Below are 57,671 nucleotides of genomic sequence, written 5' to 3' on the forward strand. Positions count from 1 at the left end.
AGTCGGGCGACAACGCGCGCCCAATCTTTGTTCACAAGCGATTCGTGTGCCATTCCATCTTGGAATCACAAGCGAAGCCAAGGCGCAAATCCTATTTTAGCGCCTATGGGCCTTCGCCGGGACGACGGCGTTGATGCGGCAAGAGCCGGGCTAGAACGCCGTGTACCCGCCGTCGATCACAAAGCAATCCGCCGTATGATAGGACGACGCCTTGCTCATGATGTAGACGGCGATGCCGCCGAAATCGCTTGGCTCGCCGAAGCGGCGCAGGGGGATGCGCGGCATCACATTGGCGACGAACTTGTCGTTGGCCATGATGCCGGCGGTCATGTCGCTCTTGATCCAGCCCGGCAGGATCGCGTTCGCGGTGACGCCGTGGCGCGCGAGTTCGACGCCGAGCGCACGGCACAGCGCATTCAGCGCCGCCTTGGTGCCGGCATAGTGCTCGTTGCGCGCGGTGCCGAACAGCGAGGCGAGGCTCGAGGTCGCGACCAGCCGGCCGAATTTGTCGCCGGCCTCGGCGCGGTCGGTCATGTGGCGTGCCGCAGCCTGGAATACGTGAAACACGCCGTCGAGGTTGGTCGCGAACATCTTGCGCCATTCCTCCTCGGTGCGGTCGATGAAGGCTCTACGTCCGCCGCCGCCGATGCCGGCGTTGGCGAAGCAGCCGTCGACGCGGCCGAAGGTGTCCAGCGTCGCCTTCATCGCGGTCTTGACCGAGCCGGGATCGCTGACGTCGCAGAATTGCGTCGCGACCTTGCCTGGGCCGGCCTTCATCGAGGCCGCGGCGTTGGCATTTTTTTCCGCGTTGCGGCCCCAGATCGAGACGTTGCAGCCGGCGGCGTTCAGCGCCTGCGCGATGCCGAGGCCGATGCCGCCATTGCCGCCGGTGATGACAGCGACGCGGCCGGTGAGATCGAAGATGCCACTCATTGGGGTTTCCATTTGGTTTGGTGCGCGCTAATCACGCGTTCACGGATGGGCTTGCCGCCGACCATGGACAAGCCCGGCACAAAAATCAAATATGGGTCGAAGCATCGACCTACCGCGGTACCCGCCGCCGAAACAAGGTGAAGAGGAAACCATGCAGTTCAAACACGTCACGCTCGACTTCGATGGATCGGTCGCGATCCTGAGGCTCGACCACCAGGAAGTCATGAACGCGGTCTCGATCGACATGCTGGGCGGGCTTGCCGAGGCGCTCGATGCGATCGACGACAAGCGCGACGAGGTGCGCTGCCTGGTGATCACGGGCGCGGGCCGTGCCTTCTGCACCGGCGCCAATCTGCAGGGCCGCAACCAGCAGAAGCCCGGCAAGAGCAATGCCGGCGCGGCGCTGGAGACCGCGTTCCATCCGTTCCTGCGCCGATTGCGTAAGCTGCACTGTCCGATCGTGACGGCGGTGAACGGCCCGGCCGCCGGCGCCGGCATGAGCTTCGCCCTGATGGGCGACCTCATCCTGTGCGCGCGCTCGTCCTATTTCCTGCAGGCGTTCCGCCGCATCGGCCTGGTGCCGGATTGCGGCTCGACCTGGCTGTTGCCGCGGCTGATCGGCAAGGCGCGCTCGGTCGAGCTGTCGCTGCTCGGCGAGCGGCTGCCGGCCGAGAAGGCGCTGGAGTGGGGTCTCGTCAACCGCGTCTATGACGACGCCGCGCTGATGGAAGAAACCATGAAGCTCGCGCACGATCTCGCCAACGGCCCGACGGTGGCGTTGTCGCTGATCCGAAAGCTCTATTGGGACAGCCCGGAAAATACCCTCGAGGATCAGCTCAATCTGGAATTCGAGTCGCAGCGCCTTGCCGGCAGCGCCGAGGATTTCAAGGAAGGTGTCACCGCATTCCTCGAGAAGCGGCCGGCGAAGTTCAAGGGCAAATGATCGAGACCGAACTCACCCGCTGCGTCGCCTCGTTTCATCCCGGCGCGACCGGCGTCACCGGCGCCGCAAAACTCTCCGGCGGCGCCAGCCAGGAGACCTGGTCGTTCGACATCGTGCACCCGAACGGCACTGTCGGCGCGATCCTGCGCCGCGCGCCGCCGGGCTACGGTGCCGCGCCGGGCCGCGCCGCCGGCCTCGATGCCGAGGCGACGCTGATGCAGCTCGCGCATGACGCGGGCCTGCCGTCGCCGAAGGTGATGCATGTCTTGAGGCCGGAGGACGGCCTTGGCCGCGGCTTCATCATGGCGCGGGTCGAAGGCGAGACCATCGCGCGGAAAATTTTGCGCGACGAGGGATTTGCCGGCGCGCGGCCGATTCTCGCCCGCCAGCTCGGCCGCGTCATCGCCGGCATCCATGGCCTGCCGAAGGCCAAGCTGCCGAAGCTGCGCAGCCTGACCGCGACCAGGGAGATCGAGGATCTCTCCCGCGAGTATCACAGCTTCAACTGGCCGCGGCCGGTGTTCGAATTGGCGCTGCGCTGGCTGCGCGATCACGATCCCGGTCCGTCGTCGGAGACGACGCTGGTGCATGGCGATTTCCGCCACGGTAATCTGATCATCGGTCCCGACGGGGTGCGCGCGGTGCTCGACTGGGAGCTCGCGCATACCGGCGATCCGATGGAGGATCTCGGATGGATCTGCGTCAACTCATGGCGCTTCGGCGAGATCGACAAGCCGGTCGGCGGTTTCGGCACGCGCGAAGATTTGTTCGCGGGCTATGAGGAAGCCGGCCGCAGGGCCGACCCCGAGCGCGTGATGTTCTGGGAAGTGATGGGCACGCTGCGCTGGGGCGTGATGTGTTGCGGCATGATGCAGCGCTTCCGAAGCGGCCCGGATCACTCGATGGAGCGCGCGATGATCGGGCGGCGCGCGTCGGAGACCGAGATCGATCTGCTGCGGTTGCTGGCGCCGCGCGCATGATCCCGGAACGTGGAGACCGGTCTTCGGAATCGATCATGCGCAAGAAAGAGAGCAAGTGACATGCAGGACGAACCGACACCCACCGAACTGATCAAGGCCGTCGCCGACTTCCTGCGCAGCGAGATCGCGCCCGCGATCAAGGGGCACCACGGCTTCAAGCTGCGCGTCGGCATCAACGCGCTCGACCTGGTGACGCGGCAGCTCGCGCTCGCCGAGGCCGGCGATGCGACCGAGGCCGCGCGGCTGAAGCAATTGCTGGGCACCGACGGGACGCTGATGGAGCTGAACCGCGTGCTGTCGGAGAAGATCGCAGGTGGCGAGGTCGATCTGAAAACGCCGGGGCTATCGGAGCATCTCTGGCAGACCACGATGGACAAGCTCGCCGTCGACCAGCCGAACTACGCGTCCTACAAGCGGGAGCTCGGAAAGTAGGATGGGTAGAGCGAAGCGAAACCCATCAGGACCACGCGCCAAGCCTCGATGGGTTTCGCTACGCTCTACCCATCCTACGTCGTCATGAGAGGATTGCCGTCATTCCGGGATGGTGCGTCAGCACCAGACCCGGAATGACGAGATTCCGGGTTCGATGCTTCGCATCGCCCCGGAATGACAGAAGGGACGTGCTACCGCCCCAGCCACTTCGGCGGGCGCTTCTCCGAAAACGCCTTCGGGCCCTCGATGTAATCCTGCGAGGCGGCCATCGCCTTCACCGCCGGATAGTCGCGCTGCTCGGCCAGTGCCTGCTCGAGCGAGACTTCGAGACCCTTCTGGATCGCCTGCTTGGAGGCGCGGATCGACATCGGCGAGTTCTTGGTGATGGTCTCGGCCCAGCGCTCGGCGGCTGCCAGCGCCTCGCCCTGCGGCACCACCTCGTTGACGAAGCCGAGTTCGAGGCCTTCCTTGGCGCTGACATGGCGGGCGGTCAGGATCATGCCCATGGCGCGTTTCAGCCCGATCTGGCGCGGCAGCCGGTGCAGGCCGCCGGCCAGCGCAGCGAGGCCGACGCGCGGCTCGGGCAGGGCGAAGGTCGCATTCTCGGAAGCGATGATCAGATCGCAGGCCAATGCGATCTCGAAGCCGCCGCCCATCGCGACGCCGTTGACTGCGGCGATGATCGGCTTGTCGCAGTCGAAGCGGGTGGTCAGGCCGGCGAAGCCGCCCTTGTCCCAGCCGCGCTTGCCTCCGGCAGCCTGCCATTTCAGGTCGTTGCCGGCGCAGAACGCCTTGTCGCCGGCGCCGGTGACGATCGCGACCCACTGCTCGGGATCGGCGGAGAACTCGTCGAACACCTTGTTGAGCTCGAAATGCGCGTCGATATGCAGCGCGTTGTAGACCTCGGGCCGCGACAGCGTCACGATGGTGATGGGACCCCTGCGCGTCACCTTGGAGAATTTCAGATCCATGTTTGCTCCCGTCGATTTTCTGCGGCGAAGAATATTGCTGATATCCTAGCGCCTGCGCGTCGTTCCGTGCCATCCAATTACGCAAGGCGACCGCGCGTGCAAGCCTCGCTCGCCTGCTTGACTTGGCGACAGGCTTCTCACCTTAATCGATCCGAACGCGGATGCGCGACAGCGTCTAGACGCAAAATCAGAATCAACAATATTTCCGGGAGAGACCGCCTTGGATTTCAACTTGCCGGCTGACCTGACAGCCTATCTCGCTGAGCTCGATCGCTTCATCGAACGCGAGATCAAGCCGCTGGAAGAGGCTGACGACAACATCCGCTTCTTCGACCATCGCCGTGAATGGGCGCGCACCGATTTCGACAAGGGCGGCCTGCCGCGCCATGAATGGGAGCTCTTGCTGCGCAAGGCCAAGAACCTGGCCGATGCCGCCGGCCATCTGCGCTTCGCGATCCCGAAGCGCTATGGCGGCAAGGACGGCTCCAACCTGTGGATGGCCGTGATCCGCGAACATTTTGCCTCAAAGGGTCTCGGTTTGCACAACGACCTGCAGAACGAACACTCGATCGTCGGCAATCTGCCGATCGTGACCATGCTCGACCGCTACGGAACCGACGAGCAGAAGGCGATGATCGACGGCTCGATCACCGGCAAGTACCGCATCACGTTCGGTCTGACCGAGCCCGAGCACGGCTCGGACGCCACCCATATGGAAACCAAAGCGGTTCAGGCCACGCGCGACAACGTCAAGGGCTGGATCATCAACGGCGAGAAGATGTGGACGACAGGCATGCATGTCGCCACCCACTGTGCGCTGTTTGCCCGCACCTCGGGCAATGACGGCGACGCGCGCGGCATCAGCTGCTTCCTGGTGCCGGCGAAATCGGCGGGGGTGAAGGTCGAAGAGTATATGTGGACCTTCAACATGCCGACCGACCATCCGCGGGTCAGCTTCACCGATGTGTTCGTGCCGGAGGATGCGCAGTTCGGCGAGGTCGGCCGCGGCCTGTCGCTGGCGCAATGCTTCGTGCACGAGAACCGCATCCGCCAGGCGGCGAGCTCGCTCGGCGCCGCGGTGTACTGCATCAATGAGAGCGTGAAATATGCTCGCGAGCGCAAGCCGTTCGGCAAGGCGCTGGCCGAGAACCAGGCGATCCAGTGGCCGCTGGTCGAGCTCGCGACCCAGGGCGAGATGCTGCGGCTGTTGATCCGCAAGACCGCCTGGGAGATGGATCAACTGACCCAGGCGCAGGTCGAGCACACGCTGTCCGACCGGGTCTCGATGTGCAATTTCTGGGCAAACCGTCTGTGCTGCGAAGCCGCCGACCGCGCGATGCAGGTGCATGGCGGCATGGGCTATTCGCGCCACAAGCCGTTCGAGCACATCTACCGCCATCACCGCCGCTATCGCATCACGGAAGGCAGCGAGGAGATCCAGAAGCGCAAGGTGGCGGGCTTCCTGTTCGGCTACATGGGAGCCGGCAAGCACTAACGCAGAGGAGGCGGCATGAGCATGGAAGGTGGATGCACCTGCAGAAACGTCCGCTACCGCCTGACCGGCAGGCCGCTGATCGTGCACGCCTGCCACTGCACCTGGTGCCAGTGCGAGACCGGCACCGTGCACGCGCTCAACGCGTTGTACGAGGCCGAGCGGGTCGAGCATATCGCGGCCGAGCCCGAGATCGTCGACACGCCCTCGGCGAGCGGCAAGGGACAGAAGATCGCGCGTTGCTCCATCTGCAAGGTCGCGGTGTGGAGCAACTATCCGGGCGCGGGACCGGCGGTACGCTTCGTCCGCGTCGGCACGCTGGATGATCCGAGCCAGTGCCCGCCGGATGCTCACATCTTCACCTCGTCGAAGCAGCCCTGGGTGACGTTCCCGCCGGGCGCGAAAGTGTTCGCCGAGTATTACGATCGGAAAGAGGTCTGGCCGAAAGAGGCGCAGGAGCGGTGGCGCGTCTTGCGGGAGAGGACGGGGAAGAAGTGAAGTGCGACACTCCCTCCACCGTCGTCCCTGCGAAAGCAGGGACCCATAACCACAGTCGGCTATTGGTTGAACGAGATGTGGCCCCAGCGTCGACAGACAATGAACAACGATGGTTATGGGTCCCGGCCTTCGCGGGACGACAGCGAGGGCTAATTCACCTGCCGGTCCTTGCCCGCCCAATACGGTTCACGCAGGCTCCGCCGCAAAATCTTGCCCGACGGGTTGCGCGGCAGCGCCGGGATGAAGTCGACCGATTTCGGTGTCTTGTAGCCGGCGATCCGCTCGCGCGTGAAGTTGATGATGTCGGCCGCGGTCGCAGTCTTTCCCGGCTTCATCACCACCACCGCCTTCACCGCCTCGCCCCATTTGTCGTCGGGGATGCCGATCACGGCGGCTTCCGCCACGTCCGGATGGTCGCACAGCGCGCTCTCGACCTCGGCCGGATAGATGTTCTCGCCGCCGGAGATGATCATGTCCTTGATGCGGTCGTGGATGTAGAGATAGCCGTCCTTGTCCATGTAGCCGGCGTCGCCGGTGCGCAGCCAGCCGTCGCTGTCGATGGTGCGCGCGGTGGCCTCGGGCAGATTCCAGTAGCCGGCCATGTTGGAGCCGGAGCGGGTGGCGATTTCGCCGACTTCGCCCGGCGGCAGCGGCTTGCCGTCCGGATCGAGAATCGCAAGCTCGATGCCGGGCAGCGCCTTGCCGGCGGAGCGCATGCGGTCGAGCCCTTCGATATGGTCTTCCGGCGGCAGCGCGACGATGGTGCCGGTGGTCTCGGTCATGCCGTACATCTGCACGAAGCCGCATTTGAAGACCTCGATGCACTCCTTCAGCAGCGCCGCCGGAATCGGTGAGGCGCCATAGAGCATGTATTTCAGGCGGGAGAAGTCGACCTGCCGCGCGCGCGGCTGCCGCACCACGAACTGCATCGCCGCCGGCACCATGAACAGCTTTGTGATGCCGGACTGCTCGAAGAAGTCGAGCACCTTGGTCGGGTCGAACTCGCGCGCGATTACACCGCGGGCGCCGTGATAGAGGCCCATCACGCCCCAGCCGGAGCCGCCGATGTGGAAGATCGGCATCGCGACCAGCGAGACGTCGTCGGTGGTCCAGCGGTTCCACTCCGGCTTCTCGGCCTCGTTGCCGCTTTGCACGAGGTTGAGGAAATTGGCGTGTGACAGCATCGCGCCTTTCGGCTTGCCCGTCGTGCCCGAGGTGTAGAGCTGGATCGCGATGTCCTTCGGCTCGATCGCAACGCGCGGGTCGTCGCCGCCCTGCGCATCGCGCCAGGCGACGAAGTCGGGCCATTCCGGCGCGCCGCCCTCGGTCGTGATGATGGTGCGAACGCTCGGCAGGTTGTCGCGGATGTTGCGCGCCTGCGTGATGAATTCGGGGCCGACGAACAGGACGGGGGCCTTGCAGTCGTCGACGATGAAGGCGACTTCGGGGCCTGCAAGGCGCCAGTTCACCGGCGCCATCACCACACCGGCCTTCATCGCGCCCATCAACAGCTCGAAATAGAAGTCACTGTTCTTGCCGAGATAGGCGATGCGCTCACCCTTCTCGACGCCCATCGCGATCAGCGCGTTGGCGACGCGGTTGGTCTTGATGTCGAACCCGGCGAAGCTGGTTTGCCGTCCCTCGAATTCATAGGCCAGCGCATCGCCGCGGCTCTTGGCGCGCTCGCGCACCATGTCGGCAAGATTGGTTAGTTTCTGCGCGTCGGACATGTTCCCCCGTGACGTCTTGTTTTGGTTGCACGGAGTGTGGCGGCATCGCGCGGGAAAAACAATACGGAGGAATTGGCCGCGCTGTTTCAACATCGTCGTCCCGGCGAAGGCCGGGACCCATAACCACGAATCTGTATGTGGCGCGACGCTGGGGCCACAACGAGCTCAACAACGCGCAGCGGTGGTTTGGGTCCCTGCTTTCGCAGGGACGACAGTAGTGATTGAGGAGCAAGCGCGGGCCTCAGCCCCGCGCCGCGCGATCCTTCTCGTTCTGCGCCTTGATCGACTCGCGCGCCTTGGTCCAGTCGTCGTCGCTCCAGTCGCGGAGCTGATAGAAATTGCCGCCCATCGCGAGCGCCTGCGCGCCGTCCATGGCGATGGTCTCGCCGTTGATCCAGTCGCAGCCGCCGGAGATCAGGAACACCGCGAGGTTCTGCAATTCCTCCATGGTGCCGACGCGGCCCATCGGGTTCATCGCCTTGGTGCGCGCACCGGCCTCGTCGCCGGGCTTGATGCGCTTGCTCATGCCCTCGGTCGGGATCTCGCCGGGCGCGATGGTGTTCAGGCGGATGCCGTGACGACCCCACTCGATGGCGAGCGACATGGTCATGGCGTGGATCGCCGACTTGCTCATCGCCGATGGCACCACGTAAGGCGAGCCGTTGCGCACCCAGGTCACGGTGATCGACACCACGTTGCCGCGATGCCCTCCGGCGATCCAGCGCCGGCCCACCGCGTGCGTCACGTAGAAGGTGCCGTGCATCACGATGTTGGCGACCGCATCGAAGCCGCGCGGCGACAATTCTTCCGAGCGCGAGATGAAATTGCCGGCGGCGTTGTTGATCAGATCGGTCAGCGGGCCGCTGGTGGTCCAGATCGCCTCGATCATCTCGTCGACCGCCATGGCGTTGCGGATATCGACGCCGTGGCTGACCACGCGCCCGCCATACTCGGCCATCAGCTCGGTCGCGGTTTCGTCGCAGACGCTCTTGCGGCGGCCGCAGATATGCACCTCTGCCCCGAGCTGCAGGAACCGCGAGGCCATGGACTTGCCGAGGCCGGTGCCACCACCGGTTACCAGTATGCGCCGCCCGGCAAGAAGCTGATCAGAGAACATCGTTTCCTCCACGGGGGTTGTCAGTTAATTGGTCGATTGACTAAAAGCGGACAACGGCCTTTGTGTAAAGCGCCAACAAGGAACAGCGGAGGAGATTTCAATGGAAGATCGCGTTTCGATATCGATTTCGGACGGTATCGCCGATGTCCGCCTGGTGCGGGCGGACAAGATGAACGCGCTCGACGCCGCGATGTTCGAGGCATTGGTGGCCGCAACCGACCGGCTTTCCAGGGAAAAAGCCGTTCGGGTGGTGGTGCTGTCCGGCGAGGGCCGGGCGTTCTGCGCCGGGCTCGACATGGGCCGTTTCGCCGCCATGAAGGACGGCGGTAACGGAGTGCCGGGCGGCGAGAAGCGCGATCTCACCGTCCGCACCCACGGCAAGGCCAATTTCCCGCAGCAGGCGGTCTGGGGCTGGCGCCAGCTTCCGGTGCCCGTGATCGCAGCGGTCCACGGTGTCGCGTTCGGCGGCGGCTTCCAGCTCGCGCTCGGCGCCGACATGCGCTTCCTCTCGCAGGATGCGCGGATGTCGATCATGGAAATCAAATGGGGTCTTGTGCCCGACATGGCGGGCACGCCGATTCTGGCGAGCCTCGTGCGCGACGACATCCTGCGCGAGCTCACCTATACCGGCCGCATCTTCTCGGCGCAGGAGGCCCAAAGTTACGGCCTTGCCACCCGCGTCTGCGACGATCCGCGCGCCGCGGCGCTCGAGGTCGCGCGCGAAATCGCCGGCAAGAGCCCGGATGCGATCCGTGCCGCCAAGCGCATGCTCAACAATCTGTCGGTCGACCCGGCGGCCGCGCTGCTCGCGGAATCGGTCGAGCAGCAGAAATTGCTCGGCAGCCCGAACCAGACCGAATCCGTGCGCGCCAATCTGGAGAAGCGCGCGCCAAGGTTTGTGGATGCGGGGTAACGACCGCAGTCATTCCGCAGCGGTGCGCAGCATCGAACCATGGTGCGCAATTGCGCACCGGAGAATCTCGAGATTCCGCGTTCGCGCTCTGCGCGCCCCGGAATGACATTTAACCCGACGAAAGATCGGACAACGACAATGGAAACGTCCCAGCCCTTCCTCGGCATCGTCAGCGGCGGTCGCCGGCGCGATCACGCTGCAGTGGCCGAGCGCGCCGACCGTATTGCCAGCGGCCTCAACGAGCTCGGCGTCAAGCCGGGCGACAGCGTCTGCATGCTGATGCGCAACGACATCGCCTTCATCGAGGCTGCCTATGCCGCGATGCGGCTCGGCGCCTATGGCGTGCCGATCAACTGGCACTTCAAGCCGGAGGAGATCAACTACGTGCTGACGGATTCCGGCACGCGCGTCCTGATCGGTCATGCCGACATGCTGCATCCGCTGCGCGGCGCGATCCCGCCCGGCGTCATCGTGCTCAGCGTGCCGACGCCACCGGAAATCCTCGCCAACTACAAGATCAATCCCGATCATCTGGCGACACCGGATTTCGCGATCGATTTCGAAGCCTGGCTGGCGCAGTTCCCGCGCTATGACGGCCCGGTGGTGCCGCAGCCGCAGAACATGATCTACACCTCGGGCACCACAGGCCATCCCAAGGGCGTGCGCCGCTTCGCGCCGACGCCGGAGCAGACCGCCAATGCGGAAGCAATGCGCGCGATGATCTACGGCCTGAAGCCCGGTGCACGCGCGATCCTGCCCGGACCGCTCTACCATTCCGCGCCGAATTCCTTCGGCTTGCGCTCGGGCAAGCTCGGCGGCGCGCTGGTGCTGATGCCGCGCTTCGACGCGGAGGAGTTTCTGCAGCTGATCGCGCGCGAGCGGATCGACACCATCTTCATGGTGCCGACGATGTTCATCCGCCTGATGAAGCTGCCAGAGGAGGTGCGCTGGAAGTACGACATGTCGTCGCTGCGCCATATCATCCATGCCGCCGCGCCCTGTCCGCCCGATGTCAAGCGCGCCATGATCGAATGGTGGGGGCCGGTGATCTACGAGTTCTACGGCTCGACCGAGTCAGGCGCGGTGACCTTCGCCAATTCCGAGGACGCGCTGAAGAAGCCCGGCACGGTCGGAAAGATCTCGCCCGGTGCCGAGCTTCGCTTCATCGGCGACGACGGCAAGGAGGTGCCGCAGGGCCAGATCGGCGAGATCTATTCGCGGATCAAGGGCAATCCCGATTTCACCTATCACAACAAGGCCGAGAAGCGCGCCGAGATCGACCGGCAGGGATTCATTACCTCGGGCGACGTCGGCTATATCGATGCCGACGGCTACGTCTTCATCTGCGATCGCAAGCGCGACATGGTGATCTCGGGCGGCGTCAACATCTATCCGGCCGAGATCGAGGCGGTGCTGCATGCCGTCACCGGCGTGCACGACTGTGCGGTGTTCGGCATTCCCGATGCCGAGTTCGGCGAGGCGCTGATGGCGGTGGTCGAGCCGCAGCCCGGCGTCGCGCTCGACATCGCCTCCGTCCGCGCCCAGCTGAAGACCGCGCTCGCCGATTACAAGGTGCCCAAGCACATCGAGATCCAGACCAGCCTGCCGCGCGAGGATTCCGGAAAAATCTTCAAGCGCCGGCTGCGCGATCCGTATTGGGAGCGAGCGGGGCGGAGGATCTAGCGCCACAAAACTCGCCGTCGTCCCGGGCAAGCCAACGGGTCGGCGCGAAGCGCCGCCCGATGACAGGCTCCGCGCGACCCGGGACCCATAACCACCAATCTCCGTGTTGCGCGCTGCAGTAGCCCCAGCTTGCTTCGACCGCAGCCGCCGGTGGTTATGGGTCGGCTTTCGCCGGGACGGCGTTGGTGAGTGTGCACCGCCACCAAGTTCATCTTGCGCTGCGGCAAAAAAAGCGCACACTCGGGAGGAGCCGGGCAGCCTCCGGAGTAGCCGAGCCATGTCTCCCCAGGTAATGCCTCCCCAGACCATGCCGTCCGAGACCGAAATCCGCGCCAAGCGTGCCGCAGAGGCCAGCCTTCTGGAAGCGACTGCGCAGGAGGAGGATGCGCGGCTCCGGAACGACATCCGCCTTTTGGGGCGCGTCCTCGGCGACACCGTGCGCGACCAGGAAGGGGCCGACGTATTCGACCTAGTCGAGCGCATCCGCCAGACCTCGGTTCGCTTCCATCGCGACGAGGACAAGCTGGCGCGACGGGAACTGGAGAGCATCCTCGACGGCATGTCGATTGCCGAGACGCTGCAGATCGTCCGCGCCTTCAGCTATTTCTCCCATCTCGCCAACATCGCCGAGGACCAGAACAACATCCGCCAGATGCGCAGCCGCGGGCCGAGCGGGGCGCCGCGGCCGAGCACGCTGGAACAGACGCTGGTGCATGCCCGCCAGGCCGGCATCAGCCCGGCCGATTTGCGCAGCTTCTTCCGGAGCGCGCTGGTCAGCCCGGTATTAACCGCGCATCCGACCGAGGTCCGCCGCAAGAGCACGATGGATCGCGAGATGGAGATCGCGGATCTGCTCGACCGCCGCGAGCGGCTGCAGATGACGCCGGACGAAAGCGAGGCCAGCGACGAGCAGCTTCGCCGCGCCGTGGTGACGCTGTGGCAGACCAATCTGCTGCGCCGGACCAAATTGACCGTCCTCGACGAGGTCGCCAACGGCCTGTCGTTCTACGACTACACCTTCCTGCAGGAGGTGCCGCGGCTGCATTGCGCGCTGGAGGATCGCCTGAACAAGGAGGGTGGCGAGGCCGGTGAACTCGCTTCCTTCCTCAGGATGGGAAGCTGGATCGGCGGCGATCGCGACGGCAATCCCTTTGTCACCGCGGAGGTGATGCGCGGCACGCTGCGCCTGCAGTCGAGCCAGGCGCTCAACTTCTACCTCGAGGAGCTGCATGCGCTTGGCGCCGAATTGTCGCTGGCGGCGCATCTCGCCGACGTCTCGGACGAGCTGCGGAGCCTCGCCGAGCGTTCGCCCGACACCTCACCGCATCGCAGCGGCGAGCCGTATCGTCTGGCCGTTTCGGGCATCTATGCGAGACTTGCGGCGACAGCCTCCCGGCTCGAGGTCGAGACCACGCGGCCGCCGGTCGGCAAGGCCGAGCCCTATGCGCGCGCCAGGGAATTCCAGGCCGATCTCGACGTGCTCAACCGCTCGCTGATTGCGAACAATTCCAGCGTGATCGCGCGCGGCCGGCTGCGGCTGTTGCGGCGGGCGGTGGATTGCTTCGGCTTCCATCTGGCGCGACTCGACATCCGCCAGAACTCGGCGGTGCACGAGCGCACCATCGCCGAACTGTTCGACACCGCCAATCCGGGGATGTCCTATCTGGCGCTCGGCGAGGACGCCCGCGTCAGCCTGCTGCTGGGCGAGCTGCGCAATGCACGGCCGCTAGCCTCGCCCTTCGTGAAATATTCCGGGGAGACCCAGAGCGAGCTCGCCGTGTTCCGAGCCGCGGCCGAGGCGCATGCCAGGTTCGGGCCGGAGGTGATCTCCCAATGCATCATCTCGATGTGCCAGGGCATGTCCGACATGCTCGAGGTCGCGGTGCTGCTGAAGGAGGTCGGGCTCGTCAATCCGTCCGGCCGCAGCGCCGTCAACATCGTGCCGCTGTTCGAAACCATCGAGGATCTGCAGGCCTCCAGCGGCATCATGGACCGCATGCTGGTGCTGCACGATTATCGCAAGCTGGTCGACAGTCTCGGTAGCGTGCAGGAGGTGATGCTCGGCTATTCCGACAGCAACAAGGATGGCGGCTTCGTCACCTCGGGTTGGGAGCTCTACAAGGCAGAGATCGGCCTCGTCGAGGTGTTCGAGCGCCACGGCGTGCGGCTGCGCCTGTTCCACGGCCGCGGCGGTTCGGTCGGCCGCGGCGGTGGCCCGAGCTATGACGCGATCATCGCGCAGCCCGGCGGCGCCGTGAACGGCCAGATACGCATCACGGAGCAGGGCGAGATCATCTCGTCGAAATATTCCAATGCCGAGGTCGGCCGCAGCAATCTGGAAATCCTCGCCGCGGCGACGCTGGAAACCAGTCTGCTGCAGCCTCGGCAGAGCGCGCCGCGCCCCGAATATCTCAAGGCGATGGAGGAGATTTCCGCGCTCGCCTTCAAGGCCTATCGCGGCCTTGTCTATGAGACCGAAGGCTTCGCCGATTATTTCTGGGGCTCGACCGTCATCAACGAGATCGCGACGATGAACATCGGCAGCCGCCCGGCCTCGCGCAAGAAGACCCGCGAGATCGAGGACCTGCGCGCCATTCCGTGGGTGTTCTCCTGGGCGCAATGCCGGCTGATGCTGCCGGGATGGTATGGTTTCGGCAGCGCGGTCGAGAGCTGGATATCAGAGCATCCGGAGCAGGGCATGGCGTTCTTGCAGGAGCTCTATCGGGAATGGCCGTTCTTCCGCACGCTGCTCTCCAACATGGATATGGTGCTGGCGAAGAGCTCGATCGCGATCGCCTCGCGCTATGCCGAGCTGGTGCCTGACGTCGCGTTGCGCGAGAAGATTTTCGGCCAGATCCGCCGCGAATGGCATCTGTCGATCGAGACGCTGCTCGACATCATGGGGCATGACCGGCTGCTGCAGGGCAACCCGCTGCTGGAGCGCGGCATCCGCAACCGCTTCCCGTACATGGATCCGCTCAATCACGTGCAGGTCGAGCTGTTGAAGGAGTATCGCGCACAGAACCCGGACGAGCAGGTGCTGCGCGGGATTCAGATCACGATCAACGGGATTTCGGCGGGGCTGAGGAATAGCGGCTAGCTACGCTGTCGTCCCGGCGAAGGCCGGGACCCATAACCACGACCGGGAGTGTCGTGAACGATGTGGGCCCCAGCTTTCTTCAACAACCAACTGCAGTGGTTATGGGTCCCGGCGCAGGCCGGGACGACGGTTAGATCAACAGTTGTGCGCGCCCTTCGTCTCGACATAGACCGCGTAGAGCGACTGGCTTGCCGTCATGAACAGGCGGTTGCGCTTCTTGCCGCCGAAGGTGAGGTTGGCGCAGGTCTCCGGCAGCAGGATCTGGCCGATCCGCTGGCCGTCGGGCGCAAACACCTGCACGCCGTCGTAGCCCGGTCCGACCCAGCCGGCGCCGACCCAGATATTGCCGTCGACGTCGACACGCAGGCCGTCCGGGAAGCCTGACTTGCCGTCCAGCGTCATGTCGATCAGCGTGCGCGGGTTGGAGAGCTTGTCGCCGTTGAGGTCGTACTGCCAGACGATGTTCTTGGCATTCGGGTAATGCGTGGTGCCGGTATCGCAGACATAGACCTTCTTGTAGTCGTGGCTGAAGGCGATGCCGTTCGGCTTGAACGGCTCGTCCGCGACCTTGGTGATCTGGCCGGTCGCAGCATCGATGCGATAGACGGCTTCCTTCTGGTAGGGCTGCTTCGATCCCGTGTTGGCCAGTTGGCCCTCATAGATCGAGATCGCGCCGTAGCCGGGGTCGGTGAACCAGATCGACTTGTCGTTGGGATGCACGACCATGTCGTTCGGCCCGTTGAGCTGCCTGCCATTGGCCTGCTCCGCCAAGGGCGTGACGGTTCCGTCGTGCTCGTAGCGCACCAGCCGGGTGCGCTCGGCGGTGATCTGGCGGCCCTCGAAATCGAAGGTCGAGCCGTTGGCCTCGTTTGACGGCTTGTGGAATTGCTCGGAGATGTGGCCGTCATCGTCGAGATAGCGCAACTGCCGGTTGGCCGGGATATCGCTCCAGACCAGATACTGGCCCTGCGCGTTCCAGGCCGGGCCTTCCGCCCACAGGCAGCCGGTGTAGAGCCGCTTGATCGCGGTGTTGCCGACCTTGGCCTTAAAGCGCTTGTCGTCGATCACGACGATGTCTGGATCGGGATAGCGCTGCGGCTCCGCGTTGGGGCCGAAGTCGCGCGCTGCGGCATCGGATGCGGCCATCGCGGTTGCAGCAAGCGCGGTTGCACCGCGCAAGATTGTCCGACGGTCGAACGCCTTTGCACCGTCGCCCTCGTGTTTCTGAATGTTGCTTGGATTTGTCACGAAAGTCCTCCCAGGCTTTTTTGTTATCGGGAGGACGATCATACCCCCGCAATTCTGGCACAATGCGGGCACGCCATGATGAAACAACCAAAGAGTGTGTCGCCCCCGCCTAGCGCGCGATTGCGCGCGGAGTTCGCCGAGGCGACGATTTCATAAAACTGTCAGATCGGATCGGAGGATCAGATCAAGTTCAGATCGGATCCCAGGTGAAGACGTCGGCCGAGCGGTCGAGCTTGGCGAACGATCCCTTCAGCGCCGGCATGCCGTGTTCGGCAATGGTCTCGGGCGTCCAGCCTTCGCCGCGATGAACCGAGCGCACCGGACGATGCTGGCCGAACAGGAAGATTTCGTTCATGCGCACGCCGAAGATCTGTCCGGTGACGTCCTTGGCCGCGTCCGAGAGCAGATAGGCGCAGACCGGCGCGATCTTCTCCGGGCCCATCTGCTTGATCTTCTCGACGCGCGCCTTCTCGGCGTCGGTCTCGGTCGGGATGGTGCCGATCATGCGGGTCCAGGCGAACGGCGACACGCAGTTCGAGCGCACGTTGAAGCGGCCCATGTCGAGCGCAATCGATTTCGACAGGCCGACGATGCCGAGCTTGGCGGCGGCGTAGTTGGCCTGGCCGTAATTGCCGATCAGGCCGGAGGTCGAGGTGAAGTGCACGAAGGAGCCCGACTCCTGCTCGCGATAGATCCGCGCCGCGGCGTGGCTGACATAGAACGAGCCCATCAGATGCACCTTGATGACGGCCTCGAACGCTTCCACGCTCATCTTGTGGAAGATCATGTCGCGCAGGATGCCGGCATTGTTGACGACGCCGTCGAGCCGGCCGAAATGATCGGTCGCGGTCTTCACGATCTTGCTGGCGGGAATGGCTTCCGCCACCGACTCGAAATTGGCGACCGCGGTGCCGCCGCGCTTCTTGATCTCCTCGACCACCTCCTCGGCGGGCGCGGCACTCGTGCCGGCGCCATCGGCGGCGCCGCCGGGATCGTTGACCACGACCTTGGCGCCTTCCGCCGCGCAGAGCAGCGCGATTTCGCGGCCGATGCCGCGCCCCGCGCCGGTGACGATGATGACTTTATCCTGCAGTGATTTTGCCATGTCGGTTCTCCTGGTTTGCTCTCCGTCATTCCGGGATGGTGCGAAGCACCAGACCCGGAATCTCGAGGTTCCGGGTTCGCGCTTCTCGCGCCCCGGAACGACGGAGTTGTTACTTCTCGTTCGTAAAGATGATCGTGCCACTTGCGGCGAACATGCCGCCGACGCCGTGGCAGACCGAGATCTTTGCGTTCGGCACCTGCGCCGGCGCGATACCGCGCATCTGCCGCACGCTCTCCTGCAGCGCGTACATGCCGTACATGCCGGAGTGCATGTAGCTAAGGCCGCCGCCATTGGTGTTGAGCGGCAGCTTGCCGCCGGGGCGGGTGTTGCCGTCGGCGATGAACTTGCCGGTCTCCTCATACGGCATGAAGCCGAGGTCGCCGAGGCCGTAGAGCGGCAGATGCGCGAATGCATCGTAGATCATCAGATGATCGACGTCCTTGTGGGTGATGCCGGCCTCCTTGAAGGCCAGCCGCCCTGCCACTTTGAAGGCGCGCGATGAGTCGAACGTCTTCATTTGGCTGACCATCGGCGTTTCCACGCTCTCGCCGGTGCCGAGGATGTAGACCGGCTTGTTCGGGAAATCCTTGGCGCGGTCGGCCGAGGTGAGGATCAGCGCGCCGCCGCCGTCGGTGACGAGGCAGCATTGCAGCAGCCGGAACGGATAGGCGATCATCCGCGAGTTCAGGACGTCGGCGACGGTGATCGGGTCCTTCATGGTCGCGCGCGGGTTCTTCCCCGCCCATTCGCGCTGCACCACCGCGACCATCGCGAGCTGCTCATGCGTGATGCCGTGGGTCTTCATGAACCGCAGCACGGGAATCGGAAACATGCTCGGCGGCCCGTAGACGCCGAACGGCGCCTCGAACTGGCCGTTGAGGCTGTCGGCCGGCGTGAAGCGCGGCTGCTTGCCGATCATCGACTTGCCGCTTTCGGCATGCGTGATCAGAACGGTCTTGCACAGGCCGGCCTCGATCGCCGCAGCGGCGTGGCGAACATGCAGCATGAAGGAGCAGCCGCCGACCGAGGTGCCGTCGACCCAGGTCGGCGTGATGCCGAGATAGTGCGCCATCTGCTGCGGGGTCTCGACCGCAGTAGCGAAGCCGTCGATGTCGCACAGCTTCAGGCCGGCGTCCGCGATCGCATTCAGCGCCGCGTCCGCGTGCAGCTGGATCTGCGACATGTTCGGGATGACGCCGAGTTCGGTGGTTTCGGCCGCACCGACGACGGCAACCTGGTTCCTGCGCATCACATTACCCCTTTGCCGGACGGAACAAGGGAAGCGTGATCTTGTCGTCGAGCGCCTCGAAGGCGACTTCGAGCCGCATGTCGAGCTCGAGCGCTTCCGGCGTCTGCGGACAGTCGATGATGTTGCTCATCATGCGCGGGCCTTCGTCGAGCTCGACCACGGCGATCGCGTAAGGCGGCGTGAAGCCGGGCGCGGCCGGACGGTGGTTGATGACGTAGCTGTAGAGCTTGCCCTTGCCGCTGGCCTTGAAGATCGAGACCTTGCGCGAGGCGCAGGAGGGGCAGAACGGCCGCGGCGGAAAGTAGACATTGGCGCAGGCATCGCAGCGCTGCAGGCGCAGCTCGCCAGCCTTGGTGCCATCCCAGAAATGCTGGGTCTCCGGTGTCGGCTTTGGTTTCGCGCGCGCGGGCTCGGCCATGTCTGATGTCTCCTCCCGAAATCGTTACAGTCTTGATGCGACATTGAACCAAGGCCCGTCAACGGTCCATCCATGCTGCGCGCAGCGGCCTGTGTCCCGCGCATGCCGCATATTCCGCCCCTCGCACAATTGCTAAGGCCGCGATGCTTGTGTCGCTCCGATCCGGCGCGTAGAAGGGCCGCGTCCAAGATACGCCCAAGACACGTTCAAGATAGCCGGGAGGAACATATCATGCTGAGGATCATCGGCGCGGCACTCGCTGCCAGCCTCGCATTCGCCACGCAGGCGATGGCCGCCGACGCACCGTCGGAGATCAAGATCGGCACGCTCTACGCATCCTCGGGGCGCTACGCCTCGATCTCGATGCCGGTCTACAGCTCGCTGAAATTGTGGGTCGAGCAGAAGAACGCCGAGGGCGGCGTCTTCGTGAAGGCGTTCGACAAGAAGATCCCGATCAAGCTCGTCTCCTATGACGACCAGAGCAACACCGCGACCGCCTCGACGCTTTATAATCAGCTCGTCACCCAGGATAAGGTCGATCTCCTGGTCGCCGATTCCGGATCGGTGCTGACGGCGCCCGCGGTTGCGATCGCGCGCGATCACAAGATGTTCCTGTTCGACCAGACCGGCACCGGCGCGAGCTTCTTCTCCAAGGACAATCCCTACATCGCGCTGATGGCCGATCCGGTGTCGACGGTGTGGCCGAAGCCGGTCGCCGACTTCATCAGCCATGACGGCCCTGGCCTCGGCATCAGGAAGGTCGCGATCCTCTATTCGACCAACGAGTTCACCGGCACCCAGGCCAACGCGTTCCGCAAGTTCGTCAAGGAGTCCGGCGCGCCGATCGAGATCGTCTATGACCAGGGCGTTCCGACCGAGACCACCAACTACAACGTCATCATCAACAACATCAGCAACGCCAATCCCGACGCGGTGATCCATTTCGGCTATGCGCCGAACGACATCGCCTTCCTGCGCAACGTCCAGGACGTCGGCACCAAGTTCAAGATGCTGTTCGCGATCTATGCCGGCCTCGAGACCGAGTTGCTCGAGAAGAACGTCGGCGCCAAGGGTCTCGAGCACATCTGGACCTATGTGCCGCCGTCCGAATTGGACTATCCCGTCAATTTCGGGATGAACATGAAGGATTTCCGCGCCGCCTGGACCAAAAAGTACAACGACGGCAAGATGGAGTTCGGCTTCAACGCGGTGGCCGGCTACACCACGGCGCTGGTGATCGAGAAGACGCTGTCGGTAGCGACCAGCCTCGACCAGATGGAACTGCGCCGCGCGGTGTTCTCGCTCAGCGGCCAGCTCAAGACGCTGGACGGCACCTTCGCGCTGGATGAGACCGGCGGCCAGATCGGCGAACTCACGCCGCTCGGCCAGCTCACGGTCGACGAGCACGATCACATCAAGTTCGTCTCGATCTATCCGCACGAGACCGCCACCGGCAAGCCGATCTACCCGGCGCCGTGATGCAGGTGGGTGCGGCAGGCGTAACCGTCGGCGGCGAGCGGTAGCATGACCTATGCGCTCGTTGCCGGCGTGCTGTTCGGGCTGTATTTCAGCCTGGTTGGCATCGGTCTCAATCTCGTGTTCGGCGTCATGCGCATCGTCAACCTTGCGCATGGCGACATCCTGATGCTCGGCGCCTTCATCGCGCTCGGCGTGGTCGGCCTCGCCGGCATCGACCCGCTGTTCGCGGTGCCGCTGGCCTTCGTGGTCTTCGTGCTGGTGGGCGTGCTGCTGTACTGGGTGCTGGTGCCGCGGCTGCAGGGCTCGGCCAATCCGGAAATGCTGTCGATCATCCTGTTCTTCGGTCTGTCGCAGGTGATCGAGGCCGTCACCACGATCTTCGCCGGCACCAGCGAGCGCTCGATCCAGAGCCGGCTGCTCGGCACCGTGTTCACGACCATCAAGGTAAAATGGTTCGGCGGCAAGGCGGGTGGGGCAGGGCCGATCCAGATCTTCGGCCAGGGTTTTCCCGCGCCTTGGGTGATCGCGGCCATCACCAGCCTGATCGCGATCGCGCTGGTCTACCTCTATCTCTACCACACCCGGCTCGGCACCCTGACCCGCGCCGTGATGTCACGGCGCGACGAGGCATTGGCGACCGGCATCGATGTCGATCGCGTCTCGGCGGCGGCGTTCGGTATCGGGCTCGGCATCGCGGCGGTCGCCGGCGTGTTCGCGCCTTTCATGTTCGGCTCGGTGACGCCGGCGTTCGGCGCCGACGCGACGGTGACGTCGTTTGCGATCGTCGTGCTGGGTTCGCTGGGCAATCCGCTCGGTACCGCGATCGGCGGTGTCGTCTACGGTCTCTGCTACATGCTGGTGCAGACCTATCTCAGTTCCTGGGCCGACTTGCTGCCCTATGTGTTGTTGATCGTGATCCTGTTGTTGCGCCCGAGCGGTCTGCTCGGAAGGCGGGTGCGCGTTGCATAACGCCTCGAAGCACCTGCTGTTCATCCTGGCGCCGTTGGTGGTGGTGTTCGCACTGCTGCCCGGCGTCTATCAAAACCATCTGCTGCTGTTCAACTTCGTGATCTTCCTGATCCTCGCGCAAGGCGTGAACATCATCTATGGCTTCACCGGCTATCTGCCGTTCGGGTATGTCGGCTTCTTCGGCGCCGGCGCCTATGGCTTCGCCATCATGGTGATGCATCTGCATACACCGGCGTCGCTCGCCGTGCTGGTCGGCGGCGTCGTGGCGGTTGCGCTCGGCCTGTTGCTGACGCCGCTGCTGCGGCTGTCGGGCGCGTATTTCGCGATCGCCAACCTCGCGGCCTCGCTCGCGGTGCTGCATTTCGTCGCCAACCCCGCGCTGGAGGGGATCACCAAGGGCCCCTACGGCGTGTCGCTCACCGGCACGTTCAACCCGACCCACGCCTACTATGCCGCGGTCGTCGTGATGGCGCTGACGGTCGGCGCCGTGGTCTATCTGAAGAACTCGCCGTTCGGGCTGGCGCTGCAGGCCGTGCGCGAGGATGCGGTGTCGGCCTCGATGGCCGGCGTCAATATCGTGAAGATGCGGGTGATTGCCTGGCTCGCCTCGGCGCTGGTCGCCGGCCTCGCCGGCGGCATCTATGCCTGGTACGTCTCGGTGTTCTATCCGGACAACGTGTTCTCCGGCGAGTTCAGCATCTTCGCGATCGTGTTCGCGCTGTTCGGCGGCGTTGCCACCATCACCGGACCGATCGTCGGCGTGCTGATTCTCTACGGCATCTACAATCTGATCGGCTTCACCACGCCGCAATATTTCCAGCTGATCTATGGTCTCCTGATCATGGGCCTGGTGCTGTTCCTGCCCTCTGGACTGGTGTCGCTGGCAACCCGCAGGGGGTGGCATGTCCCCTGAGAAAACCCCGATCCTCAAGGTCTCGAAGCTGGTGAAGCGCTTTGGCGGCTTCCACGCGCTCGATGGCCTCAGCTTCCACGTCGTGCCCGGCGAGATCCTCGGGCTGGTCGGCCCGAACGGCTCCGGCAAGACCACGGCGATCAATGTGATCTCCGGTCTCTATGCGCCAGACGGCGGCGAGGTCGTGTTCGACAGCGTGTCCGCCGGCGGCGTCGCCTCGCACAAGCTCGTTCACCGCGGCATCAACCGCACCTTCCAGGTGCCGAAGCCGTTCCTGTCGCTCACGGTACGCGAGAACATCCAGGTGGCGCTGGCCTATGGCGGCGCGACCGGTGCGCCGTCGATTGCCGAACTGCTTGAGGATTTCAGGCTGAAGGAGGTCGCCGACCGTCCGGCCGCCGATCTCAACAGCGCGCAGCAGAAGATGCTCGATCTGACCCGTGCGCTCGCCACGCGGCCGCGGCTGCTGCTGCTCGACGAACTCGCGGCCGGCCTCAACCCGGCGGAGCTCGACTGGATCGCCGGCCGCATCAAGGCCTTGGCCGCGACCGGCATGGCGATCATCGTGGTCGAGCATCTGATGGGCTTCATCGAACAGATCACCGACCGCGTCATCGTGCTCAATGCGGGCAAGGAGATCTTCGAGGGCACGCTGGCGACCGCGGTACGCGAGCCGCAGGTGATCGAGGTATTTTTGGGAGGCGAGCATGCCCACTGATGCGGTGTCGCTTCTGGACACGAGGGGCGTCGATGCCGGCTACGGCACCATGCAGGTGCTGTGGGGCGTCGATCTCGACGTCCGCCCCGGCGAGACCGTGCTGCTGCTCGGCGCCAACGGCGCGGGCAAGACCACGTTCCTGAAGTCGCTGGTCGGCCTGATCGAGGCCCGCAGCGGCCACATCAAGCTCGGCGGTGAGGACATCACCAGGATGCGCTCGTCGGACCGCATGAAGCGTGGCATGACCTACATGTCGGAGCTTGCGGTGTTTCCCGACCTGTCGATCGAGGAAAATATCCGCGTCGGCGCGCAGGCGCTGGGCCATGCCAATCCGGGGGCGCGGGTCGACGAACTGTACGGCCTGTTCCCGGTGCTGCGCGACAAGCGCCGCGATCCCGCGTCCAGCCTGTCCGGCGGTCAGCGAAAGATGCTCGGCATCGCCAAGGCGCTGTCGGCCGAGCCGAAGCTGCTGGTGATGGATGAGCCCTCGGCCGGGCTGTCGCCGCTGTTCGTCAAGGAGGTGCTGCGCGCCTTGTCGAGCCTGCAGGGCCGCGGACTGGCACTCTTGATCGCGGAGCAAAATATCGGTTTTCTCGAGATTGCCACCCGCGTATTCGTGCTGGAAGGCGGGCGGATCCGCTTCTCCGGCACGGTTGCCGAGATGAGCGGCAATGAAGAGCTGCACCGCGCCTATTTCGGGCTGAAGTGATGCGAGGTGAGGCGCCGGCGGGCTGGAAATCGGCCTCGGTTCGCGCGACAATCAACTGCAAGCCATGAAGTGCAAGCCGTGAAGTGAAAGCCATGCCCAAGAATCCGACACTCGCCTCCCTGGCCGCCGATCTCGCCGGCGGCGCGACCTCTGCCCGCAAGCTCGTCGAGCAGTGCATCGCCAAAATCGCTGATCCCTCAGGCGAGGGCCAACGCACCTTCATCCATGTCGACCGCGACGCCGCGCTGGAGGCCGCCGACGCCATGGACCGGCTGCGCAAGGCCAATACCGCGCCGTCGCCATTTGCCGGCATTCCGGTTTCGATCAAGGACCTGTTCGACATCAAGGGGCAGGTGACGCGGGCGGGCTCGCGCGCGCTGGAGGATTCCGCGCCGGCGGATGCCGATGCACCTGTCGTGGCGCGGCTCAAGCGCGCCGGCTTCATCGTGATCGGCCGCACCAACATGACCGAGTTCGCCTATTCCGGCATCGGCATCAATCCGCATTACGGCACGCCGAAGAGCGCCTGGAACCGGAGCGCCGGCCACGTGCCGGGCGGCTCGTCCTCGGGGGCGGCGGTCTCGATCGCGGACGGCATGGCGTTCGGCGCGCTCGGTACCGATACCGGCGGCTCCTGCCGGATTCCCGCCGCCTTCAACGGCATCGTCGGCTACAAGCCGACGCAACGCCGGATTCCGCTCGATGGCGGCGTGCCGCTGTCGTTCACGCTCGACAGCTACGGCCCGCTGGCCAATTCGGTGGCCTGCTGCGCCGCGCTCGACGCGGTGCTGGCGGATCAGCCGGTGACGCCGGTCTCGCCGCGCCCGGTGAAAGGCATGCGGCTCGCGGTGCCGACCACGGTCGCTCTCGACGACCTCGACGAGGCCGTCGCGAAAACCTTCGAGCGCGCGCTCGCGGCGTTGTCGCGCGCAGGCGCCTTGATCGAGCGGATCGAGGTGCCCGAATTGCTCGATGTCGGCGTCATGAACGCCAAGGGCGGCTTTGCCGCCGCCGAAAGCTATGCCTGGCATCGCTTCCTGCTGGCCAGCAAGGGCGACATCTACGATCCGCGCGTCGCCGTGCGCATCCAGCGCGGCGAGGGCTTTCCGGCCGCCGACTACATCGATCTGCTCAACGCACGCCGCTCCTTCATCGCCCGTACCGAGAAGCGGATCGCGCCCTATGATGCGATGGTGCTGCCGACCACGGCGAACCTGCCGCCTACGATCGCCAGCCTCGCCGACGACAAGGCGTTCGCCACCGAGAATTTGCGCGCGTTGCGCAATTGCACGCTGATCAATGTGCTCGACGGCTGCGCGATCTCGCTGCCCGCGCATCACGAGGGCGAGGCGCCGGTCGGCCTGATGCTCGCCGCCGCGGGCGGTTCGGATCGGCGCATTTTCGAGCTCGCTGCCGGAATGGAGACCGTGATCCGTGTTTGATCTCACCTTCAATGTCGACGACAAGGGCGTCGCCACTCCGCTCACACTGGAAATCAGGCAGGCCGTGATCGCCGGCTGGACCGGCCGCGATCCGGTGGCGCGCGACAAGCACATCGCCGAGCTCGAGGCGCTCGGCATCGCGCGGCCCGCGACCACGCCGATCTACTACCGCTGCTCGGCGCGCCGGCTCACCTTCGCCGATGCCATCGAAGTCTGCGGCGAGGACTCGAGCGGCGAGGTCGAGTTCGTGCTGATCGGCTGGCAGGGCCGCATCTTCGTCGGCTGCGGCTCCGACCACACCGACCGCAAGGTCGAGAGCTACAGCGTCACGGTGTCGAAGCAGATGTGCGACAAGCCGATGGCATCGGAGCTGTGGGAACTCGAGGACGTGATCGGCCACTGGGACCAGCTGGTGCTGCGTTCCTGGGCCGTGATCGGCGGCCAGCGCGTGCTCTACCAGGAAGGCACGCTCGATCACATGCTGCCGGTGAAGGACCTGATCGCGCGCGGCTTCGACCAGGGTGCGCTGCCCGACGGCTGCGCCATGTTCGGCGGCACCTTCGCGGCCAAGGGCGGCATCCGCCCGGCCAGCCGGTTCGAGTTCGAGCTGGAAGACCCGGTGCTGAAGCGGAAGATCAGCCACGGCTACGATGTGGTGACGCTGCCGGTGAGGGGCTGATTGCTCGCCGCGTTGTTGTTGTGAGGGAGATGACCGACGCTTTCTCCACGTGCGTCGTCCCGGCGAAAGCCGGGACCCATAACCACAGAGTGTTGTGGTTGGCACGCTGTGGCCCCACCGATCTCAACAACTGACGACGGTGGCTATGGGTCCCGGCTTTCGCCGGGACGACACCGTAATTGTGGTGACGTTCTCTGCATCTTTCGATCGGAAATCGGGTGGCGCGGGCCGCAATCAGGGGCCAGATTCCGTCCCATGACAGCAACAGCCAAAACCATTACCCGCCCATCCACCGGCATCCCGGCGCGCGTCGACGGGCTCGACTGGGACCAGATCAAGACCGACCTCGACGATCAGGGATGCGCCGTCCTCAACGGCCTGCTGACGCCTGAGGAATGCGATGCCATCGCCGCGCTGTATCCCGACGACAGCCAGTTCCGCAGCCGGATCGTGATGGGCCGTCACGGCTTCGGCCGCGGCGAGTACAAGTATTTCTCCTATCCGCTGCCGGACCTGATCGCGGAGCTGCGGCCGGCGCTCTATACGCGGCTGACCGCGGCAGCCAATCGTTGGAACGAGACGATGGGGATCGATATCCGATATCCTGCGTCGCATGCGGCGTTCCTGAAGCGCTGCCATGACGCCGAACAGACGCGGCCGACGCCGCTGCTGCTGCAATATGGCGAGGGCGACTACAACTGCCTGCACCAGGATCTCTATGGCGAGCATGTGTTCCCGATCCAGGTCGCGATCCTGCTGTCGCAGCCCGGGCGCGATTTTACGGGTGGCGAATTCGTGCTGACCGAGCAGCGGCCGCGGATGCAGTCGCGGCCCGAGGTGGTGCCGCTCACCAAGGGCGATGCGGTGGCCTTTGCCGTGCATCATCGCCCGGTGCAGGGGACGCGCGGACCGTATCGTGTCAATCTGCGCCACGGCGTCAGCAGGATTCGCTCCGGCCATCGCCACACCGTTGGTGTGATCTTCCACGACGCGAAGTGAGTGCGAGAGAGGCGTGGCCACCGATCTGTTCGAGACCATTGGCGATGCCCGGCCATCGCGCGAGACGATCGCGGATGGCGCGGTGCTGTTGCGCGGCTTTGTCCGGCCGTTCGAGGCCGAGCTGATCCCGGCCTTGCGTGCCATCGTCAAGCAGGCGCCGTTCCGGCATCTGATCACGCCGGGCGGCCACCGCATGTCGGTCGCGATGACCAATTGCGGCAGCGTCGGCTGGGTCTCCGATCCCAGCGGCTATCGCTATGATCCGATCGATCCCGTCTCGGGACAACCCTGGCCTGAAATGCCGGAGGTGTTGCGCAGGCTCGCCGCCGACGCCGCTGATGAAGCCGGCTTCAACGGCTTCGCGCCTGAGGCCTGCCTGATCAATCGCTACGTCCCCGGCGCAAAACTGTCGCTGCATCAGGACAAGGACGAGCTCGACTACCGCGCACCGATCGTGTCGATCTCGCTCGGGCTGCCGGCGATCTTCCTGTTCGGCGGCCTGCAGCGCAGCGACACGCCGCGCCGCTATCGACTCGAACATGGCGACGTTGCGGTGTGGGGCGGCTCGTCACGGCTATTTTATCACGGCGTGGCACCGCTCGCAGATGGCGAGCACAGCGTGCTCGGCCGCCAGCGCATCAATTTGACCTTCCGCAAGGTGCGCTGAACCGCCGGGTGGTCTAGACTTGGCGGATGACCACCAAGGCCGACCGCGCCGTCAACCGCACCGGCGTCTATCTCGCCGTGCTGCAGCTCGTCTTCACGCTGGGCTGGACCACTTATCTGATCTATCTGCCGAAGCTGTGCGCCGATGTCGGCATCGCGCCGTCGACCGTGATCCTGATCCTGATGATGGATCAAGGCATCTTCACCGTCACCGACACGGCGATGGGCATCGCCGCCGACAGGATCTCGAGCCTGGTCGGCCGCCTTGGCTTGTTTGTCGGTATCCTTGCCGCGATCTCCTGCGCCGCCTTCGTCGCATTGCCTTACGTCGCCGGCACCGGGCCGGGTGCAAAGGTCTGGCTGATCGTGCTGATCGTGATCTGGGCCGTGACGTCGTCGGCCTTGCGGGCGCCGCCGCTGACGCTGCTCGGCAAGTATCGCGCGCAACCCTCGGTGCCGTTCCTCGCGGCGCTGGCGATGCTGGGTTATGGCATCGCGGGCGCGGTCTCGCCCTATCTTGGCGTCGTGCTGCGCAACCAGGATGCACGGCTGCCGTTCGTGCTGTCAGGCGCGGTGCTGCTACTGACCGCGCTCGCCTTCTCAGGCGTCGAGCGCCGCATCGCGGCAGAGGCGCAGCCGGCGCGGCTGGCGCCCCCGGCGAAGCGGCTCGGGGCGGTGCCGATGTTCCTGATCGGATCGATAGTGCTGCTGTCGCTCGGCTACCAGCTGCACTTCAACATCAACAGCGCGCCGTTCTATTTGCGCTTTGCCAAGGCGGACGAGCTGCAATGGCTGATGCCGGTATTCTGGATCGGCTTCAACATCGCGATGTTTCCGGCAAGCATCGTCGTCAAGCATCGCGGCGGCCTGATCGTGATGGGCGCGGCGGGACTGCTCGGTGCCTTTGCGATCATCGCCGCCGAGATCGCCGGCAGTCTCAACGTCCTGATCGTGGCGCAATTCATGGCGGGGGCCGCTTGGGGCTGCATGCTGATGAGCGCGGTGTCCGCGGCGCTCGCGATCGGGGAGACCGGCGCGGAAGGCAAGGTCACCGGCCTCGTGTTCTCGGCGCTGGCGCTTGCGACCTTTGCGCGGATGGCGGCGGTCGCGGGCGGCCTGCAGAAGATGCCGGACTATGCGCCGCTGGTGCATTGGGCGCCGGTCGCCTGCTGGTCGGTCGCCGGCGCCGGCCTGCTCGTGATCGCCGCGTCACGGCTGCAACACGGGGTGAAGAGCGCTTAGCGTCGTCATTCCCGTGGCGCGAAACGAACCCGGAATCTCGAGATTCCGGGTTCGATGCTGCGCATCGCCCCGGAATGACGAGCGTTTGGCTTAGTTATTCCGCGCCGGATGGATGAACGCCCAGGGCGAGACTTCCGAATCCGTCGGCACTTCCACCGAGATCACGTAAGGCCCGCCGTCGGCCAGCGCCTTCTCCAGCACGGGGCGGAAGTGATCCGGCGAGGTGACCCGCGCGGCGCCGACGCCGAAGGATTCTGCAAGCTTCACGAAATCCGGATTCACCAGGTCGGAGGCGACGACGCGGCCGTCGAAGCGCTCGCGCTGGTCGCGGCGGACATTGCCATAGGCGTTGTTGTTGAACACCAGCGTCACCACGGCGATCTTGAACTGCACGGCGGTGGCAAGCTCCTGCACGCCGAACATGAAGCCGCCGTCGCCAGTGATCGCGACCACCGGCTTGTCCGGATTGGCGACCTTGGCGCCAAGCGCGGTCGGGAAACCCGAGCCGAGCGTGCCCTGATAGCCCGAGGTGACGAAGGTCCGCGGCTCGTAGATCGGAAAGCCGTACCAGGAGGCGAAACCGACCTGCGACAGCTCGTCGGTGACAATGGCGTTCGCCGGCAGCACCTCGCGCAGGATCTTCAGATAGGCCATCTGCGGCTGGATGCGCTGGATCTCCTGCTCGGTCGCGGCCGTCGCCTCGCGGATCGCGGCGCGGCGGCCGGAGGTCCTGCGGTAGCCCACCTTGCGCACAGCGGCGGCGAGATCGGCGGTGCCGGCCTTGGCGTCCGCGATCACGCCGGCATCGGCCGGCCAGCGCCGCAGCTCGACCGGATCGATGTCGATGCGCACGCATTTCAGTCCGGCGGGCTGGTAGGGCCAGCGCGACATCGTCGGCAGCTCGAGGCGCGTGCCGATGCCGATCATCAGGTCGGTCTTCGGCCAGAGCTTGTAGGCCGAAGCCATGGTGAGCCCGAGTTCATGCGCGTTGGAGACGATGCCGCGGCCGCTGCGGAAGGCGACGACAGGCGCGTCGATCATCTCGGCCAATTCGAGGATCTCCTCGCGCGCCTCGATGGCGCCGCTGCCGACGAAGATCATTGGCGCCTTGCTGCCGGCGATCAGGTCGGCGGCGGCCTTGATGCGGTCCGCATCGGGCTGCGGCGCCGGCAACGGATCGAACGGCTTGACGGCTGCGACCTGGGTGCGCTGGGTGAACACGTCCCACGGCATCTCCAGCGAGGCCGGGCCGCGCCGGCCCGACAGCATCTCCTGGAACGCGCGCGACACCAGCGCGGGGGCGTTATCAGGGTATTCGATCCGGTCGGCCCATTTCACGAAGGTGCGCAGCGTCGCGAGCTGGTCCGGCATCTCGTGCAGATGGCCGCGGCCCTTGCCGAGGAACTGCGTCGGCACCTGACCGGTCAGGCACAGCACCGGCTCGTTGCAGCCGAATGCGGTGAGCAGCGCCGCCGAGGCGTTGAGCACGCCCGGGCCGGGCACCACGCTGAACACGCCGGGCTTGCCGCTGGAGCGCGCATAGCCGAACGCCATGTAGCCGCAGGCCTGCTCATGCCGGGCGCCGATCACCTTGAGCTGGGCCTGGTGGAAGGCATCGAACAGGCCATAGATCTGCGCGCCGGGCAGGCCGAACACGGTGTCGACGCCGTGGGCGACGAGGCCGTTGACGATCGCTTCGCCGCCGGATGTTGAGGTCATGGCACTGTCCACTTTGCTGGTGAGGTTAGGTGGCTTCGTCGACGACGCTGTTGCGCAGGATGCCGACGCCTTCGGCCTCGACCTCGACGACATCGCCGGGCTTCAGATAGCGCGGCGGATCGAACCGCGCACCTGCACCGGTCGGGGTGCCCGTGACGATGATGTCGCCGGGAACCAGCGTCGTGAAGGTCGAGATGTAGTTGATGAGGTAGCGGAAGCCGAAGATCAAGCGCGAGGTGCGGTCGTCCTGGCGGGTCTCGCCGTTCACCCGCGTGGTCAGACGGATATCGGCGATCTGCGCTTCACCGGTGTAGGGCACGATCCACGGGCCGAGGCTGCCGGTGGAATCGAAGTTCTTGCCCTGGGTGACGTTGAACTTGGCGTGCCGCACCCAGTCGCGGATGGTGCCTTCATTGCAGAGCGTGACCGCGGCGATGTGATCGAGCGCGGCGCTCTCCGCAATGTCCCGGCCGGCCTTGCCGATCACCAGGACCAGCTCGCCCTCATAGTCGAGCTGCGGCGAGATGCGCGGCCGCACCACCGGCGTGTTGTGGCCGACGAAGGAGCGCGGCACCCGCAGGAACATGCTCGGGTATTTCGGCGCGTCCGAGCCGTCCTTGTATTCGGCATTGCGGTCCGGGTAGTTGACGCCGATGCAGATGATCTTTTCCGGCGCCGGGATCGGCGGTTGCCAGTCGACTGCGTCGAGCGCATGGTCGGGCGCGCGCCTGGCGGCATCCTCCACGAGCCTGCTCAGCGCGCCGGCGGCGATAGCCTCGCGCAGCGTCGGATAGTCCTTGGCGAAGCGCGACGAGAGGTCGACGATGCCGGTGTCGGTGACGACGCCATAGCTGGTGGCGCCGTTGAAGGAATAGGTGGCGAGGCGAGGAGAGGGCATTAGTAGTCCCATAATTGGTGTCGTCCCTGCGAAAGCAGGGACGACGTGAGGAGGAAGGCGCGCACTAGTCCGCGACCAGCACGTCGGCGACGAAGCGCGGCTCGCGCACCGCTTGGCCGGCGAAGGTCGAGCCTTCCTCGAACCAGGAGCGCGGCGCCGGCGCGCCCCACAGCGTCTGGCGGCGCGGATCGCGCAGCGACCAGCGCAGCGGCTCATGGTCGTGATCGCCGGTGAAATAATCGCTGGTGTAGAGCTCGATGCGGTGGCCGTCGGGATCGCGGATGTACAGGAAGAAGGCGTTGGAGATGCCGTGCCGGCCAGGGCCGCGCTCGATGTTCTTGAGGTAGCCGGAGGAGGCCATCACGTCGCAGAGATGCACGATGTTCATCGCGGTCGGTACCCAATAGGCGATGTGGTGCAGGCGCGGGCCGCGGCCGTTGGTGATGGCGAAGTCGTGGACATTGCCCTTGCGGTGCATCCAGGCGGCTGCGATGCGGCCGTTGTCGCCGTCCTCCTCGGCATATTCGGTGAGGCGGAAGCCGAGCCGGGCGTAGAAATCGACGGTGTCCTGCACCTCGGCGGCGAACACGTTGAAATGGTCGAGCCGCTGCGGATGGCAGCCCTTGTAGAGATCGTAGCGCCGCAAGAAATGGGGGCGCTTCTCCATCGTAGCGTAAAGCTCGATCTGGAAGCCGAACGGATCGGTGAATTGCAGGGTGCGGCCCTGGAACGGCTGGTCGACGAAAGCGTAGGCGATGCCGTTCTCGGAGAAGAAGGCGGCGGCCTTGTCGAGGTCGCCGTCGTTGCCGACCTTGAAGCCAAGCCGGTTGCAGGCCGCCTTCGGCGCCTTGCGCAGCACCACCGAGTGATGCTGGTGCTCCTCGCTGGCGCGCAGATACACCGACTTGTCGTCGCGGTTCTCGATGTGGAGGCCGACCGTCTTCTCGTAGAAGGCGGCGCTCTTGTCGAGATTCGTGACGTCGAGCACGGCATGGCTGCAGCGGATGATGTTGAACGGCGGATCGAAAACGTGCGTTGGAACGGGCATCGGTGTTTCCCCTCAATTCTATCGTCATTCCGGGGCTCGCGAAGCGAGAACCCGGATTCTCGAGGTTCCGGGTTCGATGCTGCGCATCGCCCCGGAACGACGGCTGGCTAAATTCCCAGTTTCTGAATCTTGTGCGTCCCGCGGGCGAGCGAGACGTGCTTGGTTTCCATGTAGAAGTCGAACGAGTAGTCGCCGCCGTCGCGGCCGATGCCTGACGACTTCATGCCGCCGAACGGGGTCGGCAGATGGCGGACGTTCTCCGAATTGAGCCAGATCATGCCGGCTTCCAGCGCATCCGCCACGCGTAGCGCGCGGCCCATGTCGCCGGTCCAGACATAGCCGGTCAGGCCGTACTGCACGCCGTTGGCGATCTCGATGGCGTCAGCTTCGTCCTTGAACGGGATCACGGTCAGGAACGGGCCGAACACCTCCTCCTGCGCGACGCGCATTTTTGCGTTCGCGCCGGTCACCAGCGTCGGCTGCACATAGTGGCCGCCGCCAGGACCGTCATGCGGCTTGCCGCCGACCGTGATCGTGGCGCCGTCCTTCTTGGCGACGTCGAAATAGCTGCACACCTTGGCGAGATGCCGCTCATGGATCAGCGGCCCGATCTCGGTGGCGGGATCGAGGGGGTGGCCAACCTTGAGCGCCTTTACGCGTTGGGTCAGCTTCTCGATGAACTTGCCGGCGACGCTCTCCTGAACCAGCAGCCGGCTCGACGACGTGCAGCGCTCGCCATTGAGCGAGTAGATCATGAACACGACGGCATCGAGTGCGCGATCGAGATCGGCATCATCGAATACGATCACCGGGTTCTTGCCGCCGAGCTCGAAATGCACCCGCTTCAAGGTCGGCGCGCCCTGCGCCATGATCGCTGAGCCCGTCGCGCTCTCGCCGACGAAGCCGATCGCCTTGATGGCGGGGTGCTCGGTCAGCGCCTTGCCGGCCTCTTCGCCGAAACCATGCACGGTGTTGAGCACGCCGTCGGGGATGCCGGCCTGTTTTGCGAGTTTGACCAGCAGATCGGCGGTGACGGGCGACCATTCCGCCGGCTTGTGCACCACGGTGCAGCCGGCCGCGAGCGCCGGCGCGATCTTCCAGGTCGAGAGCATGAACGGCGTATTCCACGGCGTGATCACGCCGACCGGGCCGATCGGCACGCGGGTCGAGATGTTCCAGTGCTCGTCCGAAGGCGTGTTGAGACCGTCGCGGGCCTCGCCGCATTTGTCGGCGAAGAAGCGGAAATTCTCCGCGGCGCGGATCGCGGCCTTGGCCATGAAGCGGTGCGCCTGGCCGGTGTCGATGCATTCGAGCACGGCGATGTCGTCGGCGCGCGCCTCGATCGCATCGGCGACGCGATGCAGCAGCTTGCGGCGCTGCGCCGCCGGCATGTCGCGCCAGGCCTTGAAGGCCTTGGACGCCGCGGTTGCGGCACGGTCGATATCCTCGGCATTGCCGCGTGCGACCGTCGCCAGCACCGTGCCGTCAATCGGCGATCTCGTCTCGAAGGTCTGGCCGGAGGCCGCCGGCACGATCTTGCCGTCGATCACATGGCCGATGCCTTCGGCTTTCAAGCTTGCAAGCAGCGGGCCGGCGCGATCGCGGTTGGCCTGGAACACGTCGGCTGGCGATTTCGCTGTCGCTTTATCCATTGACCGTCTCCACCTTCAGTGCGTCGTGGATGTTGTTGCGTTTCCAGCTAGTTTCCTTGTCGTTGATCTGCATGTCGAACGACAACGCGAATTTACTGTTGGCGAAGACCGGATCGAGATGAGCCGATAGCGCCTTGAAGATGTACTCGCCGGCCTTCTTGCGGGTGGCGAGATCGCGGCCTTCGCCGAGCCGCAGCACCATGTCGAGGAAACCGTAATTCTTGCGGCCGTCGGCGATCGCGTAGTGCTCGCATCTGACGGCACGGACGCGGATGCCGCCGAGCGGGAAGATGCCGGTCTCGACCGCGGCCTTGCGGACCAGTTCGACCGTCGCGCCCATGTCGACCAGATCGTCGAGATTGGCAGAGTATTCAAGCGTGAAATGCGGCATGCAGCGCTCCTGCTGAAGGCGTCAGGCGAAGTAGCAGCTTACGGAACCATACGGTCCGTAGTCGGCCTGGATGGTGTCGCCCTTGCGGGTCTCGATCGGACGGATGAAGGAGCCCGCCAGCACGACCTGGCCGGCTTCCAACGCCAGCCCGTTCGGCGCGATCTTGTTGGCGAGCCACGCCACCGCGGTCGCGGGATGATTCAACACGCCGGCGGCCAGGCCGGTTTCCTCGAGCTGGCCATTTCGGAAGCACAGCGCGCCGATCCAGCGCAGGTCGGCGTCCAGCGGGCGGATCGGCCGGCCGCCGAGCACGATGCCGGCATTGGCGGCGTTGTCGGCGATGGTGTCGAAGATCTTGCGGGTCGCCTTGGTCTCGGGATCGACGCGCTCGACCCTGGTATCCAGGATCTCCAGCGCCGGTACCACGAAATCGGTCGCGTTCAGCACATCGAACAGTGTGCAGTTCGGCCCGGTCAGGCGATGCTTCATCACGAAGGCAAGCTCGGCCTCGACGCGGGTGGCGATGAAGCGGTCGGTCGGGACCAGGCCGCCATCGGCGAAGAACATGTCGTCGAGCAGGATTCCGGAATCGGGCTCGTCGATATTGAGCGCGCTCTGCATCGCCTTCGAGGTCAGGCCGATCTTGTGGCCCTTGACGACGCGGCCCTGCGCCACCTTCATCTCGACCCAGGCCTTCTGAATCGCGTAGGCGTCTTCGAGGGTGATGCGGGGGTATTCCAGCGAGAGCTGGCGGATTTGCTTGCGGGTCTTTTCCGCGCCGTCGAGCCGTTCGGCGGCAGCGCGGATATCGTCCTTGGAGAGGGCCATGCGTGCTACACAAAAGTGGATGTCGGGGGATGATTAACATGTTAAGTGAATTCCCGCAAACTGAATCAAGGCATGTTGCAACGCAAAATTTCGTTGCGCAGGATTAGGTAATGGCGCGCAAAAATTCGAACGACATTCGGCCGGGGCAGGGCGAGGACGTGGCGGCGCGACGGACCCCGATGCGCGAGTTCTCGCGCTCGCTGCCGATGTCGCTGCTTCGCGCCCGCGAGGCGGTGATGCGGCAATTCCGTCCGTCGCTGCGCAATCACGGGCTGACCGAGCAGCAATGGCGGATCCTGCGCGCGCTCACCGCGGTCGACGAGATCGAGGTCACCGAACTCGCCCGCATGGCGTTTCTGCTCGGCCCGAGCCTGTCGCGAATCCTTCGCGATCTCGAGGGCCGCGCGTTGATCGAGCGCAAGGCAGCGGAGAACGACGCGCGGCGCGCAGTGGTTTCGATCTCCGCCAAGGGGTTGAAGCTGATCGAGGCGGTGGCGCCGACGTCGGAGACGATCTATGCCGAGATCACCCGGCGCTTCGGGGCGCGCAAGCTTGCCGAATTGCAGGAGATGCTGGGCGCGCTCGAAGCGAGCCTGGCCGGAATGGGCTCGTCCGATGACGCCGAGGGCGAGGCTGACGAGTAGCTTCGATCATGCGCGGCATTCGCGCTCAGGCCATGTAGGGCACGCGCGAAATCACGTTGATGGCGCGGAATTCGGCAATCCAGCCCGCGACCTTCGAGTGGGACCATTCGATATGGCGGCGCAAGATGGCTGCCGCCGCGTCGCCGTCACGCGTGCGCAAGGCCTCGATGATCACCAGATGCTCGTCCATGAAGGAATCGATCTGCGGCGCGGTCAGGGCGACCTGAATGTGCTTGCCGATCACGAAAGCGCAGTGGGTGCGCTTGAGGGCTTCGATCATCTCGCGATTGGCGCCGTAACCCAGGCAGCGGATATGGAGGTCGCCTTCGATCTCATCGAGTTCGCCGACGCCGACGCGGTCGCGGTGCTGGATCCCCTCGCGCAGCCGCTCCGCCATGCGGTCGAGCAGGGCGGCAGGAATTGTCGCCGTCGCGGACTTGAGGAGCAGCGGCTCGAGCGTTGCGCGCACCTCGAAGATGTCGCGGAGGCGGTCCTCGTCCAACGGCACCACGTACCAGTGCGCCTTGGCGCCCTTCTCGAGGATGCCGATCGCCTGCGCGCGCAGCAGCAGGTTGCGCGCCACCGTGCGCCCCACCCGGAAATGCCGCGCCAATGCGAGCTCGCTGACGCGGAAGCGTCCGAACAGCGACCGGTAAATGATCTCACGTTCGAGCTTGTAGTAGAGCGTATCCCAGGCGTCGCTGCGCACGGCATCGACGGGGCCGTCGGTCAGCCCAAACATTTCCGGTGTGATCGGGACGCGCCGAGGGTCGACCTTGCGCTTGCCGGCGATGACGCCGCGACCGTCGAACCGCCGCACCAGGCCGATATGCTCGAGCTGTTCGAAAGCCTGCCGCACCGGAGAGCGGCTGGAGCCGAACAAGGTCGCGATCGCCGATTCGGAAAGAACCGTGCCAGGTGGCACGTCACCAGCGCGGATGTGCTTTGCCAATGCGCTCTTGATCAGCGCGTAGGCCGGCTGTTTTCGTCTGGTTTGCGATTTCGCTCGTGGAATCGACATGGGATGGCTGCCCGCTGGCCACACTATCACGTGATCGCGTCATGGTCGCTCGTAGCAGGCATTTACGCACCTCTGCCAGCGAACTTTTGACTATTGCGTGCAATGTGCAATCATGTTTAGCTGGGTCAAACGCCAGATTGATGGTCGCCGTTGCACGGCTTGCGCGCTGCAGCGGTGCTCACGTTTGCTCGTCGCGCCGTTTGATGGCTGCGGACGGGCCAACAGATCGACGCGTCAGCTCGTCTCAACGCAGCCGACAGCAAGTTCGGCGCATCACAGGGAGGATGGAATGAAACTGACGAGACGTGAGTTTTCCGCCAGCTTGGCGGCAGGTCTCGCCGCACCCGCGCTGATGCGCAGCGCTTGGGCGCAGGGTGCGACGATCAAGATCGGCATGTGCGTGCCGGTGACCGGACCCGCGGCGGAGCAGGGGCTGTGGGCCCAGAACGGCGCCAAGCTGGCGCTGGCCGCGGTCAACAAGGCCGGCGGCGTGCTCGGCAAGCAGGTCGAACTCGTCATCGAGGACGATCAGACCACCAATCCGGGCATCGTGCTGGCATTCTCCAAGCTCGCCGCGCAATCCGACATCGTCGCCTTCCTCGGCTCGATCCGCTCGACCCAGGTGCAGGCGATGGCGCCCGACGTGATCAAGGTCGGCAAGCCGGTGATGATCGGCGGCACCAATCCCGACCTCACCCATTCCGGCAATCCCTGGCTGTTCCGCTTCCGTCCGAACGACAATTATTCCGGCCGCGTGATCGCCGACTTCGGCGTCAATACGCTCGGAAAGAAGAAATGGGCGATCGTGCATTCGACCGACGCCTTCGGCACGGCAGGCGGCAAGGCGCTCTCGGAAGCGCTGACCAAGCTCGGCGCGCCGCCGGTGCTCGACCAGGGCTATGCCAATCAGAGTCAGGACTTCACCCCGGTCGTACTGGCCGTGAAGCAGTCCGGCGCTGACGTGCTCGGCACCTACTTCACCTTCGAGAACGATCTCGGCATCTTTGCCCGGCAGCTGCGCCAGCTCGGCGTCAACATTCCCTGGGTCGGCTCGCCCTCGGTGGTGGCGGTCTCCTCGACCAAGCTCGCCGGCCCCGCGCTGTTCAACACCTACGGCGTCGCCGACTTCGCCGAGGATTCAAGCGATGCGGCGAAGGCGTTCGGCAAGGCCTATCGCGATGCCTACAAGACCGCGCCCGACAACCAGAGCGCTTGGCCCTACGATGCGATCACCATCCTGTCGGCGGCAATCAACAAGGCCGGCTCGACCGATCCGAACAAGATCCGCGACGCCATCCTTGCGACGCAGAAGTTCGCCGGCGCCGAGGGCGAGTACAATTTCGACAAGAACGGCGACGGTCTGCACGGCTACAATGTCGTGAAGAACGACAAGGGCAAGATCGTCTACGACAAGCATATCGACTTCAACGATTGATGGCGGTTCGGCCTCTCCGGGTCAGCTCGGAGAGGCCGTTCGTTCGCGACACAATTCTCAGATCGAGCGCTCGTCATGGATCTCGTCCTCCAACTGCTCTTTACCGGCATCGGCATCGGCGCGGTCTACGCGCTGGTCGCGCTCGGTTTCGTGCTGATCTTCCGTGCCACCAACGTGGTGAACTTCGCGCAAGGCGAGTTCTCGATGGTCGCCGCCTATCTGATGGTGGTGTTCTCGGTCGATCTCGGCTGGCCTTACTGGCTGTCGTTCCTGATCGCGCTCGCCGGCATGGCGTTGTTCGGCGTCATCTTCAATCTCGGCGTCTATTATCCGCTGCGCAATCGCACCTATCTGCCCGTGATCATCGCCACCATCGGCGCCTCGATCCTGCTGTCGAACTCGGTGCTTGCGATCTACGGCCCGCAGCCGCAGGTGCTGCAGGGCTGGTTCGATACGCCCGGCATCCAGCTCGGCCCGGTCTATCTCGACAGCCAGTATCTTCTGATCATCGGCGTCACGATCCTCCTGGTGCTGTTCAATTTTTGGTTCTTCGAGAAGACGCTGCTCGGCAAGAAGTTGCAGGCGACCTCGCAGGATAAGGAAATGGCCTCGCTGCTCGGCATTTCCGTTTCCACCATGATCATGATCACCTTCATCTATTCGGCCGTGCTCGGCGGTCTCGCCGGCATCCTGGTGGCGCCGGTGCTGTTCGTCTCGATCCAGATGGGCTCGACGATTGCGCTGAAGGCGTTTGCCGCGACCATCATCGGCGGCTTCGGTGACGTTGCCGGCGCCATCGTCGGCGGCCTCGCGCTCGGTGTCATCGAGACGTTCGGTGCCGCCTATATTTCAGTGCCGTACAAAGACGGCTTTGCCTTCCTGGTGCTGATCGCTTTCCTGGTGTTCCGGCCGCAGGGCATTTTCGGCGAACGCGTCGCGGAGAAAGCATGAGCGCCACCGACAACATGATCCCCGCGCCGGCCGTGCGCTCGAAGCCGCTGATCATCCGTCATCTGCCGTATTTCATCGGCGCCGCGGTGCTGGTGGCGCTCGCCGCCGGCATGCGGTTCGACGGGTACATCCTCAACATCCTGCTGCAGGCCACGACCTTCTCGATCGCGGTGTTCGGGCTGTCGGTCGTGCTCGGCCTGTGCGGCCAGATCAACCTGGCGCAGGCCGCGTTCTTCGGCTTCGGCGCCTATGTGGTCGGGCTCGGCACCGCGGACCTGCACCTGAACTTCTGGCTCTGCCTGGTTGGCGCCTGCGCGATCACGCTGATCGCCGGCGCGTTCCTCGGCATGTCGACGCTGCGGCTCGGCGGGCACTACCTTGCGATGGTGACGATCTCGTTCCAGCAGATCGTGACGCTGGTGATGATCAATGCCATCGGCGTGACCCACGGGCCGGACGGCGTCGCCAACATTCGCCGGCCGGAGCTGTTCCAGTCCTCGCAGAGCTACCTGGCCTTCTGCGTCGCGATGCTCGCGATCGTCGGTTATCTGGTCTGGCATCTGCCTGATACCAAGCTCGGCCGCGCCATGCGCGCGGTGCGCGACAACGAGCTTGCGGCGGGCGTCAATGGCATCGACGTGTTCCGCACCAAGATCTACGCCTTCGGCCTGTGCGCGTTGCTCGGCGGTCTGGCCGGTGGCCTGTTCGCCGGCGGCTTCGCCTATGTCAGCCCGGACCAGTTCTCGTTCGCAGAATCGATCGTGTTCCTGACCATGTCGCTGCTCGGCGGCGTGGCCTCGCCGATTGGCTCGGTGATCGGTACGGGCCTCCTGATCCTGATCCCGGAATGGCTGCGCTTCCTCAAGAGCGTGCCGGGACTTTATCTGGCGATCTACGGCCTGTTCGTGATCCTGATCATTCGCTTCATGCCCGACGGTATCTGGGGTTTTGTGTCGGACGCATTCACGCGCTGGCGTGCGCACACCAAGGCGCCGCCGGCCGCGGCGGCCTTGCAGCTCAAGCCGGCGACGTCAGGCGGCGACATCGTGCTCGAAGTGACCGGGCTCTCGAAGCACTTTGGCGGCCTCAAGGCGGTCGACGGCGTCGATATCGCGGTGAAGCGCGGCAGCGTGCATGCGCTGATTGGGCCGAACGGCTCCGGCAAGACCACGACGCTGAACGTGCTGTCCGGGCTCTACAAGGCGACCGCGGGCAGGATCGTGCTCGACGGCACCGACATCACCAACATGGCGCCGCATCAGCGCACGGCGGCCGGCCTCGGACGCACCTTCCAGAACATCCGCCTGTTCCGCTCGATGACCGCGCTGGAGAATGTCGAGATCGGCGCCGAACGGCCCGGCAACACCATGATCGGGAAGGGCGAGGACGCGCTGACCGAGCGCGCGATGGAGGCGCTGACCTTCGTCGGGCTCGGTAACCGCGCCAACGAATTGATCTCGAGCTTCTCCTACGGCCACCAGCGCCTGATCGAGATCGCGCGGGCGCTGGCGTCGAACCCGACGCTGCTGCTGCTCGACGAGCCGGCGGCCGGTCTCAACTCGACCGAGAAGCTGGAGCTGCATGAGCTGCTGAAGCGCATCGCTGCCCAGGGCCTCACCATCCTGATCATCGATCACGACATGACGCTGGTGTCGGAGGCCGCCCAGCACATCACCGTGCTGAACTTCGGACGCCGCATCGCGGACGGCGAGTCGATGGCGGTGCTGCGCCATCCCGACGTCGTCTCCGCCTATCTCGGGAGCGAATGATGCCGCTGCTCGAAATCCGCAATCTCGTGGTCCGCTACGGCGAGATCGAAGCGCTGCGCGGCGTCACCATCGCCGTGGAGCAGGGCCAGGTGGTCACGCTGCTCGGCGCCAACGGCGCCGGCAAGTCGACCACGCTGCGCGCGATCTCAGGCCTCGCCAAGCCCGCCTCCGGCGACATTATGTTCGACGGCCACTCGATCGCGGGCCTCGGGCCCGAAGCGATCGTCCGGCTCGGCATCTCGCACGTGCCGGAAGGCCGCCGCGTGTTTCCGGGCCTCACCGTGAAAGAGAACATCATGCTCGGCGCATCGAACCGGAAGGTGCCGGCGTCGCAGATCTCGCGCGAGGCCGACGCGATGTTCGATCTGTTCCCGGACATCCGCGCCTTTTCCAACGCGCTCGGCTGGACGCTGTCCGGCGGCCAGCTGCAGATGGTCGCGGTGGCGCGCGGCCTGATGGCCAAGCCGCGGCTGCTGCTGCTCGACGAACCGTCGCTCGGGCTGGCGCCTGTGATCGTGCAGGCGGTGTTCCGCATCATTTCGCAGATCAGGAAGGACACCACGGTCTTGCTCGTCGAGCAAAATGCGCGCATGGGACTTTCGGTCGCCGATCATGGCTTTGTCCTGGAAACGGGGCGGATCGTGCTGGGCGGCAAGCCCGACGAATTGTGGGGCAATGAGGCTATCGCCGCGGCCTATCTCGGCGGCCACGCCAAAACCCACGCCTGACAACGTCCCGTGCTTTACTGAGCGAGCTGGTTTTTCATGGTCACCATCAAGGTCGATAACCTCATCAACTTCGTGTCCGAGGTGTTTTCCCATTCGGAGTCCTCTCCGGAAGAGGCGAAGCGCATCGCGACCTATCTGACGACCGCGAATCTTACAGGTCATGACAGCCACGGCGTGATCCGCGTGCCGGTTTATGTCAGGTGGAAGAAGATGGGCTCGATCGTGCCGAACCAGTCTCCCGAGGTGGTGGTCGACACGCCATCGCTCGCGGTGGTCGACGGCAAGTTCGGCTATGGCCAGACCGTCACGCCGGTTGCGGTCAGACTCGGCATCGAGAAGTGCAAGAAGGCGGGGCTCGCCGCGGTCGCGCTGCGCAACTCCGGTCATCTCGGCCGCGTCGGCGACTGGGCCGAGATGGCCGCCGCCGAAGGTCTTGTTTCAATTCATTTCGTGACCGCGGCCGGCTCGCTGCTGGTTGCGCCTTACGGCGGCGTCGAGAAGCGCCTGTCCACGGCGCCGTATTGCGTCGGCATTCCGCGTCAGGGCCAGGATCCGATCGTGCTCGATTTTGCGACCTCGGTTGTCGCCGAGGGCAAGTGCCTGGTGGCAAGCCGCGGCGGCAAGAAGCTGCCGATCGGCGCGCTCGTCGATGCCGACGGCACGCTGAGCGAGGATCCCCACGTGCTGTATGGGCCGTACACGCCGGACGGACCGCGCGACCACACCAAGGGAACTGGCGCGATCCGCGCCTTCGGCGATCACAAGGGCTCGGGTCTCGCCTTCATCTGCGAACTGCTGGGCGGCGCGCTGACCGGCACCGGCGCGACGTCGTCGGACCGGCGCTTCGCCAACGGCATGATGGCGTTCTACATCGACCCCAAGGTGATCGACACCAGCAATTTCTTCGATGGAGAAATCACCCGCTACACCGATTTCATCCGCGCCACCAAGCCGATCGCGGGCACGGATTCCGTGCTGGTTCCAGGCGATCCGGAGCGGAAAACCCGTGCCGATCGCACCAGGAATGGCATCCCCTTGCCTGACGACACGTGGGCGGCGATAGTGAATACCGCGCGCGAAGTCGGCGTCAGCGAAGTTTCTATCCAGCGGGCGACCAGCTGAAGGCTCGTCCCCCAATAAACCGCAAAGGGAAACGCGATCAATGGCAAACAAGGTCAAGCAAGTCTGGGCATCGGGCAAAGCGGTGGTGAACGCGTGGCTCGCGATCCCCTCGGGATTCTCGGCCGAAGTGATCGCGCAATGCGGCTTCGACAGCGTCACCGTCGACATGCAGCACGGTGTGCAGGATTATCAGTCGATGGTGCAGTGCTTTCAGTCGATGCACGCCCATCCGGTGACGCCGATGGTCCGCGTGCCCTGGAATGAGCCCGGCATCATCGGCAAGGTGCTGGACGGCGGCGCCTATGGCGTGATCTGCCCGATGGTCAACACACCGCAGGAAGCCAGAAACCTCGTCTCCTACGCCAAATATCCGCCGAAGGGCGTGCGCTCCAACGGCCCGATCCGCGCCGGCATGTACGGCTCGGCCGGCACCTATCAGCAGACCGCCAACGACGAGATCGTGCTGCTGCCGATGATGGAGACCAAGACCGCGGTCGAGAACATGGAAGCGATCCTCGATGTCGAAGGCATCGATGGCGTCTATATCGGCCCGTCCGATCTCGGCTTCTCCTACGGCCTGGTGCCGAAGCTCGATCGCGACGAGCCGGAGATCCTCAAGATCTACGAGAAGATCATCAAGGAATGCGGCAAGCGCGGCCTCAATCCGGGCATCCACTGCTCGGGCGCCGAAGGCGCGGTGCGCGCGATCAACATGGGCTTCAAGCTCGTGACGCTGTCGAACGAGGTCGGCCTGATGCAGGTCTACGCCAAGATGCAGGTCAACGCGACCCGCGAGAAGTCCGGCGGCAAGGCGTAAGCTCTGTCCGCGATGTTAGCTCTGCTCCCTCGCCCTGCTTTTGCGGGAAGAGGGTTGGGGTGAGGGGCTCTATCCGGCTAGCACCGTCTTTGTAATTGGCAACGTGCGTCGCCCCTCACCCGAATTGTCGCTGTGCGAGAATTCGACCTCTCCCCGTAAAGGACGGGGAGAGGTGACTAACTCCAAAGGAGAACTCCGATGGCCTCGGCACAAGTGATCCGCCTGCACGCCGACGACAGCGTCCTGATCGCGCGCGCGAGCCTGCCGCCGGGGCTTGAGGTGACTGAGGGCATCACGACGGTCGATCGGATCCCCGCGGGCCACAAGGTCGCGATCAAGCCGATCGCGCAAGGCGAGCCGATCCGGCGCTACGGCCAGATCATCGGCTTTGCGACCCAGCCGATCGCGCCCGGCCAGCACGTACATACGCAGAACTGCGGCATGGGTGATTTCGCCAAGGATTATGCCTATGGCGTCGACGTCAAGCCGGTGCCGAACTTCGATCTGCCGGCGACCTTCGAAGGCATCCGCCGCGCCGACGGCCGCGTCGCGACCCGCAACTATATCGGCATCCTCACCTCGGTGAATTGCAGCGCCCATGTCGCCGGCATCGTGGCCGACATGTTCAAGAAGAATCCGTTCACCGGCGACAATCCGCTCGCCGATTACCCGAGTGTCGACGGCGTCGTCGCGCTGACCCACAAGACCGGCTGCGGCATGACCCAGGACGAGCCCTTGGCGCTGCTCCGCCGCACGCTCGGCGGCTATGCGCGGCACGTCAATTTCTCCAACGTCATTGTGCTCGGCCTCGGCTGCGAGGTGAACCAGATCGGCGGCCTGATGCAGGAGCAGAAGCTCGCCGGTCGTCTGCGCGCGATGGACATCCAGGAGGTCGGCGGCACCCGCAAGACGGTGGAAGCCGGCGTTGCCTTCGTCAAGGAAGCGCTCGCCGACGCCAACAAGGTCAAGCGCGAGGCGGTGCCGGCGAGCGAGCTCACCGTGGCGCTGCAATGCGGCGGCTCGGATGGTTACTCCGGCGTATCCGCCAATCCGGCGCTCGGCGCGGCGAGCGATCTGCTGGTCCGTCACGGCGGCACCGTGATCCTCTCGGAGACGCCCGAGACCTATGGCGCGGAGCATCTGCTGACTCGCCGCGCCGTCAGCCGCGAGGTCGGCGAGAAGCTGGTCGGCCTGATGCGCTGGTGGGAGGAGTACACCCAGCGTGAGGGCGCCGAAATGAACGCCAATCCGAGCCCGGGCAACAAGGCCGGCGGTCTCACCACCATCCTTGAGAAGTCGCTGGGCGCGATGGCCAAGGCCGGCAGCACCAACCTCGTCGACGTCCTCAACTACGCCGAGCCCGTCACCAAGAAGGGCTTTGTGTTCATGGACACGCCGGGCTACGACCCGGTCGCCGCGACCGGGCAGGTCGCCGGCGGCGCCAACCTCGTCTGCTTCACCACCGGCCGCGGCAGCGTGTTCGGCTGCAAGCCGGCGCCGTCGATCAAGCTCGCGACCAACACGCCGATGTACAAGCGGATGGAAGACGACATGGACGTCAATTGCGGCACCATCCTCGACGGCGAGGAGAGCGTGCAGGAATGCGGCCAGCGCATCTTCGACCTCATCCTCAAGACCGCCTCGGGCCAGCCGACCAAGAGCGAGAGCTTTGACTTCGGCGGCGCTGAATTCGCGCCGTGGGTGCTGGGCGCGACGATGTAGTTTAGAGCCACGATCTAGCCTTTCACTCCGCCGTCGTCCCTGCGAAAGCTATGCGAAAGCTGGGACCCATAACCACCGGCCGTAGTGATGTGCGAGGCGTCTGCCATCGTCTTTCATCATTAGGACCACGCGGTCTGGGTCCCTGCTTTCGCATTGCTTTCGCAGGGACGACAAGGAAGTACGTTGGCGAATGAAGCTTCCCGGACTACGCTGCGCTCCATCCGGGCTACGGAGGGGACGGAGGAAGCATGCGCGCGCGTTGGTTGGGAATTGTTGGATGCATTGCATTTCTCGCCGCTTTGAGCCTCGGCGCCGCTTCGGCTGACGCCGCAACCATAGTCGCGCTTGGCGCGAGCAATACCTACGGCAAGGGCGTGGCGCGCAACCAGGCCTATCCCGCGCAGCTCGAAGCGATCTTGCGGGCGAAGGGATTGAGCGTCCGCATCGTGAACGCCGGCATCAACGGCGAGACCACGGAAGGGATGCTGCAACGCCTCGACCGCGCCGTCCCGAACGGGACCCGTGCGGTTATTTTGCAGCCAGGCGGCAATGACCGGCGCAAGGGCAGCCCTGACCGGACCGCGGATATCCAAAGTCGTCTCAGCGCCCGTGGCATCGCGGTGATCATGCTCCCTAACGGGATGCTGGGTGGACTCCCCCATCAGCCCGATGGTGTGCATTTGACCCCCGAGGGCTATCATATGCTCGCCGAGCAGCTTGCTTCGCAGGTATCCGGCGCAATCGGCCGCTAGCAATCGCGTAGCCCGGATGAAGCCAACGGGTCGCGCGAATGCGCGCCCGATGACAGGCTCCGCGCAATCCGGGACTCTTCCTGCGGATGAAGGCCCCGGATTTCGCTTTCGCTCCATCAGGGCTACGGATCGCGCCCTTACCTTGGGCACCCCGTGCCCGTTGTTAGTGCTTGATGTCGACCGGCAGCAGTGTTCTGCTCAAAAAAGCTGCTGGAGCCCTCGGTCCGTGTCGATATCAGTCGCACTGCATCACGTCACGCACTACAAATACGACCGGCCGATCGATCTCGGGCCTCAGACCATTCGGCTTCGGCCCGCGCCGCATACGCGCATGCCGATCACGAGCTATTCGCTCAAGGTCACGCCCGCCAATCACTTCGTGAACTGGCAGCAAGACCCGCAGGGCAACTGGCTGGCGCGCTACGTCTTTCCAGAGAAGACCACCGAGCTCAAGGTCGAGGTCGATTTCACCGCTGACATGACGGTGGTCAATCCGTTCGACTTCTTCGTAGAGCCCTTTGCCAACAGCTTTCCGTTCGAATATCCCGGCGATCTCAAGACCGAGCTCGCGCCCTATCTCGAGACCGATGAGGCCGAGCCGCTGCTCGCGGCTTACCTGAAGGAGATTCCGCGCCAGGCCGACAGCACCGTCAACTTCCTGGTCGAGCTGAACGCGCAGCTGCAAAAGAAGATCAGCTACGTCATCCGCATGGAGGCCGGCATCCAGACGCCGGAGGAGACCTTGGCCGCGGGCTCCGGCTCCTGCCGCGACTCGGCGTGGCTCTTGATCCAGACGCTGCGCCACCTCGGGCTCGCCGCGCGTTTCGTCTCCGGATATCTCATTCAGCTGCGGCCGGACATCGATCCGCTCGAGGGGCCGCGCGAGGTCGAGAGCGATTTCACCGACCTGCACGCCTGGGCCGAGGTCTATCTGCCGGGCGCGGGCTGGATCGGTTTCGACGTCACCTCCGGCATGCTGACGGGCGAGGGCCACATCCCGGTGTGCGCCACGCCACATTATCGCTCGGCCGCGCCGGTGACCGGTACCGCGGGCGTTGCCAATGTCGAGTTCGGCTTCGAGATGAGCGTCAAGCGCATCGGCGAGGCGCCGCGCATCACCAAACCATTCTCCGATGAATCCTGGGCGCGGCTCGACCAGCTCGGCGAGCAGGTCGATGCCGACCTGAGGAAAGACGATGTGCGCCTGACCATGGGCGGCGAGCCGACCTTCGTTTCTGTCGACGATCTGGAATCGCCGGAGTGGAATGTCGCCGCGGTCGGCCCGACCAAGCGCGCGCTCGCCGACGAATTGATCCGCAAGCTGCGCACGCGGTTCGCGCCGGGCGGCCTGCTGCATTACGGCCAGGGCAAATGGTATCCCGGCGAGAGCCTGCCGCGCTGGGCGTTCGGTCTCTACTGGCGCAAGGACGGCAAGCCGATCTGGAAGAATGCCGAGCTGATCGCCGGCATTGAGAATTCGCGCAGGGCCGAGATCGCGGAGGCCCAGCGTTTCGTCAAAGTAACAGCAACCAAGCTTGGTCTCGGCGTCGACTATGCCATGCCGGCTTATGAAGATCCCGCCTTCTGGCTGCAGCGTGAAGCCAGCCTGCCGGCCAATGTCAGCCCGGCGAATTCCAAGCTGACCGATCCGGAAGAGCGCGCCCGGATGGCGCGGGTGTTCGACGAGGGGTTGACCACGCCGAAAGGTTACGTGCTGCCGATCCAGCGCTGGAGCCCGCTCGGTGATCGCGTGCCGGCACGCTGGCGCAGCGAGCGCTGGAAGATCCGGCGTAGCCATCTGTTCCTGTCACCCGGCGACTCGCCGCTGGGCTTGCGGCTTCCGATCGCCTCGCTCGAATATGTGCCGCCGGACGATTATCCCTACGTCGTCGAACGCGATCCGATGGCGACGCGCGACGTGCTTTCCGACGAGCTGCAGCAAGCCTTGAAGGAGATTCCCGAGCCGCTGCCGGTGCGCACCGCGATGTCGATCGAGGTTCGCGACGGCGTGCTGTGCGCCTTCATGCCGCCGGTCGAGAAGGTCGAGGATTATCTCGACCTGATCGCAGCGATCGAAGCCGCGGCCGAAGAGTTGCAGCTGCAGGTGCACGTCGAGGGTTATGCACCGCCCTTCGATCCGCGCATCGAGGTGATCAAGGTGACGCCGGATCCCGGCGTGATCGAGATCAACGTGCAGCCGGCGCAGAGTTGGCGCGAGGCCGTCGACATCACGCTCGGCCTCTATGAGGACTCCGCCAAGACGCGGTTAGGGGCCAACCGTTTCCTGATCGACGGCCGCCACACGGGCACCGGCGGTGGCAACCACATCGTGGTCGGCGGCAGCAGGCCGGAGGATTCACCGTTCCTGCGCCGGCCCGATCTGTTGAAGAGCCTCGTGCTGTACTGGCAGCGGCATCCGTCGCTGTCCTACCTGTTTTCCGGCATGTTCATCGGCCCGACCAGCCAGGCGCCGCGCATCGACGAGGCGCGGCATGACGGGCTCTATGAGCTGGAGATTGCGCTGTCGCACGTGCCGCCGCCGGGCATGGATGCGCCGCTGTGGCTGGTCGATCGCCTGTTCCGGCATATCCTGGTCGACATCACCGGCAACACCCACCGCGCCGAGATCTGCATCGACAAGCTGTATTCGCCCGACGGCCCGACCGGCCGGCTTGGCCTGGTCGAATTCCGCGCGCTCGAAATGCCGCCCGACCCGCGGATGTCGCTGGCGCAGCAACTGTTGATCCGCGCGCTGATCGCAAAGCTGTGGCGTGAGCCGCAGCAGGGCAGGTTCGTGCGCTGGGGCACCGCGCTGCATGACCGGTTCATGCTACCGCATTTCCTCTGGGAGGATTTCCTCGGCGTGCTCGCCGAGCTCAAGCAATCCGGTTACGACGTCGAGCCGGAATGGTACCAGGCACAGCTCGAATTCCGCTTCCCCGCCTTCGGCCGCGTTCATCACGGCGGCGTCGGTCTCGAACTGCGGCAGGCGCTCGAGCCCTGGCATGTGCTGGGCGAGGAGGGCACCTCGGGCGGCACCGTGCGCTACGTCGATTCGTCGGTCGAGCGTCTCCAGGTGAAGGCGACCGGATTCGTCGATGGGCGCCATGTCATCACCTGCAACGGCAGACGGATGCCGATGACCGAGACCGGCCGTGCCGGCGAGGCGGTCGCTGGTGTCCGCTTCAAGGCCTGGCAGCCGGCCTCCGGCCTGCATCCGACCATTCCCGTGCATGCGCCGCTGACGTTTGACCTGATCGACACCTGGAACGGACGCTCGCTCGGCGGCTGCGTCTATCATGTCGCCCATCCCGGCGGCCGCAACTACGAGACCAAGCCGGTCAATTCCTACGAGGCCGAGGCGCGGCGGCTGGCGCGCTTCCAGGAGCACGGCCATACTCCCGGCAAGATCGAGACGCCGCCGGAGGAACGCACAATTGAGTTTCCCTTGACCCTCGACTTGCGGACGCCGCTCCTGCACTAATTGTGTCAAGGGGAAGTGGAATGTCCGCATCGGGTGGCAATAGTCCAGGCAGCAGTCAGGAGAGCAGGGCCCGTCCCGGTCAGCGCCGGATGGCGCAGTGGACCCGCGACTATGTCCGGCTGCCCGGCATTCCCGACGAGTATATTGCAGACAACGGCGCGCCGCGGCCGGTCTGGGCCCGCTTCTTCGACGCCTTTGCCGCGCTGTCGCCGGCCGATATCGAGCGCCGCTTCGCCTCCGCCGATCGCCATCTGCATGAGGCCGGCGTCACCTATCGCGCGCCGGGCGACACTTCCGACCGGATCTGGCCGCTCAGCCATCTGCCGCTGATCATCGACGCGGCGGACTGGCGCCAGCTCGCCGCCGGTGTCGCGCAACGCGCGCAGCTGCTGGAGATGGTGCTGGCCGACCTCTACGGCGAAGGCCGCCTCGTTGCGGACGGCGCCATCCCTGCCGCGGCGATCGCCGGCAGCAGCGAGTATCTGCGCGCGGTCAGCGGCATCAAGCCGCCGGGGGGCCGCTATCTGCATCTCTATGCCGCCGACATCGGCCGCGGGCCTGACGGCCGCTGGTGGGTGCTCGGCGATCGCACGCAGGCACCGTCGGGCGCGGGCTATGCGCTGGAAAACCGCCTGGTGCTGTCGCGCGCCTTTTCCAATCTCTACAAGTCGATGAATGTCGAGCGCGTCGCGCCGTTCTTCGAGGCGTTCCGCGATTCGCTGCGCGCCAGCGCCGATCGCGACGAGCCGCGGATCGGCCTGCTGACGCCCGGCGCGTTCAGCGAGACCTACTTCGAGCACGCCACGCTGGCGCGCTATCTCGGTTTCCTGCTGGTCGAGGGCGACGATCTCGCGGTCTCAGGCGATCGCGTCCACATCCGCACCGTCGCCGGGCTGAAGCGGCTCGACGTGCTGCTGCGCCGGGTCGATTCCAACATGCTCGATCCGCTCGAGCTCGACGCGTCCTCCTATCTCGGCGTGCCCGGGCTTGTCGAGGTTCTGCGCAAGGGCGGCGTCGTGGTCGCCAACATGCCGGGCTCCGGCGTGATGGAGGCGAGGGCGCTGCTCGGCTTCCTGCCCAATCTGTGCCGGCGCCTGCTCTCTGAAGACCTGATGATGCCGCACATCGCGACCTGGTGGTGCGGCCAGAAATCCGCCCGCGAAGAGGTGCTGTCGCGGCTCGACGAGTTCGCGATCGAAGGCGCCTATGGCCGCGGCGTTGCGGATTTTCCCGGCAACGGACCGGTGCTCCCGGGCGAATTGTCGGCAGCGGACCGCGACCGCCTGAAGGATGCCATCAGCCATCGCGGCATCGATTATGTCGGTCAGGAGCTCGTGCGGCTGTCGACCACGCCGGTATGGGAGAACGGTCGCATCGCGCCGCGTCCGTTCGTGTTGCGGGTGTTCGCGGCGGCGACGCCGAGCGGCTGGACTGTGCTGCCCGGCGGCTTCTGCCGGATTGCCGATCGGGCCGATGCGCGCGCGGTGTCGATGGGCGATGGCGCGGTGTCCGCCGATGTCTGGGTGGTCTCCGACAAGGCGGTTGAGACCTCGACCCTGCTGCCGGCGGTCGACACCGTCCGCATCCGCCGCATCGCCGGCGTGCTGCCGAGCCGCGCCGCCGACAATCTGTTCTGGCTCGGCCGCTATCTGGAGCGCGCCGAGGCCACCATCCGGCTGATCCGCGCGCTGTGCACGCCGTTGCGCGATCCTGCGCGCGCGAATTCGAACGGCTCGGCGCCGGCGATGCATTCGGCCGAGCGCATCCAGCGCATGCTGGTCGCCTGGGGCGCGGCCTCGCAGACCGCGCGCGCCAATCTCGCCAAGGTCGCGCTCGAAGCGCTGCAGAGCGAGGAGAAATTCGGCTCGGCGCTGTCGCTGGTGCGATCCGCGCAGCGCACGGCGACCTCGCTCCGCGAGCGGCTGTCGCCGGACGCTTGGCAGGTCATCACCGAGATGGCTGATCGGCTGGCCATCGAGGTTCATGACGATGACGGCGTCGTCAGCGCCGCCGAATTGACCTTGCAGGAGCTCGCAAGCTTCGCCGGCCTCGCGCAGGAAAACATGAACCGCGCCGCCGGCTGGCGTTTCCTCGAGATGGGCCGCCGCGCCGAGCGCGCCGTCAACACCACGCGCTTTGCCCGTCAGTTCGCCTATGACGAAGCCGGTGACGAGGACCTCGACGTTCTGCTCACGCTGGTCGACTGCCAGATCACTTATCGCTCGCGCTATCTGGTGCAGCCGCTGCTCGCACCGGTGCGCGATCTGGCGGTGCTCGACCCCTACAATCCGCGCTCGGTCGCATTCCAGGTCGCGGCGCTGAACGAGCATATTGCCGCGCTGCCGAGCCTGAAGGAGCATGGCCTGATCGAGCGGCCGCAGCGTCTTGCCGTCGCGGTCGAGGCAATGCTCACAACGGCTGAAGCCTCGAGCCTCGACGTCAAGACGCTGTTCGCGCTGGAGCAGGATCTGCTCAACCTCGCCGACGCGATCGGGCTGCATTATTTCCCGCACGGACCGAATGCCAGCCGGCCGGAGAAGCTCACGGGGCTGGCGTGATCTACGACATCCGTCACGTCACGACCTACAGCTACGAGACCCAGGTCAGCTTCGCGCGCTGCTCGCTGCGGCTGGAGCCGGTCACTGGCGATGGGCAGCAGCTGATCTCGCATTCGGTCGAGATCCGTCCGAGGCCCGCGGAACGCACCGCAAGGCGCGACTTCTTCGGCACGCTCACTGAAAGCGTCCTGATCGAGACCGCGCATCGCAGTCTGCGCATCGATGCCCGCTCGCGGGTCTCGGTGGCGCGACAGCCGCCGGCGTGCGACGCCGCCAGTCCGCCCTGGGAGGACGTGCGTGACAACGCGTTCGAGGCATTGAGCCTCGATGCGGCCTCGCCGGTCGGCTACGTCTTTGCCAGCGCACTGGTGCCGGTGCTACGGCCCGTGACGGCCTACGCTTCCGCGAGCTTTTTGCCCGGCGGCGGCATCCTCACCGGGGCGGCCGACCTGATGCGCCGCATCCGCAACGACTTCAAATACGATCCCAAGGCGACCGTGATCTCGACACCGCTTCGCGACGTGTTCGAGAAGCGCCACGGCGTGTGCCAGGACTTTGCCCATGTGATGATCGCGGGGCTGCGCGGCCTCGGCCTGCCCGCGGCCTATGTCAGCGGCTATTTGCGCACCATTCCGCCGCCGGGCCAGCCGCGGCTGCAGGGCGCCGACGCCACCCATGCCTGGGTCTCGGTCTGGTGCGGCAGCGCGCTCGGCTGGGTCGGGTTCGACCCGACCAACGATCTGATGGTCGGGAGCGACCACATCATTCTCGCCATCGGCCGCGACTTCGCCGACGTCTCGCCGGTCGATGGCGTCATCGTCGGCGCGCGCAAGCAAAAGCTCGCCGTTGCGGTTGACGTGCTGCCGGCGGAGTGAGCGAGACGGGCGGGCGGCGCGTTCGACCGCGCCAATGCGGTCGCGATCAGGCGACGTGCCGCTTGCCCGATTTATCCCACCCGATCGGGCTGACGATGACGCGGTCGCGGCCTTCACGCTTGGCTTGATAGAGCGCAAGGTCCGCGGCCTTGAGCAGATCGCGCGACGTGCGCTCGTGGTCCGGGACGAGGCAGGACAATCCGATGCTGACGGTCGGCAACTCAGGCTCGGATTCCCGCGCGGCCGCCAGCTTGGCGCGGATCCGTTCGGCAATTTCCAGGGCGCCCGCCTTGCCGATGCCGGGCAGCAACACCGAAAATTCCTCGCCGCCATAGCGGGCGCCGAGATCAGTTGCACGCTTGGCGCTGCCTGCGATGCACCGTCCCACGGTGGTGAGCACGGCGTCGCCGGCCTGATGCCCGTACGTGTCGTTGTAGATCTTGAAATGATCGACGTCGATCATCAGAAGCGAGACCGGCGCCTTTGCACGCATGCCACGGCGCCATTCGACGTCAAGGGTATCGTCGAGGCGGCGACGATTGGCGAGGCCCGTCAGTGCATCCGTGCTCGCGAGGTGCGCGAGCCGGTCTTCCGCGGCGGCCCGCCGTTTGAGAGCGGCCACCAGGTAGAACATCAGCACGATCGAGAAGCCGCAGAGCGCTGCCACCACGCTGCCGATCAGCCAGAGCTGCTGCCACCAGTCGGCATAGATGCCGTCGAGCGCAAGACCCTCGGCGATGAGCAGGCGATTGTGTCCGACCGCCTGGAAAACATAGAGCCGGCTGACATGATCGACGATCGATTTCGTGATGTAGGAGCCGGATTGTCGTGCCGGAAATTGCTTGAAGACCAGAGAGTCCTTGATGCTTTGCCCGATCTTGCTGATGTCGAACGGGGCGCGCATCAGTATGACGCCATCGCTGTTGAACAGCGCCATGCTGTCGCCGAAGCCGAAATTCAGCTTGCGAAACAGATTGTGGAAATAGCTGAGCCGCATGCTGCCCGCGACCACGCCGGCAAAGGAACCGTCGTCATTGTTGATGCGGCGGCTGAGGCTGATCAGATATTCGCCGTCAGAGGTAATCCACGGAGCGCTGATGAACAGCCCGCCGTCCGCTCGCGTCTGATGTGCCCGGAAGAAGTCTCGATCGGCGAAATTTGCGGCCCGCGGCGTCAACGTCCTGGAATCGAGCGTGACGTCCCCCGCCGCATTCAGCACAAGGATCGAGCCGAGATCCTTGGCCGTGGCGGCGCGGTCGAACAGCACGACTTGGCGAAGCTCCGGGCTGATCTTGCCGAGTTCCTGCAGCTTGACGCCGTCGGCGACCGCCTGGAGCGAGAGGTCGTAGAGGTCGATGTTGCGGTCGATCTCGCTGGCGATGGAGGCGACGAGGTTGGTCGCACCTTGCTTCGCATGCTGATAGTCCTTGCCCGCCATCTCCCAGAGGATGGATGCGCAGATCGCCGAAAAGCAGAGAACGAGGCCGATCCCGAGCGCAAGGAGCCGTTTGGTCGGCACTGCCTTCGGCTTTGGCAAAAGCCCGTTCATTGCTCGGTTCCACTTCCCCGCGCCCTCGCGCAGCGACGCTTTTCTATGGAGGCATCAAATTGAGAAATGCGACCCGAAGCGGAGGCAATTTGTGTCCGTGCGTTGGGAGAGTCTTAACCATCCGGATTGCCGGGGCCCTGTCGCAGGGCCCCGCCAGATCGCCGCTCAGGTTCCGGTCCGCTGCAGGCCGTCGGCCGCGTCGCTGCGCAGGTTGCGGAAGAACTGCTCGACCTCGCGCGACAGCGTCTCGGCAGTTGTGGTCAGATCGTTCGAGGCCGCGAGCACCGATTCCGCCGCCTTGCTGGTTTGGTCCATGTCATCGCGGAGCGAGCCGACATTAGTGACCAGGGTCTCGTTGCCCTGGGCGGCCATCTGGGCATTGGCGGAGATTTCGCGCGTCGCCGCGTCCTGCTGGCCGACCGCGCTCGCGATGTTCGCGGTGACGTTGCTGATCTCGCGCACCGCCTGACCGATCTCGCGCACGGCGGCCACGGAGTTGCGGGTCGAGGCCTGGATCAGGCCCACATTCTCGCTGATCTCGGCGGTTGCCTTCGCGGTCTGGCCGGCCAGCGCCTTGACCTCATGCGCGACGACGGCGAAGCCACGGCCGGCATCGCCGGCGCGGGCGGCTTCGATGGTGGCGTTGAGGGCGAGCAGGTTAGTCTGCTCGGCGATCGCCTGGATCAGGCTCAGCACCCCGTCGATGCGCTGGGTGGTGGCGGCAAGGCCCTCGATCTCGGTGATCGAGCGGTCGGTGCGCGCACCGGCCTGATCGACTGCGCCGGACGACTGCTTGACCTGGCGGCCGATCTCCTCGACCGAGGCGGAGAGTTCTTCGGCTGCGCCCGCCACCGCGGAGACGTTGCTCGAGGCCTGTTCGGTGGCGCCTGCCGCCGCCACCGCGCGGTCGCTGGCGTCCGACGCGACGGTTGCGATGGTCTGCGCGGTTTGACGCATCGTCGCGGCGTTGTCGTGCACCGCGCGGAGCACCTCGCCGATCGTGCCACGGAACGCTTCGACGAAGGTCTCGATATGCCGGCCGCGCGCGTCGCGCGCCTCGGAATCCTGTACGACCTGCGCGTTGAGGCTGCGATTGCGGTCCATCGCCTCCTGGAAGACCTTGATGGCGCGTGCCAGTGCGCCGATCTCGTCGCTGCGCCCGACATGCGGTACTTCGACATGGTCGGTGCCCTCGGCGACGCGCTTGATCGTCATGGTGATCTGCGACAGCGGCCGGGCCACCGAGCGGGCGATGATCAGCACGCCGAGTACCACCACAATCAAGGCCGCGGCGCCGAGGCCGGTCAGCACCAGCGCCATCGTGCGGTTGGTGTCGGTCTCCCGCGCCAGCTTCTTGCTGCGGTCGGCATAGACCTTGGAGAGCGCCTCGAGATCCTTGTTCAGTGCGGTGCGCACGTCGCGGTTGGCGTCGTTGTCGCCCCATTCCCGCCCGGCTGCGGCGCCGATCTCGATGCCGCGGCGTACCAGCTCTTTGCGGAAATCGATGAACTGCTCGATGCGCTTCTTGAACACCGCGAACTGGGCGGCGTCGTCGGCCTGCACCAGCGTTTCCCAGTTCTTGACCACGCCGAGAATGCGTTCGTTGAACGCCAGCAGCCCGTCGCCGTATTTCTTCACCGCTGCCGGATCGGTCGACATGTAGATGCCGCGGGATTCCATCACCACGGCGTAGACCAGTGAATTGACCCGCTCGACATTGAGTGCGGCACGGCTTGCGAGGTCGACGGCCTCGGTCAGCTCGGCATTACGCCGCGCATTGTATTCGGACAGGAAGGTGATGGCCGCGGTCAGCGCCGCAATCAGCGCAAACGTCGAGTACAGCCTGGCAGCAAGCGAGAATCGGGATGCCATTGGAGGCCGGGACATGGAGATGGGGGATGTGACGGGGGCGGGCATTGCGGGGCACTCCAAGAGGCCGGGGAGTACCTTCGGCCGATTAAAGCTTATGCAAAATTTTCATGGACAATTTCTTAACACGCGAGATTTGTGCAGCCGCAACCGTTAAAATCTGTAAATAATCCCAATGCCTTATGGGCCGCTTTGAGTCTGCCGGGTGCTCGCGGCTTGCGGTCGTGCCGAGGCTGCGCCGCCGTTACCGGCAAAGGCGCCAGCACGCGGGGCGAAGCCGATGGCACGCCTTTCGCAAAGAGGTGCTAGATTGCGCTGCCCCAGCCCGCGACGAACCCCTCATGCTCTATCGTCACACCATCGACGCCACCAATTACGCATTCGACGATCTGCGCATCCTGCTTGCCAAGGCCTCGCCGCCGCGTTCAGGCGACCGCCTAGCCGGCATCGCCGCCGACAGCGCGGAGGAGATGATCGCAGCGCGGCTTGCGCTGGCCAATGTTCCGCTCAAACAATTCCTCGATGAGCCTGTCATCCCCTATGAGGCTGACGAAGTCACCCGCCTGATCCTCGACAGCCACGACGTTGCCGGCTTTCTGCCGGTGTCGTCGCTCACCGTCGGCGGATTCCGCGACTGGCTGCTGTCGGATGCCGCCAGCGGGGAAGCGATCAAGAAGATCTCGCGCGGCATCACGCCAGAGATGGTTGCGGCGGTGTCGAAGCTGATGCGCAACCAGGATCTGATCCTGGTCGCGAAGAAATGCGAGGTGACGACCCGCTTCCGCAACACCATCGGGTTGCGCGGGCGAATGAGCACGCGGCTGCAGCCGAACCATCCTTTCGACGACCCCAAGGGCATCACCGCCTCGATTCTCGACGGGCTGCTGCTGGGAGCGGGCGATGCCTGCATCGGCATCAATCCGGCGAGCGACGACCCGAACGTCATCGGCACCCTGCTGCGGCTCCTGGACGACATCATCACGCGATTCGAGATTCCGACGCAGGGCTGCGTGCTGACCCATGTCACGACCACGCTCGGACTGATCGGGCAGGGGCTGCCGGTCGATCTCGTGTTCCAGTCGATCGCCGGCACCGAGGCGGCCAATCGCAGTTTCGGCGTCGACCTCTCGCTGCTGCGGGAAGCCCGGGAAGCGGGGCTGTCGCTGCGCCGCGGCACGGTCGGTGACAATGTGATGTATTTCGAGACCGGG

The 57,671-nt window shown here is 65.2% G+C and carries 48 protein-coding genes (1 of these 48 running past the window's edge); 31 read left to right on the plus strand and 17 right to left on the minus strand.

Features of this window, described 5'->3' with window-relative positions; all coding sequences use genetic code 11:
- Nucleotides 1-150 precede the first annotated feature (150 nt).
- A complete protein-coding gene (locus ACZBJS_RS04905; protein WP_016845858.1) occupies nucleotides 151-933 on the minus strand; it encodes an SDR family NAD(P)-dependent oxidoreductase in 783 nt (260 codons plus the stop codon).
- Nucleotides 934-1,084: 151 nt separating this feature from the next.
- Here ACZBJS_RS04905 and ACZBJS_RS04910 point away from each other — a divergent pair, with 151 nt between their 5' ends.
- Genes ACZBJS_RS04910 through ACZBJS_RS04920 form a run of 3 tightly spaced genes read left to right on the plus strand, consistent with a single transcriptional unit; the run spans nucleotide 1,085 to nucleotide 3,288 of the window.
- Nucleotides 1,085-1,876: an enoyl-CoA hydratase/isomerase gene (locus ACZBJS_RS04910; protein WP_018270541.1), complete on the plus strand. Its 792-nt coding sequence runs from the start codon at nucleotides 1,085-1,087 to the stop codon at nucleotides 1,874-1,876.
- Complete coding sequence (locus tag ACZBJS_RS04915) at nucleotides 1,873-2,856, plus strand: phosphotransferase family protein (protein ID WP_057015739.1); 984 nt, start codon at nucleotides 1,873-1,875, stop codon at nucleotides 2,854-2,856. The genes ACZBJS_RS04910 and ACZBJS_RS04915 overlap by 4 nt, the downstream gene beginning before the upstream one ends.
- A gap of 60 nt (nucleotides 2,857-2,916) precedes the next feature.
- Entirely contained in the window at nucleotides 2,917-3,288 is a 372-nt protein-coding gene (locus ACZBJS_RS04920) for a DUF6285 domain-containing protein (RefSeq protein WP_316397849.1), read from the plus strand.
- A gap of 191 nt (nucleotides 3,289-3,479) precedes the next feature.
- Here ACZBJS_RS04920 and ACZBJS_RS04925 read toward each other — a convergent pair whose 3' ends face one another.
- Nucleotides 3,480-4,259 (minus strand): enoyl-CoA hydratase-related protein, encoded by a 780-nt coding sequence (locus ACZBJS_RS04925; protein WP_076827202.1) that lies wholly within the window; start codon nucleotides 4,257-4,259, stop codon nucleotides 3,480-3,482.
- Between the two features lie 220 nt (nucleotides 4,260-4,479).
- Here ACZBJS_RS04925 and ACZBJS_RS04930 point away from each other — a divergent pair, with 220 nt between their 5' ends.
- Both ACZBJS_RS04930 and ACZBJS_RS04935 read left to right on the plus strand, forming a co-directional pair.
- Nucleotides 4,480-5,754, plus strand: coding sequence for an acyl-CoA dehydrogenase family protein (locus ACZBJS_RS04930; protein ID WP_316397850.1), 1,275 nt, complete (start codon nucleotides 4,480-4,482; stop codon nucleotides 5,752-5,754).
- Nucleotides 5,755-5,769: 15 nt separating this feature from the next.
- Nucleotides 5,770-6,249 carry a GFA family protein gene (locus ACZBJS_RS04935; protein WP_316397851.1) on the plus strand — a complete coding sequence of 160 codons (480 nt, stop codon included), beginning with the start codon at nucleotides 5,770-5,772 and terminating at the stop codon, nucleotides 6,247-6,249.
- Nucleotides 6,250-6,398: 149 nt separating this feature from the next.
- On the opposite strand, the gene ACZBJS_RS04940 is transcribed toward ACZBJS_RS04935, so the two are convergent.
- Both ACZBJS_RS04940 and ACZBJS_RS04945 read right to left on the minus strand, forming a co-directional pair.
- Complete coding sequence (locus ACZBJS_RS04940) at nucleotides 6,399-7,979, minus strand: fatty acid--CoA ligase (RefSeq protein ID WP_316397852.1); 1,581 nt, start codon at nucleotides 7,977-7,979, stop codon at nucleotides 6,399-6,401.
- A gap of 241 nt (nucleotides 7,980-8,220) precedes the next feature.
- Entirely contained in the window at nucleotides 8,221-9,096 is an 876-nt protein-coding gene (locus ACZBJS_RS04945; RefSeq protein ID WP_225641612.1) for an SDR family oxidoreductase, read from the minus strand.
- Between the two features lie 100 nt (nucleotides 9,097-9,196).
- On the opposite strand from ACZBJS_RS04945, the gene ACZBJS_RS04950 reads away from it, so the two are divergent.
- The 3 genes from ACZBJS_RS04950 (at nucleotide 9,197) to ppc (ending at nucleotide 14,792) form a co-directional block, all read left to right on the plus strand.
- Complete coding sequence (locus tag ACZBJS_RS04950; RefSeq protein WP_076832960.1) at nucleotides 9,197-10,009, plus strand: crotonase/enoyl-CoA hydratase family protein; 813 nt, start codon at nucleotides 9,197-9,199, stop codon at nucleotides 10,007-10,009.
- 138 nt (nucleotides 10,010-10,147) lie between these two features.
- A complete protein-coding gene (locus ACZBJS_RS04955) occupies nucleotides 10,148-11,692 on the plus strand; it encodes an acyl-CoA synthetase (protein WP_463438464.1) in 1,545 nt (514 codons plus the stop codon).
- 292 nt (nucleotides 11,693-11,984) lie between these two features.
- The gene (gene ppc / locus ACZBJS_RS04960) at nucleotides 11,985-14,792 is read left to right on the plus strand and encodes a phosphoenolpyruvate carboxylase (protein WP_463438546.1); all 2,808 of its coding nucleotides are present in this window, start codon (nucleotides 11,985-11,987) and stop codon (nucleotides 14,790-14,792) included.
- Nucleotides 14,793-14,927: 135 nt separating this feature from the next.
- Here the strand turns inward: ppc and ACZBJS_RS04965 are convergent, their stop codons facing one another.
- The 4 genes from ACZBJS_RS04965 to ACZBJS_RS04980 form a co-directional block, all read right to left on the minus strand.
- Entirely contained in the window at nucleotides 14,928-16,040 is a 1,113-nt protein-coding gene (locus ACZBJS_RS04965) for an SMP-30/gluconolactonase/LRE family protein (protein ID WP_461192920.1), read from the minus strand.
- A 190-nt stretch (nucleotides 16,041-16,230) separates the two neighbouring features.
- The gene (locus tag ACZBJS_RS04970) at nucleotides 16,231-17,145 is read right to left on the minus strand and encodes an SDR family oxidoreductase (RefSeq protein ID WP_018270553.1); all 915 of its coding nucleotides are present in this window, start codon (nucleotides 17,143-17,145) and stop codon (nucleotides 16,231-16,233) included.
- A gap of 109 nt (nucleotides 17,146-17,254) precedes the next feature.
- Complete coding sequence (locus tag ACZBJS_RS04975; RefSeq protein ID WP_057015757.1) at nucleotides 17,255-18,394, minus strand: thiolase C-terminal domain-containing protein; 1,140 nt, start codon at nucleotides 18,392-18,394, stop codon at nucleotides 17,255-17,257.
- 4 nt (nucleotides 18,395-18,398) lie between these two features.
- Nucleotides 18,399-18,812 (minus strand): Zn-ribbon domain-containing OB-fold protein, encoded by a 414-nt coding sequence (locus ACZBJS_RS04980; RefSeq protein WP_016841161.1) that lies wholly within the window; start codon nucleotides 18,810-18,812, stop codon nucleotides 18,399-18,401.
- Between the two features lie 231 nt (nucleotides 18,813-19,043).
- Here ACZBJS_RS04980 and ACZBJS_RS04985 point away from each other — a divergent pair, with 231 nt between their 5' ends.
- From ACZBJS_RS04985 to ACZBJS_RS05030, 10 genes are all read left to right on the plus strand, one after another.
- Nucleotides 19,044-20,291, plus strand: coding sequence for an amino acid ABC transporter substrate-binding protein (locus ACZBJS_RS04985; protein ID WP_253640319.1), 1,248 nt, complete (start codon nucleotides 19,044-19,046; stop codon nucleotides 20,289-20,291).
- Nucleotides 20,292-20,336: 45 nt separating this feature from the next.
- Nucleotides 20,337-21,260, plus strand: coding sequence for a branched-chain amino acid ABC transporter permease (locus ACZBJS_RS04990; RefSeq protein ID WP_253640318.1), 924 nt, complete (start codon nucleotides 20,337-20,339; stop codon nucleotides 21,258-21,260).
- A complete protein-coding gene (locus tag ACZBJS_RS04995) occupies nucleotides 21,253-22,173 on the plus strand; it encodes a branched-chain amino acid ABC transporter permease (RefSeq protein ID WP_463438465.1) in 921 nt (306 codons plus the stop codon). The genes ACZBJS_RS04990 and ACZBJS_RS04995 overlap by 8 nt, the downstream gene beginning before the upstream one ends.
- On the plus strand, nucleotides 22,163-22,891 hold the full coding sequence (locus ACZBJS_RS05000; RefSeq protein ID WP_141339460.1) for an ABC transporter ATP-binding protein: 729 nt from the start codon (nucleotides 22,163-22,165) through the stop codon (nucleotides 22,889-22,891). Before ACZBJS_RS04995 ends, ACZBJS_RS05000 begins: the two co-directional genes overlap by 11 nt.
- A complete protein-coding gene (locus ACZBJS_RS05005) occupies nucleotides 22,881-23,600 on the plus strand; it encodes an ABC transporter ATP-binding protein (RefSeq protein WP_057015727.1) in 720 nt (239 codons plus the stop codon). The genes ACZBJS_RS05000 and ACZBJS_RS05005 overlap by 11 nt, the downstream gene beginning before the upstream one ends.
- 92 nt (nucleotides 23,601-23,692) lie before the next feature.
- Nucleotides 23,693-25,042, plus strand: coding sequence for an amidase (locus ACZBJS_RS05010; RefSeq protein WP_316397860.1), 1,350 nt, complete (start codon nucleotides 23,693-23,695; stop codon nucleotides 25,040-25,042).
- Entirely contained in the window at nucleotides 25,035-25,721 is a 687-nt protein-coding gene (locus ACZBJS_RS05015) for a DUF2848 domain-containing protein (protein WP_028331749.1), read from the plus strand. Before ACZBJS_RS05010 ends, ACZBJS_RS05015 begins: the two co-directional genes overlap by 8 nt.
- Nucleotides 25,722-25,976: 255 nt before the next feature.
- A complete protein-coding gene (locus ACZBJS_RS05020) occupies nucleotides 25,977-26,720 on the plus strand; it encodes a 2OG-Fe(II) oxygenase (protein WP_316397863.1) in 744 nt (247 codons plus the stop codon).
- A 13-nt stretch (nucleotides 26,721-26,733) separates the two neighbouring features.
- Nucleotides 26,734-27,387 (plus strand): DNA oxidative demethylase AlkB, encoded by a 654-nt coding sequence (gene alkB, locus ACZBJS_RS05025; protein ID WP_057015725.1) that lies wholly within the window; start codon nucleotides 26,734-26,736, stop codon nucleotides 27,385-27,387.
- A 26-nt stretch (nucleotides 27,388-27,413) separates the two neighbouring features.
- Nucleotides 27,414-28,628, plus strand: a complete 1,215-nt coding sequence (locus ACZBJS_RS05030; RefSeq protein ID WP_316397864.1) for an MFS transporter — start codon at nucleotides 27,414-27,416, stop codon at nucleotides 28,626-28,628.
- Nucleotides 28,629-28,718: 90 nt separating this feature from the next.
- Here ACZBJS_RS05030 and ACZBJS_RS05035 read toward each other — a convergent pair whose 3' ends face one another.
- From ACZBJS_RS05035 to hpaH, 6 genes are all read right to left on the minus strand, one after another.
- Nucleotides 28,719-30,347: a thiamine pyrophosphate-dependent enzyme gene (locus tag ACZBJS_RS05035; protein ID WP_316397866.1), complete on the minus strand. Its 1,629-nt coding sequence runs from the start codon at nucleotides 30,345-30,347 to the stop codon at nucleotides 28,719-28,721.
- Nucleotides 30,348-30,372: 25 nt separating this feature from the next.
- Nucleotides 30,373-31,245 carry a fumarylacetoacetate hydrolase family protein gene (locus tag ACZBJS_RS05040; RefSeq protein WP_316397868.1) on the minus strand — a complete coding sequence of 291 codons (873 nt, stop codon included), beginning with the start codon at nucleotides 31,243-31,245 and terminating at the stop codon, nucleotides 30,373-30,375.
- Between the two features lie 64 nt (nucleotides 31,246-31,309).
- Nucleotides 31,310-32,293, minus strand: a complete 984-nt coding sequence (hpaD, locus tag ACZBJS_RS05045; protein ID WP_316397869.1) for a 3,4-dihydroxyphenylacetate 2,3-dioxygenase — start codon at nucleotides 32,291-32,293, stop codon at nucleotides 31,310-31,312.
- A 107-nt stretch (nucleotides 32,294-32,400) separates the two neighbouring features.
- Complete coding sequence (hpaE, locus tag ACZBJS_RS05050) at nucleotides 32,401-33,945, minus strand: 5-carboxymethyl-2-hydroxymuconate semialdehyde dehydrogenase (RefSeq protein WP_316397870.1); 1,545 nt, start codon at nucleotides 33,943-33,945, stop codon at nucleotides 32,401-32,403.
- Entirely contained in the window at nucleotides 33,938-34,336 is a 399-nt protein-coding gene (locus ACZBJS_RS05055) for a 5-carboxymethyl-2-hydroxymuconate Delta-isomerase (protein ID WP_076832987.1), read from the minus strand. The genes hpaE and ACZBJS_RS05055 overlap by 8 nt, the downstream gene beginning before the upstream one ends.
- Before the next feature lie 21 nt (nucleotides 34,337-34,357).
- Nucleotides 34,358-35,164: a 2-oxo-hept-4-ene-1,7-dioate hydratase gene (gene hpaH, locus ACZBJS_RS05060; protein ID WP_141339477.1), complete on the minus strand. Its 807-nt coding sequence runs from the start codon at nucleotides 35,162-35,164 to the stop codon at nucleotides 34,358-34,360.
- A gap of 110 nt (nucleotides 35,165-35,274) precedes the next feature.
- On the opposite strand from hpaH, the gene hpaR reads away from it, so the two are divergent.
- Nucleotides 35,275-35,808, plus strand: a complete 534-nt coding sequence (gene hpaR, locus ACZBJS_RS05065; RefSeq protein ID WP_316397873.1) for a homoprotocatechuate degradation operon regulator HpaR — start codon at nucleotides 35,275-35,277, stop codon at nucleotides 35,806-35,808.
- Nucleotides 35,809-35,833: 25 nt separating this feature from the next.
- Here the strand turns inward: hpaR and ACZBJS_RS05070 are convergent, their stop codons facing one another.
- The gene (locus ACZBJS_RS05070) at nucleotides 35,834-36,829 is read right to left on the minus strand and encodes a GntR family transcriptional regulator (RefSeq protein WP_092083321.1); all 996 of its coding nucleotides are present in this window, start codon (nucleotides 36,827-36,829) and stop codon (nucleotides 35,834-35,836) included.
- A 289-nt stretch (nucleotides 36,830-37,118) separates the two neighbouring features.
- On the opposite strand from ACZBJS_RS05070, the gene ACZBJS_RS05075 reads away from it, so the two are divergent.
- The 11 genes from ACZBJS_RS05075 to ACZBJS_RS05125 all read left to right on the plus strand — a co-directional run bounded on the left by ACZBJS_RS05075 (nucleotide 37,119) and on the right by ACZBJS_RS05125 (nucleotide 53,042).
- A complete protein-coding gene (locus ACZBJS_RS05075; protein ID WP_092083322.1) occupies nucleotides 37,119-38,264 on the plus strand; it encodes an ABC transporter substrate-binding protein in 1,146 nt (381 codons plus the stop codon).
- 75 nt (nucleotides 38,265-38,339) lie between these two features.
- Nucleotides 38,340-39,215, plus strand: coding sequence for a branched-chain amino acid ABC transporter permease (locus ACZBJS_RS05080; RefSeq protein WP_016841141.1), 876 nt, complete (start codon nucleotides 38,340-38,342; stop codon nucleotides 39,213-39,215).
- Entirely contained in the window at nucleotides 39,212-40,984 is a 1,773-nt protein-coding gene (locus ACZBJS_RS05085) for a branched-chain amino acid ABC transporter ATP-binding protein/permease (RefSeq protein WP_141339479.1), read from the plus strand. The genes ACZBJS_RS05080 and ACZBJS_RS05085 overlap by 4 nt, the downstream gene beginning before the upstream one ends.
- On the plus strand, nucleotides 40,984-41,712 hold the full coding sequence (locus ACZBJS_RS05090) for an ABC transporter ATP-binding protein (RefSeq protein WP_057015754.1): 729 nt from the start codon (nucleotides 40,984-40,986) through the stop codon (nucleotides 41,710-41,712). Before ACZBJS_RS05085 ends, ACZBJS_RS05090 begins: the two co-directional genes overlap by 1 nt.
- A gap of 36 nt (nucleotides 41,713-41,748) precedes the next feature.
- Nucleotides 41,749-42,834, plus strand: a complete 1,086-nt coding sequence (locus ACZBJS_RS05095; protein ID WP_057015713.1) for a malate/lactate/ureidoglycolate dehydrogenase — start codon at nucleotides 41,749-41,751, stop codon at nucleotides 42,832-42,834.
- A 40-nt stretch (nucleotides 42,835-42,874) separates the two neighbouring features.
- Entirely contained in the window at nucleotides 42,875-43,651 is a 777-nt protein-coding gene (locus tag ACZBJS_RS05100) for an HpcH/HpaI aldolase family protein (RefSeq protein ID WP_229189433.1), read from the plus strand.
- 198 nt (nucleotides 43,652-43,849) lie between these two features.
- A complete protein-coding gene (locus tag ACZBJS_RS05105) occupies nucleotides 43,850-45,373 on the plus strand; it encodes a UxaA family hydrolase (protein WP_316394708.1) in 1,524 nt (507 codons plus the stop codon).
- Nucleotides 45,374-45,621: 248 nt separating this feature from the next.
- Entirely contained in the window at nucleotides 45,622-46,125 is a 504-nt protein-coding gene (locus ACZBJS_RS05110; RefSeq protein ID WP_316394705.1) for a GDSL-type esterase/lipase family protein, read from the plus strand.
- Between the two features lie 226 nt (nucleotides 46,126-46,351).
- On the plus strand, nucleotides 46,352-49,609 hold the full coding sequence (locus ACZBJS_RS05115) for a transglutaminase family protein (RefSeq protein WP_316394703.1): 3,258 nt from the start codon (nucleotides 46,352-46,354) through the stop codon (nucleotides 49,607-49,609).
- A gap of 20 nt (nucleotides 49,610-49,629) precedes the next feature.
- Complete coding sequence (locus tag ACZBJS_RS05120; RefSeq protein WP_253587413.1) at nucleotides 49,630-52,167, plus strand: circularly permuted type 2 ATP-grasp protein; 2,538 nt, start codon at nucleotides 49,630-49,632, stop codon at nucleotides 52,165-52,167.
- Nucleotides 52,164-53,042: a transglutaminase family protein gene (locus ACZBJS_RS05125; protein WP_463438466.1), complete on the plus strand. Its 879-nt coding sequence runs from the start codon at nucleotides 52,164-52,166 to the stop codon at nucleotides 53,040-53,042. The genes ACZBJS_RS05120 and ACZBJS_RS05125 overlap by 4 nt, the downstream gene beginning before the upstream one ends.
- 46 nt (nucleotides 53,043-53,088) lie before the next feature.
- Here ACZBJS_RS05125 and ACZBJS_RS05130 read toward each other — a convergent pair whose 3' ends face one another.
- Together ACZBJS_RS05130 and ACZBJS_RS05135 are read right to left on the minus strand one after the other, a co-directional pair.
- On the minus strand, nucleotides 53,089-54,591 hold the full coding sequence (locus tag ACZBJS_RS05130; RefSeq protein ID WP_229189439.1) for a sensor domain-containing diguanylate cyclase: 1,503 nt from the start codon (nucleotides 54,589-54,591) through the stop codon (nucleotides 53,089-53,091).
- 165 nt (nucleotides 54,592-54,756) lie between these two features.
- Nucleotides 54,757-56,463 (minus strand): methyl-accepting chemotaxis protein, encoded by a 1,707-nt coding sequence (locus ACZBJS_RS05135; RefSeq protein WP_141339491.1) that lies wholly within the window; start codon nucleotides 56,461-56,463, stop codon nucleotides 54,757-54,759.
- 338 nt (nucleotides 56,464-56,801) lie between these two features.
- On the opposite strand from ACZBJS_RS05135, the gene ACZBJS_RS05140 reads away from it, so the two are divergent.
- Nucleotides 56,802-57,671, plus strand: the 5' portion of a protein-coding gene (locus ACZBJS_RS05140) for an ethanolamine ammonia-lyase subunit EutB (protein WP_316394692.1). It continues 513 nt past the right edge of the window; the window shows 870 of its 1,383 coding nt (coding positions 1-870); it begins with the start codon at nucleotides 56,802-56,804; its stop codon lies off the right edge, out of view.

It is taken from the genome of Bradyrhizobium sp. KZN70725 (assembly GCF_055264925.1).

Coding starts and splice junctions, on each gene's coding strand:
- ACZBJS_RS04905 (WP_016845858.1), bottom strand. CDS start 933: ATGAGTGGCATCTTCGATCTCACCGGCCGCGTCGCTGTCATCACCGGC.
- ACZBJS_RS04910 (WP_018270541.1), top strand. CDS start 1,085: ATGCAGTTCAAACACGTCACGCTCGACTTCGATGGATCGGTCGCGATC.
- ACZBJS_RS04915 (WP_057015739.1), top strand. CDS start 1,873: ATGATCGAGACCGAACTCACCCGCTGCGTCGCCTCGTTTCATCCCGGC.
- ACZBJS_RS04920 (WP_316397849.1), top strand. CDS start 2,917: ATGCAGGACGAACCGACACCCACCGAACTGATCAAGGCCGTCGCCGAC.
- ACZBJS_RS04925 (WP_076827202.1), bottom strand. CDS start 4,259: ATGGATCTGAAATTCTCCAAGGTGACGCGCAGGGGTCCCATCACCATC.
- ACZBJS_RS04935 (WP_316397851.1), top strand. CDS start 5,770: ATGAGCATGGAAGGTGGATGCACCTGCAGAAACGTCCGCTACCGCCTG.
- ACZBJS_RS04940 (WP_316397852.1), bottom strand. CDS start 7,979: ATGTCCGACGCGCAGAAACTAACCAATCTTGCCGACATGGTGCGCGAG.
- ACZBJS_RS04945 (WP_225641612.1), bottom strand. CDS start 9,096: ATGTTCTCTGATCAGCTTCTTGCCGGGCGGCGCATACTGGTAACCGGT.
- ACZBJS_RS04950 (WP_076832960.1), top strand. CDS start 9,197: ATGGAAGATCGCGTTTCGATATCGATTTCGGACGGTATCGCCGATGTC.
- ACZBJS_RS04955 (WP_463438464.1), top strand. CDS start 10,148: ATGGAAACGTCCCAGCCCTTCCTCGGCATCGTCAGCGGCGGTCGCCGG.
- ppc (WP_463438546.1), top strand. CDS start 11,985: ATGCCTCCCCAGACCATGCCGTCCGAGACCGAAATCCGCGCCAAGCGT.
- ACZBJS_RS04970 (WP_018270553.1), bottom strand. CDS start 17,145: ATGGCAAAATCACTGCAGGATAAAGTCATCATCGTCACCGGCGCGGGG.
- ACZBJS_RS04975 (WP_057015757.1), bottom strand. CDS start 18,394: ATGCGCAGGAACCAGGTTGCCGTCGTCGGTGCGGCCGAAACCACCGAA.
- ACZBJS_RS04980 (WP_016841161.1), bottom strand. CDS start 18,812: ATGGCCGAGCCCGCGCGCGCGAAACCAAAGCCGACACCGGAGACCCAG.
- ACZBJS_RS04985 (WP_253640319.1), top strand. CDS start 19,044: ATGCTGAGGATCATCGGCGCGGCACTCGCTGCCAGCCTCGCATTCGCC.
- ACZBJS_RS04990 (WP_253640318.1), top strand. CDS start 20,337: ATGACCTATGCGCTCGTTGCCGGCGTGCTGTTCGGGCTGTATTTCAGC.
- ACZBJS_RS05000 (WP_141339460.1), top strand. CDS start 22,163: ATGTCCCCTGAGAAAACCCCGATCCTCAAGGTCTCGAAGCTGGTGAAG.
- ACZBJS_RS05005 (WP_057015727.1), top strand. CDS start 22,881: ATGCCCACTGATGCGGTGTCGCTTCTGGACACGAGGGGCGTCGATGCC.
- ACZBJS_RS05010 (WP_316397860.1), top strand. CDS start 23,693: ATGCCCAAGAATCCGACACTCGCCTCCCTGGCCGCCGATCTCGCCGGC.
- ACZBJS_RS05020 (WP_316397863.1), top strand. CDS start 25,977: ATGACAGCAACAGCCAAAACCATTACCCGCCCATCCACCGGCATCCCG.
- ACZBJS_RS05030 (WP_316397864.1), top strand. CDS start 27,414: ATGACCACCAAGGCCGACCGCGCCGTCAACCGCACCGGCGTCTATCTC.
- ACZBJS_RS05035 (WP_316397866.1), bottom strand. CDS start 30,347: ATGACCTCAACATCCGGCGGCGAAGCGATCGTCAACGGCCTCGTCGCC.
- ACZBJS_RS05040 (WP_316397868.1), bottom strand. CDS start 31,245: ATGCCCTCTCCTCGCCTCGCCACCTATTCCTTCAACGGCGCCACCAGC.
- hpaD (WP_316397869.1), bottom strand. CDS start 32,293: ATGCCCGTTCCAACGCACGTTTTCGATCCGCCGTTCAACATCATCCGC.
- hpaE (WP_316397870.1), bottom strand. CDS start 33,945: ATGGATAAAGCGACAGCGAAATCGCCAGCCGACGTGTTCCAGGCCAAC.
- ACZBJS_RS05055 (WP_076832987.1), bottom strand. CDS start 34,336: ATGCCGCATTTCACGCTTGAATACTCTGCCAATCTCGACGATCTGGTC.
- hpaH (WP_141339477.1), bottom strand. CDS start 35,164: ATGGCCCTCTCCAAGGACGATATCCGCGCTGCCGCCGAACGGCTCGAC.
- hpaR (WP_316397873.1), top strand. CDS start 35,275: ATGGCGCGCAAAAATTCGAACGACATTCGGCCGGGGCAGGGCGAGGAC.
- ACZBJS_RS05070 (WP_092083321.1), bottom strand. CDS start 36,829: ATGTCGATTCCACGAGCGAAATCGCAAACCAGACGAAAACAGCCGGCC.
- ACZBJS_RS05075 (WP_092083322.1), top strand. CDS start 37,119: ATGAAACTGACGAGACGTGAGTTTTCCGCCAGCTTGGCGGCAGGTCTC.
- ACZBJS_RS05080 (WP_016841141.1), top strand. CDS start 38,340: ATGGATCTCGTCCTCCAACTGCTCTTTACCGGCATCGGCATCGGCGCG.
- ACZBJS_RS05085 (WP_141339479.1), top strand. CDS start 39,212: ATGAGCGCCACCGACAACATGATCCCCGCGCCGGCCGTGCGCTCGAAG.
- ACZBJS_RS05090 (WP_057015754.1), top strand. CDS start 40,984: ATGCCGCTGCTCGAAATCCGCAATCTCGTGGTCCGCTACGGCGAGATC.
- ACZBJS_RS05095 (WP_057015713.1), top strand. CDS start 41,749: ATGGTCACCATCAAGGTCGATAACCTCATCAACTTCGTGTCCGAGGTG.
- ACZBJS_RS05100 (WP_229189433.1), top strand. CDS start 42,875: ATGGCAAACAAGGTCAAGCAAGTCTGGGCATCGGGCAAAGCGGTGGTG.
- ACZBJS_RS05105 (WP_316394708.1), top strand. CDS start 43,850: ATGGCCTCGGCACAAGTGATCCGCCTGCACGCCGACGACAGCGTCCTG.
- ACZBJS_RS05110 (WP_316394705.1), top strand. CDS start 45,622: ATGCGCGCGCGTTGGTTGGGAATTGTTGGATGCATTGCATTTCTCGCC.
- ACZBJS_RS05120 (WP_253587413.1), top strand. CDS start 49,630: ATGTCCGCATCGGGTGGCAATAGTCCAGGCAGCAGTCAGGAGAGCAGG.
- ACZBJS_RS05130 (WP_229189439.1), bottom strand. CDS start 54,591: ATGAACGGGCTTTTGCCAAAGCCGAAGGCAGTGCCGACCAAACGGCTC.
- ACZBJS_RS05135 (WP_141339491.1), bottom strand. CDS start 56,463: ATGGCATCCCGATTCTCGCTTGCTGCCAGGCTGTACTCGACGTTTGCG.